The organism is Tropicimonas omnivorans (assembly GCF_031846565.1).
GTDB lineage: Bacteria > Pseudomonadota > Alphaproteobacteria > Rhodobacterales > Rhodobacteraceae > Tropicimonas_B > Tropicimonas_B omnivorans.
The window spans coordinates 507,853-563,601 of record NZ_JAVRHL010000002.1 but is presented as its reverse complement, the minus strand read 5'-3'; the positions used below and the strand labels follow the sequence as shown (position 1 = coordinate 563,601).

Below are 55,749 nucleotides of genomic sequence, written 5' to 3'. Positions count from 1 at the left end.
GATGTCCGCCACGTGCATCAGCGCTTCGATGTCGGCGATATGCGGCAGGGTCAGGATCCGGTCCCGCCAGATGGTCTGATAGTGCGAGAGGTCGCGGGCAATGAGCTCGAGGCGGATGTCGACACGGCCGAGGAGGGTCTGGATCTCAAGGACTTCGGGAACCTTGCGGACCTCCTCCAGGAACGCGTCGAAGGCATTGCGACGGGTCTTGTCGAGGGTGATCCGGAGCGAGACCCGCACGGCCCAGCCGAGGGCGCGCCAGTCGATCACGGCCTCCTGCCCCTTCAGGATCCCGCTGCCGCGCAACTTCTCCAGCCGACGCCAGCACGCCCCGTGGGAGAGGCCCACGCGGTCCGCGAGCCCCTGCGCGGAGAGGTCCGGTTCGGCCTGAAACTGCCGCAGAATGCGCCTGTCCGTGTCATCCAGCATGGATTTTCGGATAACGGATTGATGGACGAATGACAATTCACCAAAGCTGCGCAGATACGCAAATTTTGCGTCGCGTCTTCCGGCCCTGATGCGCTATTCCCTGCCCGGAACTCATGATAGGGAGACCGCCATGCGCGTCTATTACGATCGCGACTGCGACATCAATCTGATCAAGGACATGAAGGTCGCCATTCTCGGCTATGGCAGCCAGGGCCACGCCCACGCGCTGAACCTGCGCGATTCGGGCGCGAAGAACCTCGTCGTCGCCCTCCGCGAAGGCTCCCCCAGTGCCAAGAAGGCCGAAGGCGAGGGCCTGAAGGTCATGGGCATCGCTGAGGCCGCCGCCTGGTGCGATCTGATGATGTTCACCATGCCCGACGAGCTGCAGGCCGAGACCTACAAAAAATATGTCCACGACAACCTGCGCGAGGGCGCGGCGATCGCCTTCGCCCACGGCCTGAACGTCCATTTCGGGCTGATCGAGCCGAAAGCCGGCGTCGACGTCGTCATGATGGCACCGAAGGGCCCCGGCCATACGGTGCGCGGCGAGTACACGAAGGGCGGCGGCGTTCCCTGCCTCGCGGCGGTTCACCAGGATGCCTCCGGCAAGGCCATGGAGATCGCGCTGTCCTATTGCTCCGCCATCGGCGGCGGCCGCTCCGGCATCATCGAGACCAATTTCCGCGAAGAATGCGAGACGGACCTCTTCGGTGAGCAGGCCGTGCTCTGCGGCGGTCTCGTCGAGCTGATCCGCTGCGGCTTCGAGACGCTGGTCGAGGCCGGCTACGAGCCCGAGATGGCCTATTTCGAGTGCCTGCACGAGGTGAAGCTCATCGTGGACCTGATCTACGAAGGCGGCATCGCAAACATGAACTACTCGATCTCGAACACCGCCGAGTACGGCGAGTACGTCTCCGGTCCGCGCATCCTGCCCTACGACGAGACCAAGAAGCGCATGAAGGAGGTCCTCCGGGACATCCAGTCCGGCAAGTTCGTTCGCGATTTCATGCAGGAAAACGCCGTCGGCCAGCCCTCCTTCAAGGCGACCCGCCGCCTGAACGACGAGCATCAGATCGAGCAGGTCGGCGAGAAGCTGCGCGGCATGATGCCCTGGATCTCCGCCGGCCGCATGGTCGACCGCGAGCGCAACTGATCGACACACCGTGCGGCCCCCTATCAAGCGGGGCCGCACACCCTGACGACGGTGCGTGGCCGCACATACCGGCCGATCTGGACAGGCGCGCGGCCGCGTGATCCAAGGCGCCACATGGCCGCGAACACAGCCCCCGTCGAGCCGCCCACGGCGGCGAACTGGCTCTCGATCCTCTTCCTGGGTCTGATCTGGGGCGGCACTTTCATGCTGACCAAGATCGCGCTGGGTGGGATCGAGCCGATCACGCTCGCGGCCTCCCGGATCCTGCTCGCGGCGATCGCCCTCATGCCCTTCGCCCTGCCCCGGATGCGGGGGATCGGACGGGAACACCTGCCCTATCTCATCTGGGCCGGCCTTCTGAGCACGGCTGTGCCCTTCTCGATGCTGTCCTGGGGGCTCCAGCACGTCCCCTCCGCGTTCGGCGGGCTGTCGATGGCGATGCTGCCGCTCGTGCTTCTGCCGATGGCGCATTTCTTCGTTCCGGGCGAACGCCTGACGCCGCGCCGGATCATCGGCGTCGCCCTCGGATTCGCCGGCGCGGCTCTTCTGATCGCGGGCGGCGGAGATGATCCGGGCGCCTCGGGACCACTGGGGCTCGCGGGGCGGATCGTCTGTCTCGCCGCGACGATCTGCTATTCCGTCGCCTCGATCCTGACCCGGCGATGCCCCCCCATCGACGGTATCGCCATGGCGGCGCTCACGCTGGTCTTCGGCGCGATTGCCATCGTTCCGTTCGCGCTCTTCGTCGAGGGGGCTCCCGCACTCCCGCCGACGCGCCCCCTGCTGGCGGCGATCGCGCTCGGGCTCGTGCCGACGGCGCTGGCTGTCCTTCTGCGGATCCAGGTCGTGCGGAGCGCGGGCCCGGGTTTCATGACGCTGGTGAACTTCCAGGTCCCGGTCTGGTCGGTGATCTTCGGCGTCGTCCTGCTCGGCGAGACCCTGCCGCCGACGCTCTTCGCCGCGCTGGCCCTGATCGGCACGGGGCTCGTCATCGGCCAGTGGCGCACCGTCCGGACGCTGCTGCACTGGCGGGGCTGAGAGCCGGCCGCTGCCCGCCGTCCCCTGCGTCAGGCCACGACGATCCCCTCGTTCTCCACCGCCCCGACGATATCGTCCACGACGGCGGTCAGAAGCGTTTCGTCCTCGCATTCGGCCATGACGCGGATCAGCGGCTCGGTGCCGGACTTGCGGATCAGCACGCGCCCCCCGTCACCCATCTTCGCTTCGGCGCCAGCGATGGCGCGCTGGACGCCGGACGCCGCCAGCGGATCGGATCCGGCCCGGAACCGGACGTTCTTCAGGAGCTGCGGAACGGTCTCGAAGGTACGGGCGAGTGCGCTGGCGGGAAGCGCGCTCTCGGTCATCGCGGCCAGGAACTGGAGGCCCGCGATCAGGCCGTCGCCGGTCGTCGTGTAATCTGTCATGACGATATGGCCCGACTGCTCGCCGCCGAGATTCCAGCCGCCCGAGCGCATCCGCTCGACGACGTGGCGGTCCCCGACCGGGGTGCGTTCGAGGCGGAGCCCCTTCGCTTCGAGATGCCGTTCGAGGCCGAGGTTCGACATGACGGTCGCCACGAGGGTGTCGCCGGCCAGGCGGCCGGTCTCGGCCCACTGCCCGGCGAGCAGCGCCATGATCTGGTCCCCGTCCGCCACGGCCCCGGTCTCGTCGAGGATCATCACCCGGTCCGCGTCGCCGTCGAGACAGATGCCGACATCGGCGCCGCTGGAGCGCACGACCTCGGCAGCCTGCGCGACGGAGGTCGAGCCGCAGCCGAGGTTGATGTTGAGGCCGTCGGGATCCGTGCCGACCTCGATCACCTCCGCCCCCAGCTCCCAGAGGACCTGCGGCGCGGTGCGGTAGGCGGCGCCGTTGGCGCAATCGATCACGACCTTGAGGCCGGACAGCGTACGGTTGACAGGGAAGGACGCCTTGGCCCGCTCGACATAGCGGAACCGCCCGTCGTCGATCCGCCGCGCGCGGCCGATGGCGCCGGCATCGGCAAGACGCGGGCCGGCCTCCGCCAGCGCCTCGATGGCGGTCTCGTCGGCATCCGAGAGCTTGAAGCCGTCGGGACCGAAGAACTTGATGCCGTTGTCCTCGTGAGGGTTGTGCGAAGCGGAGATCATGATCCCCAGATCCGCCCGCATGGAGCGCGTGAGGTAGCCGACGGCAGGCGTCGGAATGGGGCCGAGGAGAAGCACGTTCATGCCGGTGGAGGTCAGCCCCGCCGTCAGCGCGTTCTCGAACATGTAGCCGGACAGGCGGGTGTCCTTGCCGATCACGACGCGGTGCCCGGCGGTGCCGTCCTGCCGAAAATGCTGGCCGGCCGCAGCGCCCAGCTTGAGCGCCATCTCCGCGGTCATGGGATACGCGTTTGCCCGGCCCCGGACGCCGTCGGTTCCGAAGAGTGTCCTGCCTGTCATAAGATCGCTCGCCTCAAGTCTCGTAAAGGGCCTGGGCAAGGTTCATGGCCTGCCGCGTCTCGCCCACGTCGTGTACCCTCAGAATGTGCACGCCCTGCGCGAGCGCGGCAAGCGCGACAGCGATCGAACCGGGTGCCCGTCGGCGAGGCTCCGCCTCCTTGCCGATCGCCCCGATGAACCTTTTGCGCGAGACCCCGAGCAGGACGGGCAAGCCCAGATCGTGGAAGGCGGAAAGGTTACGGATCAGTTGCAGATTGTGATCGGCGGTCTTGCCGAAACCGATGCCCGGATCGACGATCAGACGCTCCCGGGCGACGCCCATGGCCTCGGCCGCCGCGATCCGCTCCCTGAGCGCCGCCATGACCTCGTGCAGCACGTCCCCGTAGGCCGGTGCGTCCTGCATGGTCTTCGGCAGGCCTTTTGCGTGCATCAGGCACAGGGGCGCGCCGTGACGGGCGGTCAGCGGGCCGAGTGCGGGATCGAAGGTCAGGGCGGAGACATCGTTGACCATGTCCGCCCCGGCGCCGAGCGCGGCCTCGGCAACGGCGGCCTTCCGGGTGTCGACGGAAACGGGCGTGGCGATGCCGGCGCCCCGGATCGCCGCGATGGCAGGGGCGACGCGGGCGATCTCCTCCGCCTCGGGCACGTCCTCCGCGCCGGGCCGGGTGCTTTCGCCGCCGATATCGAGAAGGTCTGCCAGCAGCGACATCTGCCGGGCCGCCTCGGCCGCCGCCTCGGCGCTGCCCGTGATCCCGCCATCCGAGAAGCTGTCCGGCGTGACGTTGATGATGCCCATGATTCGCGCGGTCTCAAAGGTCATCCCGCAGAGCGCCGGCCGGGGCGCCGAGAGCCTGTCCAGCGCCGCGGCGTCCAGCTCCCGGGCGGGAACGAGCGCCGGTGTCCGGCCGGCCTCCAGCACCTCGACCTCGTCGAACCAAACGGCCTCGCTTCCGGCGAGGGGGAGCGCGCCGGGCCCGCGGGGCTGCCCTGTGCGGGCGATCGGCCTGAAGATCGTGCTCATCGGGCTTCGGTCTCCAGACGCGTCCCGCCGGGCATGTCCGCGCCTATGCCCACGCGGTGGGTGGCACCCAGCGTGTCGGCGAGGAAGGCGGCGAGGCGTTCGGGCTCCCGCGGGCCGGCATCGGGGCGCTCCGGCGAATCGAGGACGATCTTGGACGGCGCCCAGACCAGCATCCGGCCCTGCCGGATCGCGTGTTCGATCTCGGTGCGGCTGCCGACGACGAGGCAGCGCGGATCCCGGGCGGCGAGCACCCAGGCGTTCTGATCGAGCGCGAGGAGGTCGATCCGCCGCTGCGGCATCGACGCGCCGGCCACGGGGGCCGGTGTCTCGGGCAGGGTCACGGTGAGCACGACCGGGGCGCCGCCCTCTTCCAGCGTATCCAGCCACTGCGGAAGGCGCGGATCGGCAATGGCATCGTTCGACAGATGCGCCACGACCGGCCGCGGCATGTCCGGCGCCGCGAGGCCGCGCTCGCGCTCCGGCCCGGCGCTGCGCACGATTTCCACGCCGAGGGCATAGGGCCCCCGGTCCAGCTTCTCGATTCGCACGAAGACGCGCTCCGCCCGCGGCTCCTGCAGAAGAAGCCCCGCGATGCGTTCGGCCAGTGTCTCGAGGAGGTTGAGCCGCTCCTCGGCGAGCGCGGCGTCCACCGCGTCGACCAGCGTGTCGTAGGACAGGATGCGGTCCACATCGTCATGGGCGGGCGCGCCGGTGCCGCTCACCTCGCAGACGATATCGAAGCGAAGCCGCTGCTGGCTCCCCCGTTCCTCCTGGAAGGCGCCGATTTCCACGTTGAGGACGTGATCGCGCAGGGAAATGCGGTCGCGCGGACGCGCGGCACTGGCCGTGGCGCGGTCCTCGGGATGGCCGAAGGCGGCGGAGAGATCGGGATCGGTCATGCCCTCTCCTGCCACGCCCCGCGCTCCGCCGCCAGAACCGGTCGCGACGGATGGAGGTGCGAAAGCGCCCCCGTGAGACTGGAAGGAACAGGAGTGGACCAAAGGCGCGGCCTGAACGCGATAACCTCGGCGCGGCCGGCCGGAAAGGCCCTGCCGCCGGGACACAGCCCCCGCCCCTCCCCTTCGCCCTTACAGCCTGCGGATCGCGGCTCCGGCGCCGGCAGCGTTCGCCGCATCCTCACGCTCCCAGGGCGTACCGTGGGGCGTGCCGCCAAGCGCGAGATGGGCGGCGGCGAGCCGGGCCACAGGGACGCGGAAGGGCGAGCAGGACACGTAGTCGAACCCCGCGGCGCGGCAGAATGCGATCGTGTCCGGGTCCCCGCCATGCTCGCCGCAGAGGGAGACGGTGATGTCCGGACGGTTCTCGCGCGCCCGCTCCGCCCCCAGAAGGAGCAGTTCGCCGACGCCGTCGAGGTCGAGCGTGTGGAACGGATCCTCGGGAAAGACCCCTTCGGCCACGTAGGCGCCCATGAACCGGCCGGCATCATCGCGGGACAGGCCGTAGGTCATCTGGGTCAGGTCATTCGTCCCGAAGGACAGGAAGGCGGCGTGGTCGGAAATCTCGCCCGCCCTGAGTGCGGCGCGGGGGGTCTCCACCATGACGCCGAGGCGGTACTCGAAGGTCTCGCCGCTCTCGTTCTTCACCGCGGCGGCCACGGCGTCGACACGCGTCTTCACCAGTTCCACCTCGCGGCGGGCGGACACGAGCGGGATCATGATCTCGGGCACGACGGGCGAGCCGGTCTCCCGGCTGGCCTGCACCGTCGCCTCGAAGATCGCGCGGGCCTGCATCTCGTAGATCTCGGGCACCGTTATTCCGAGGCGCACACCCCGCATTCCGAGCATCGGGTTGAATTCGCTCATGTTCTGCACACGGCGAACCACGTCCGACAGCGGCAGGTCGAGGGCATCCGCGAGCGCGCGCTGGTCCTCCCTGTCGCGCGGAAGGAACTCGTGCAAGGGCAAGTCGAAGAGACGGATGCAGACCGGCCGGCCGGCCATGATGTGGAAGAGGTCCGCGAAGTCCCGGCGCTGCATCGGCAGAAGGCGTTCGAGGGACGCGGCGCGGTCTTTGCTGTCGTCGGTGAAGATCATCTCCCGCATCAGCGTCAGGCGGGCATCCTCGAAGAACATGTGCTCCGTGCGGCAAAGGCCGATTCCCTCGGCGAGGAAGGTCTCGGCGGTGCGCGCATCGTCCGGCGTGTCGGCATTGGCGCGAATCCCGATGTCGCGCACCTTGTCGGCCCAGCCGAGCAGCGTGGTGAAGGGGCCGTCCAGCATCGGTTCCAGCAGCGGCGCGGCCCCTTCGAGGGCGACGCCGGCGGAGCCGTCCACCGTCACCATGTCCCCTTCGCGGAAGACGCGGCCATCCTTCAGCGTCACCGTGCGCTCGCGGGTGTCGATGCGGCTGCCGACGGCGCCGACGATGCAGGGCAGGCCCAGCCCGCGTGCGATCACCGCAGCGTGGGAGGACATTCCGCCCCGCTCGGTGACGATGGCGGAGGCGACGTGCATCCCGCGGATATCCTCCGGCGTCGTCTCGCGGCGCAGCAGGATGCAGGCATCGCCCTGCGACGCGGCGGTCTGCGCAGCCATCGCTGAGAAGACGAGGCGCCCCGTCGCCGCGCCGGGGCTCGCGGCGATCCCCTTGAGGATCACCTCGCGGCGCGCATCTGGGTCCACCTGCCGGTGCAGGAGCTGCGACAGCGCGCGGGGCTCGATCCTGAGGATCGCTTCCTCGCGCGGGATGATCCCGTCCTCGGCAAGGTCGACCACCGCCTTGACCGCCGCGCGGGAGGAGCGTTGCATGCGGACGGCATCGAGGACGTGGAGTGTCCCGCCGGCGACGGAGAACTCGATCTCCATCTCCTCCCGCAGCCGCTTGCGGCAGATGCGCGAGAACTCCGTCAGCTCGGCAAAGATCCCGGGCGCTTCGCTCTCGAGCGACGCTCCCCTCTGATCGGCCGCGAGGTAGAGCGCGCCCTCCGGTCCCCCGGTGCCGGTCAGCGCGTCGCGGAATATGGATTGTCGCAGGTAGCGCCCGTTCATGGTGTGCTCGCCGGTCGCCGGGTCCATCCCGCGGACCACGCCCGAGCCGCTTTCCCCCGGCCCGAGGCCCAGTGCCATCGTCTGAACGACCAGCCCCAGCCCCGCATCCGCCGGCGCGCCCCGGGCCTGCCGCAGAAGGCGGACCGAGGTGCTTTCCCAGCTTCTCGCCATGGAGCGCAGGACCTCGGCGAGTTGCACGCCCGCCTCCTGCGGGAAGGGCTCGTCGGTCTCCTCCTCGAAGGTCTGGAGCGCAGCCGCGAGGGAGCTGGCGCTGGCATCGGGGACGGCGAAGGCATCCGGATCGAGCCTCAGCACGTCCACGGCGTAGGCCTGCACGAAGCGCAGGTAGAGCGCCGTCGCGGCCTCCTCGCCGATGGTCCCCGCCAGCGCGTCCCGTCGCGCGTCGCACATTCCGACATTGAGAACGGCGCCCGGACCGCCCCATTCGGCATCCATCGAAGAGGGGCGGACGGAAAGAAGCGGCTCCCGCCCGAACGCCGAGAGGAGCCGCGGCAGGTCGGGCATGTGCCCTTCGGCGATGCGATGGACGACGTCGTAGGACAGGGCGACGGTGCGGGGGACGGGCAGACCGAGGCGCACGAGACGCTGGAGGCATTTCGCTCGGCCACCATGCACCGCTGCCGACATGGAGGCTGTCGGCGTGATCAGGGTGAAATCGTTGAACCGGGCATAATGCTGCACTGCGGCGCCCTCCTTGCCGCCATTCAAATAGGATTTACCCCCGCTCATTCAAGCTCATCTTTCTGCGGTGCAGCGCCGCGGGCGGAGGGACGGTGCGTCACATCAGCCCTCGATCCGCGTGAGGTCCGCCGCCGCGAGGCAGATCTGCCGGATGCGGTGCAGCAGGTTGAGCCGGTTGCGCCGGACGATCTGGTTGTCCGTGTTGATCTGGACCGCCTCGAAGAAGGCGTCGATCGGCGCGCGGAGGGCGGCCATGGCCTCCATCGCGGTGCCGAAATCCTCGGCCTCCATCGCCGGGCCGATCTTCGCCTCCGCCGCATCGAGGGCCTTGAAGAGTGCCTTCTCTTCCGCGGCCTCGGCGAATTTCTCGTCCGGGCCGAACTCGTAGGCGACGCCGTCCTGCGCCTCCGCCTGGGTCAGGAGGTTGTTTGCGCGCTTGAAGCCCTGAACGAGGTTCTCCCCGTCATCGGTCGCCAGCACGCCCGCCAGCGCCTCCGCCCGCGCGGTGACGAGAGCGAGGTCGTCCGAGCCGGGCATGGCGAGAACCGCGTCGATCACGTCATGGCGAATGCCGCGGTCGCGCAGGTGCACCTTCAGGCGGTCGTGGAAGAACGACAGGAGATCGTCCGACACGGCCCCGCCCGGAACGGCACTCTGCAGCGGCAGGCGCAGGCCGTTTACCGTCACGAGGCGGATGACGCCGAGCGCGGCGCGGCGCAGGGCGAACGGATCCTTGGAGCCGGTGGGCTTCTCGTCGATGGCCCAGAAGCCGGTCAGCGTGTCGAGCTTGTCGGCGAGCGCCACGGTCACCGAAACGGGCGCCGTCGGCACGTCGTCCGAAGGGCCCAAGGGGCGGTAGTGCTCCTCGGCGGCGGCGGCAACTTCCGCCGGCAGCCCGGCGGCCTCGGCATAATAGCGGCCCATCAGGCCCTGAAGCTCCGGGAACTCGTACACCATCTCAGAGGACAGGTCCGCCTTGGCGATCAGGGCGGCACGGCCGGCCGCCTCCGGACCCGCTCCCACCATCGGCGCGATCTCGCGGGCGAGCGCGGCGATCCGCTCGATCCGGTCCTTCTGGCTGCCGAGCTTGTTGTGGAACGTGACGTTCGCGAGTTTATCCGTCCAGGCGCCCATGCCGGCCTTCGCGACGGCCAGGTCGTTCTCCCAGAAGAACTTCGCATCGGACAGGCGCGCCCGCAGGACGCGGCCGTTGCCCGCGAGGATCGCCGCGCCGTCGTCCGGCGCCTCGATATTCGCAACCGTCAGGAAGCGGACGATCTTTCCCGTCCTGTCCCGCACGGAGAAGAACTTCTGATGTTCCTTCATCGAGGTCTGGAGCACCTCTGGCGGCAGCTCCATGAACTCGGCGCCGATCTCGCCCATCAGGGGCACCGGCCATTCGACGAGCCCCGCGACCTCGGCCAGGAGACCGTTGTCCTCGATCACCTCGAGGCCCTGCGCGAAGGCGAGGTTCTGCGCCTCGTGGCGGATCCGCTCGCGCCGCTCCTCGGGATCGAGGATGACATGGGCGCGCTTCAGCTTCGCGGCGTAATCGTCGAAGGAACTGACCCTGAACCGCCCCGGAGAGAGGAACCGGTGCCCCTCGGTGGTGTCCCCCGCGGCATAGCCCGCGACCTCGACCGGCACCACGCGGTGGCCCTCCTCGTCCGTCAGGATGCAGAGGATCGAGTGCAGCGGCCGCACCCAGCGCAGGGCGCCCTCCCCCCAGCGCATCGACTTCGGCCAGGGAAAGGTCTCGATGACCTGGCTCAGCGCCTCGGCCACGATCTCCTCGGCCGGACGGCCGGGCTTCTCGATGGCGGCGAACCAGACCTGGCCCTTCTTGTCGTCCCGCGCCTCGAGCTGGTCCTTCGACAGCCCCGTGGAGCGCAGGAAGCCCTCCAGTGCCTTCTCGGGCGCATCGACCCGCGGGCCCTTGCGCTCTTCGCGCGTGGCCGGGCTGTGATCGGTCAGACCCTCGACGGCGAGGGTCAGGCGGCGCGGTGTCGCGAAGGCGGCGGCATGGGCATAAGTCAGCCCCGTTTCCACCATGCGGTCCGTCATCATCGACTTCAGCTCATCCGCTGCGCGGGCCTGCATCCGCGCCGGGATCTCTTCCGAGAAGAGCTCGATCAGAAGGTCGGGCATCGCTTAATTCCTCTCCGGCGCCGGCGGGCAATCGGGCGGCAGGGGCTGCCCGTCGAAGGCAGCGGCGCCGCATTCATTGATCTGGTTCCAGGCATAGCCCCGGCCGTCCTCGGTGATCGCGACGACCCGGTCGATGCCGTATTCGATATCCCGGCGGCCGAGATAGGCGATGGCGGTCTCCTGCTCGAGCGCCTCGCCGATCGCGTCGGCGTCGAAACAGGCAAAGCCGCGGGAGGCGTTGAGGGGTTCGGCACCCGCGTAGATCTCGTAGGTCTCGGTCAGCATCGCATCGCTCTGAGACGTCTCGAAGCAGGCGCGGTAGCTGATCGGTGAGGTCTCGCGGTCGATCGCCTCGACGTTCTCCGCGAGGATCGGCTCGACGGTGCCGTCCACCCGCGTGAGTTCGATCCGGGCATCCTCGACCGGCTCGAAATAGGCGTATTCGGCGGTCCACCAGACGCCCGCCCCGACGAGCGCCGCCGCTGCGATGATGATCATGCCGAGGACCTTGCCGTTCATGCCGCGCCCGCGGACGGCGCGTCATCCGCGCCGCCGGCAGGGGTCTCGAGGAAGGCCGCCGCGCAGGCCTTGGACAGCGCCCGGACCCGGCCGATATAGGCCTGCCGTTCGGTGACGGAGATCACCCCCCGCGCATCCAGGAGATTGAAGATGTGGCTGGCCTTGATCGCCTGGTCGTAGGCCGGATGCGCCATCACGATCCGCCGCCCGGAACGTGGATCGTCCGCGCCCGCGCCGAGGATGCGCTGGCACTCCGCCTCCGCATCCTCGAAATGCCGCAGGAGCGCGTCCGTATCGGCCACATCGAAGTTCCAGCGCGAATACTCGCCCTCGGTCTGGCGGAAGACATCGCCGTAGCTGAGCGGGATCGTCGCGTCCGGATCGTTGAAGGGCATCTCCATGACGTGATCGACGCCGAGCACGTACATCGCCAGACGCTCGAGCCCGTAGGTGAGCTCGCCCGACACGGGCTTGCAGTCGAAGCCGCCGACCTGCTGGAAATAGGTGAACTGGCTGACTTCCATGCCGTCGCACCAGACCTCCCAGCCGAGACCCCAGGCCCCCACCGTCGGGCTTTCCCAGTCGTCCTCGACGAACCGGATGTCATGGAGCGTCGCATCGATCCCAATCGCCTCCAGAGAGCCGAGGTAGAGCTGCTGCAGGTCGGGCGGGCTCGGTTTGATCAGGACCTGGTACTGGTAATAGTGCTGAAGGCGGTTGGGATTGTCGCCGTAGCGTCCGTCCGTCGGCCGCCGGGAGGGCTGCACGTAGGCCGCCGCCCAGGGGCGCGGGCCGAGCGACCGCAGGGTCGTGGCCGGATGGAAGGTGCCGGCACCGACCTCCATGTCGTAGGGCTGCAGCACGGCGCATCCCTTGCTCGCCCAATAGGTCTGAAGCCGGAGGATCACCTCCTGAAAGCTCCTCGGTTGCGTGGTCCCGCCCGCCATTTCCGGTCTCCGCATCAAAGGTGGCGTCTTCCTATGGGCGCCCCGTGTCGCGGTCAATCCGGACGGAGGGTCCCGCCGCCGCGGACAAAAGCGCCACAGGCACGAAAAAATGAACGCCTTTCGCCGTGCGGCCACGGGCGGCATTGCTATGGTCCGCCACCGAAACAGGCCCCGATCTGGAGAGGGCCACGGACCAATGAGGCAACGACGCGTGACACGGCTGACCGAGACGATCTTCGCGACCTGCTCTGCGCTTCTCTTAAGCGCAGCCGCGCTCCAGGCGCAGCAATCCTGGGTGCAGGTTGAGGCCCAGCCGACGCTGGCCGACGCCGAGGGCCGCGCCCGCTCCTATGCCGAAGCCTTCCCGAATGTGGCAGGCTTCCGCCTCGGGACGAGCTGGTACGCCGTCGTCGTCGGTCCGTACGCGGACGACTCGGCCGCGGCGAGCGAGCTTTCCGCGTTCCGCCGCCAGGGCCTCGTGCCATCCGACGCTTACGTCACCGATGGCGAGCGGTTCGGCCGCCGGTTCTTCCCCGTCGGCGCCGCCCCCATCGCTCCGGTCTCGGAGGAGGCGGTGGACGACGCGGTCGAAGAGGCGACCGGGACCGAGCCCGCCGCGGAGCCGGAGGCAGAGGCGCCCGAGGAGACCGTCGCCGAGGCACGCGCCAGCGAAAGACGCCTGAACGGCGAGGAACGCCGCCTCCTGCAGGAAGCGCTGAAGTGGCAGGGTCATTACGACGGCGCCATCGACGGGGCCGTCGGTCCCAACACGCGCCGCGCCATGTCGTCCTGGCAGCGCGCCGAAGGGCGTCCCGACACCGGCGTTCTGACCAGCGCGCAGCGGACCGAGCTCGTCGGCACCTTCCGCGAGGACCTCTCCCGCATCGGCATGGCCCAGATCGTGGACGACAAGGCCGGGATCGAGATCATCATGCCCGCCGGCCTCGTGGAGTTCGAGGAGGTGAACCCGCCCTTCGTCCATTACGGCAGCACCGGCGACAGCGGCGTTCGCGTCCTGCTCATCAGCCAGTCCGGGGACGAGGGCACGCTCTTCGGTCTCTACGACATCATGCAGACGCTGGAGATCGTTCCGCAGGACGGCCCCCGCGAGCGAAGCCGCACCTCCTTTACACTTGAGGGCGCGAACGAGGAGCTGGAAAGCTACACCTATGCCGCGCTGTCGGGCGGCGCCGTGAAGGGCTTCACGCTGATCTGGCCGCCCGAGGACGCGGACGCGATGGACCGCATCCGCCAGACCATGCGGGAAAGCTTCACCCCCGTGTCCGGCGTGATCCTCCCCGATACGGCGGGCGAGGCCGGCGGCATGGACCAGGCATCGGACCTGCTCTCCGGCCTCGAGGTCCGCCGCCCGGCGCGCTCCCGCACGGGCTTCTTCGTCGGCGATGACGGCGCCGTCCTGACCACCCTTGATGCGGTCGAGAACTGCGAGAGGATCAGCCTCGGCACCAGCGCAGATGCCACGATCACCGCCCGTGACACGGCACTCGGCCTCGCCCTTCTCGCCCCCGAAACGCGGCTCGCCCCGATCCGCACCGCCGCGCTCGAGGCGGAGGTGCCGCGCCTTGGATCCGAGGTCGCCGTTGCCGGTTTCTCCTACGAGGACATCCTCGATGCGCCGGTGATGACGTTCGGCACTCTGAGCGACGTCCGCGGCCTCGGTGGCGAGGAGGCGCTCCGCCGTCTCGACATGGAAACCCTTCCCGGCGATTCGGGCGGCCCTGTCCTCGACCAGCGCGGTGCGGTCGTCGGCATGCTCCTGCCGGCGAGCGACGATGCAGACCGCCGGCTTCCCACCGACGTCTCCCTCGCCGCCGGCGCCGATGCGCTCGCCGCCTTCCTCGGGGAGAACGGAATTACCGTCGAGAGCGCCGGCAACGGCCCCGCCCTGGCCGCCGAGGATCTCACCGCCCGCGCCGCGGACATGACAACGCTCGTCAGCTGCTGGAACTGATCCCGGCCGCGTTCATCTTTCCCGAAAATACCCCCGCCGGAGGCGGTCCCGCGCCATGCCTCGTGGGACCGCCCCGCCGGCATGGCGCTGAGGGTCACGAGCGCCAGAAGTTCACCGTCAGGATCGCGTAGACCACGAGAAGCTCCAGCCGCCCCACCAGCATGGCGATGGCCAGGAGCCATTTCGCCGTCGGGTTCAGGGTGGAGAAGTTGCCTGCCGGGCCGATCGTGTCGCCGAGGCCCGGACCGATATTGGCGATCGCCGTGGCCGCGCCCGAGACGGAGGTGGTGAAGTCGAGCCCCGTCATGGACAGCAGGATCGACAGCGCGCCGAGCGACACCACGAAGATCGAGAAGAACGCCATTACCGAGTTCAGCACGTCGGGCCCGACCGGCCGGCCGTCGAACCGCGTCAGGAACATGCCGTGGGGGGAGTGGATGGCCCGGATCTGCGCCCGCACCGCGGAGAGCAGGATCTGGTAGCGGAAGATCTTCACCGAGCAGGAGGTCGAGCCGGCGCAGCCTCCGACGAGGCCGAGAAAGAAGAAGATGACGACCGGGACCGCGCCCCAGAGCTGGTAGTCCACCGAGGCGAAGCCGGTCCCCGAGATGATCGAGACCACGTTGAAGATCGCCTCGCGGAAACTCTGCTCGGGGTGCAGCCCGTCGACGAAGACCTGGAACAGGAAGAGCCCCGCCACGGTGACGCCGATCACCGTGAAATAGGCGCGGATCTGGGTATCCTCGAAGAAGGGGCGCGCCGTCCCCGCCAGAAGCTGGATGTAGCGCACGAAGGGCAGGCTCGCGAGAAGCATGACGACCGTCGCCACGTATTCGGGCGCCCCCTGATAGGCGCCGAAGGAGGCATCCGTCGTGGAGAAGCCCCCCGTCGAGATCGCCGTGAGGGCATGACAGAGCGCGTCGAATGCCGTCATGCCGACGGCCGCGAAGGCGAGGAAGGCCGCGAAGGTGAGGCCGAGATAGATCCAGGTAATACGCGCCGCGATCTCCGCCGCCCGGGGCAGGATCTTGCCCAGCGTGTCGAACGCCTCCGACCGGAAGATCTGCATGCCCCCGACCCTGAGCTCGGGCAGGAACACCATGGCCACGACGACGATCCCGATCCCGCCCATCCATTGCAGCAGGGACCGCCAGAGCAGGATGCCCGCCGGCAGATCATCGAGCCCGGTGAAGACGGTGGAGCCCGTCGTCGTCAGCCCGGACATCGACTCGAAGAAGGCGTCGGTGATGCTGGCCTGCGTGTCCCCGAGGATGAAGGGAACGGCCGCGAAGATTGCGAGGATGAGCCAGACGAGCGTGGTGACGAGGAAGGTCTGCCGGATCGTCAGGCCCCGCCCGACGCCGTTGGCACAGGATATCGCGAGGAACGTCCCGGTCAGCGCGGTGATGATCGCGCTCTCGAGGAAGACCGGCCATTCTCCGTTGCCGGCGAGCAGGTCCATGCCCAGCGGAAGGAGCATGGCCGCGCCGAGAACCGTCAGCAGCAGACCGATGATGTAACCGACGGGGCGCAGGTCGAACATGGCGCGGAGCGTTGGCGCGGGGGGCGAGCGCTGTCAAGCGAACATAGCGGCTTGCCCGGGACCGGACGGGCTGTATGAGACGCCCATGACGGATCAGGTCAAACTCGCTCTCGGCAGCATCCTCGTGGGGCTGATCGTCCTTGCGCTCAAGGCGTGGGCCGCCGTGATGACGGGCTCGGTCGCGCTTCTGTCGGATGCCCTCGAAAGCACGGTCAACGTCGTCGCGGCCATCGCGGCGCTCGTCGCCGTGAAGGTGGCGCTCCGCCCCGCCGACGAGGCGCATCCCTACGGCCATACCAAGGCGGAGTTCATCTCGGCGGTGGTCGAGGGCGTGCTGATCGTCGTCGCGGCGCTCCTGATCCTGCGGGAGGCATGGCTGGGCTTCCGCTCCCCCGACATTCCGCAGATGCCGGCCTTCGGCCTCGTGATCGTGACCGTCGCCACCGCGCTCAATGCCGCATGGTCCCGGCTCCTCATCCGGCGGGGGACGCGGCTCTCCTCCCCCGCCCTCGTGGCGGACGGCAAGCACCTGTGGGCGGACGTGATCACCTCGGCCGGTGTGGTTCTCGGCATCTGTTTCGCCGGCCTCACGGGGTACTGGGTGCTGGATCCGCTCCTCGCCGCCATCGTCGCGGTCAACATCCTGTGGTCCGGCGGCAAGCTCATCGCGGCCTCCCTCAGCGGCCTCCTGGACGAGGCCGTACCGGATCAGACCATGCAGACGATCCGGGACGTGATCAGCACCGAGGCCGGCGGCGCGCTCGAGGCGCACGATCTGCGCACCCGCCATGCCGGCCGCGCCACCTTCGTCGATTTCCACCTCGTCGTCCCCGGAGAGACCACCGTCGAGGATGCCCACGAGGTCTGCGACCAGATCGAGGCGGCCCTGAAGGACGCGGTGCCCGACATCAATGTCAGCATTCACGTCGAGCCCGAACACAAGGCCGAGGCCGAAGGCGCCGACCGCGGCGTCATAGAGATCGGCGAGCCCCGGAAACGGTGAGGCCGGGAGCGGGGGAACGATGATGCCCCGGACGAGCGCCCTGCCCGACCTCTACACATGCTCAGGCACCGACCGTCCGAAGCCGTGCCGGCCCGGCGGCCCCTGCCGGAGGGGACCTGTCGTATGGTTGGGGTGAGAGTGGGCAGTGCGGGAGGAAGCTGCCATTCCCTACGCGGAAGTTGCCGACGGCAGGCGGCTTGAAGCGTACACATAGAGCCGATACGTCTTTTTTCCCCTGCATCGTGCTTGATAGTTTAGAGTGGCAGCACAAAAGTTACTTTCTGTGGTTATACGGGTGATAATTTTTTGCAGTACCTCAAAGATATTCTATTAACTGTAAACAAAATTAGCTCTAATAGCGCCATATCCAATATGAGCGTCAAAGAGGTTCTGGCATGCGCAGTCGCAGCTTTCGCGTTATACGTTGCCGCAGGCAGCGCCTACATTCTAGGTGTTCTCCTAGGCCTACCCGCGGTGGTCGTAACCTCATTGAACCACACCTCAATTACGCACCTCTTCGGACAAGCAACATTCGGAGCAGTATTAGCATTCACCTTCTTTAAGCTTTCGAAAGTCATAGTGAACGGAGTATTAATTTTTACCAACTTTCTGCTTTGTAAGTATTATTATGGAGGCAGAAGGCCGCGCGGCTTGGATGATCCAACTGTCGCCAGGCTACAAAGAAGAATGGATAGCGCCGTTATCGAGGGCCGTGCTTACGGAAAAAGTGCGATCATAGCCAGGGCCTCAATTACTATAGTATTTATGTATCTCATGTTTTTTCAGATAGACCTTACTCAAACCATTACAACGCTCGCAAGGGCTTTGGGATACGCGCTTATCTGGCTTCTTGGTTCAATGTTTGTTTTTTCGTCAATGTTAGCTTATCGAGTTTTGGACGGGAGAACCTGTAGAGAATTTCTCTCATCACCAGAGGGGAGAGGTTTTGGGGTTTTACTGGCTCTCTGGATTATATTTTTAATCGGAACAGTGCGATCATCTTCAATGATGCATGGCCCAACATTTCATTATTCTCCTGAAGAGAAAGTTTGTCGGTTAGCGCCGATGATGCCGGTTTACGGTGGGGATTTGTACTTCGATCAGCAGTCGAACAACTTCGTCATAATAAACGACGGTAAAATTCTGCTTCATGTTCCCCACCTGACTTCAGAGGCGCCTTCGTGCGTTTAATATTAGGAGGATGGCAAGCAGCTAATACACTTCGCAACGCTCTTTCATGGCCGGTATGGGCGCTGGTATGTGTCGGGTAATCCGGGCTCGAAGCCGCCATTGGCTTCAAGCTGACCGGGCGAAGTCATAGATTCAGGACCGGGCCCCCGGGGCCAAGTAAGAGGCCGGCCCGCCTCGCGCATCGCGGTTACCCGCGCGGCTGAAGGGTCCCGAGAAAGCGCGGGTCGAGGGAGGCTGCGTCGAAGGTGGGTCCTTCGGTCAGGATGCTGACGGCATCGTGGCTGTGCAGGCTTTCCTGGTGGCTGGCGGCGACGCGGAAATCGCCGATGCGGTGATCGCCCTGCAGCGCTTCGGCGAAGAGCCGTGCCGCGTCCTCCACGAAGATCGGGTTGGCGGCGTTCAGTTCGGCGAAGGCCTGCTCGTCCTCGCGCTTGACCATGACCTGCGTCTCGGTCGGAACGGCGGCGCGGCAATGCTCGATGAGGTCTTCGATCGGCAGCTCGGGCGCCTCGGGATCGAGGACGACGGAGAGGCGCGCGAGGGAGCGCTGGGAATGCGGCGTGGCGAGCGTTCCGCGAACCGTACGCGCATGTTCGGCCAGTTCCAGCGAGCAGGGGCAGGTCGAGGAATAGACATAGTCGACGTGGAGGATGCGCAGGCGCGTCCCGCCGCGCTCGGCGATCTCGGCCGCCACGTCGTAATACTGCCAGCCGGCGAGCCCCGAGCGCAGGCTTTCGCGCATCAAGGGAAAGGACGTCGCAAGGGCGATCCGCGCATCGAAACTGCCGAGCTCCCGCTTGTAGGCGTCGAGCGCCCGGTCGATCAGCTCGAAGCCCATCGCCTCGCCCGCGTGGTCGTAGAAGCTGCGCATGATGCGGGACATGTTGATGCCCTTGGCGCTTGCCTCGAGGCTCACGGTCCCGGTGACGGAGGTCTCCAGCAGCATGGGCGCGCCGCCCCGCGTCGCGAACTGCACCGGCAGGCGGAAATTCGAGATGCCGACATGCTGGATCTCGCGCCGCGCCCCGCGGATGAGCGCGGCGGGGCCGTTCTGAAGATCGGGAAGCGATGCCAGATAGGCCGCATCGGGGCGAAAGCCTGCGTCATAGTCCTGCGCGAGGCCGCTGCGCGCGCTCACCTGCCCCACAAGCCGTGCGGCATCGGGACCGAGTGCCGCGATCTCGGCACTGCTCGCGCGCGCGGCCCAGGCCCGCAGCGTCTCCACGGCCTCGAGCGCGTCCTCGTCGGTCGGTAGGGCGCCGAGATCGGCGGACTGGATGTTCATCTGCGTCCCCCCCCTTTTGGGTCTCGCCGGCCTAGAGATGTGATGTCAGGGCTCCGAAATCCAGAGAGCCCGGACGGGACGGGATGTCGCCCGCCGCTCAGACCGCATCGAGTGCGGCTCGGAGGTCCGCGATCAAGTCCGCCGTGTCCTCGATCCCGGCGGAGATGCGGATGAGACCCGGCGTGATGCCCAGCGTCTCCTTCTGCTCGTCCGAGAGGCGCTGATGCGTGGTGGTGGCGGGATGCGTGACGATGCTCTTGGCGTCGCCGAGATTGTTGGAGATCACCATGACCTTCAGCGCGTTCAGAAAGCGGAACGCCGCCTCCTGCCCGCCGGCGAGGTCGATGGCCAGAAGGGTGCATTCACCGCCCGTCAACGTTTGCGCCGTTTCGGCCTGCGGGTGATCCGGCAGGGCGGGATGGATGACGCGGGCGAGGCGCGGATCTCCCGAGATCGCCTGGGCCATGGCGCGGGCGTTCTCGGCCTGGGCGCGCACGCGCAGGTCCAGCGTCTCCAGCCCCTTGAGCATGAGCCATGCCGTGAACGGGCTCATGGAGCCGCCGGTGTGCTTCATGTAGGGTTCGATCTGGCCGCGGATCATCTCGCGGCTGCCGAGGATGACGCCGCCCAGCGCCCGCCCCTGCCCGTCGATGTGCTTGGTGGTCGAGTAGATCACGAGGTCCGCCCCCTGCTCCACCGCGCGGGAATAGACGGGCGTCGCGAAGACGTTGTCGACGATGGTGAGCGCCCCGGCCTCCCGCGCGATGGCGGAGACGGCCGGCAGGTCGACCACCTCGAGCGCCGGGTTGGAGATGGTCTCGAGGAAAACCGCGGTGGTCTCCGGCGTGACAGCCTCGCGCCAGGCGTCCAGATCGGTGCCGTCGACGAAGACCACCTCGACCCCGTAGCGCCCGAGGATCGATTCGAGGATGTAGATGCAGGAGCCGAAGAGCGCACGGGCGGAGACGACGCGATCGCCCGCCTTCAGGATCGAGGTCAGCGCGCCGTTGACGGCGGCCATGCCGGAGGCGGTGGCGAAGGCGTCCTCCGCCCCTTCGAGCTGGGCGATGCGATCCTCGAACATCCGCACGGTCGGATTGCCGTAGCGCGCGTAGATGAACTCGTCCGGCCCGCACTCCTGGAAGCGGGCCTCGGCGGCCTCGGCACTGTCGTACACGAAGCCCTGTGTCAGGAAGATCGCCTCGGAGACCTCGCCCCATTGGGAGCGGCGCGTGCCGCCGTGGACCGCGCGGGTGCGCGCCCCGGTGCCGCCAAGGGTGGTGTCATCGTCATATGCCATCGTGATGTCCTTTCGCCGTATCGACTCCCCACCGTTCGCGCCAAAAGCCGGGGGACCGGCGTTCTGACCTCTTTAGCGGCATGTTTAGCGTGGCCCGCAATCCGGTGAACAAATCGCCACGTTTGGTGGCGCTTTGGATAGACCCCGGCACAGTGAGAGGTCAAGCGGCGACACCCTGACCGAAAACATCGCCCGGAGGGATTGCCGGTGATGAAATGGCAAGGATCCCGTCCTAGGCTGGGGCTCTCCCTTGCGCGAATCCCGCCATGATACCGGAACTTCTCCACCATCCGCTCGATCCAGCCAGCCATGCCCCGCTCTTCGCCGCCGCAGAGCTCGGCGCGGCGGTGTCCCTGATCGTCGTCGATCTGGCCGATGCCGCAGACCGCGGCGCGCTCGCCGCCATCTGGCCCCACGGCACGCTGCCTGTCCTGCGCGATCCGGGGCTGCCGGGCGGTGCGCTCGGCGAGGCGTCCATCATCGTCGAGCGGCTCGACACGGGGCGCGCGCTTCTGCCCGCGGGGAGGGAGCTGGAGGTGCGCATGTGGGAGCGCCGGATCGAGCGGATGCTGACGCAGCCCACGCGCAAGATCGTGGAGGATCGGCTCCGCCGGCCTGGCACGCGGGATCTCCACGGCGTCGGAGAGGCGCGGCGGACGCTGTCGGCCGCTTATGACGCTCTGGAGGCCGAACTCGCGCCCGATCCCTGGATCTTCGGAGACCGGCTGACCCTTGCGGATATCGTCGCGGGTCCGGCGCTCTTCTTCGCCGATACCGTGGTGCCGCTGATGCCGGCGCATCCGGCGCTCGGCTCCTATCTCGGACGCCTGATGACGCGCACCGCCTATGGCAGCGTCCTGGCCGGCGCGAAGCCATGGTTCCCGGCCTACCCGATGGACCAGAAACCCTCCCTCGACACGCTCAGGCTCGGGGATTTCTGACGCCGGCCTCAGTCCAGCTCAGTCCAGGCTCTTCTTGAACCCGGTATGCGAGGCGGCATAACCGAGCCGCTGGTAGAAGCGGTGGGCGTCTTTTCGCTCGGCATTCGAGGTAAATTGGAGAAGCCGTGCACCCGCCTCTCGCGCCCGGGCCTCGGCATCCGCGACGAGCCGGGCGCCGTGGCCCTGTCCCCTCAGATGCGTGGCGACGCGCACCGCCTCGATCTGGGCCCGCCGGGAGGCGGAGAGCGACAGACCGGAGATCACCGTGAGCTGGTAACAGGCGACGACCTCGCCGTTGATAACGCCCACGAATTGCCGGTTCGTCCCCTCCTTTGACATGGCGTCGAAGGCAGCGAGATACGCCTCCATGCCGGAGCCCTCGCGGAGTTTGCCCATGTGGTCGTCCCTCAGGAGGGCAACGATGGCGGGAACCTCGTCCCGCACGGCTTCTCTGAAGGTGATGTCGTCGCTCATGGGTCGGCTCCTGGCAGGGTGTCACAGCCATAGGCCCGGCCGATGTCGATGTCATCAAAGGTTCACCGCCGCGTCATGCCGCGTTCCCCGACGAACCTTAGCAAAGCCGCAACATGTGGCGGGCATGATGAGGCATGGCACTACTTGCGGCGAACATATCGGCGGACGGAACGGTTGAGAAGCGGGTGCTCGATCGTGTCGCGGAAGCGTGCCTCGCGGCAGAATCGGACCGGCCGGTGATCGCCATGATCCACGGATATCGCTTCTCCCCCACATCGCCCGAGCACTCGCCCCACCGCCACATATTCTCCCTCTCCCCGAAGCGCTCGCCGCGGGCGCTGTCCTGGCCCGCGTCCCTCGGGGCCGACCGGCCAGGCGGACCGCTGGCGCTCGCCATCGGCTGGGAGGCGCGGGGCGCGTTCGGCGGTGCCTATGCGCAGGCGGAAGCGGCCGGCCTCGGCCTCTCCCGGATCCTCCGGCGCGTGGCGCAGACGCGGGACAGGGGGTCCGGCGGCACGCGCCTTCTTGCCCATTCGCTCGGCGCCCGCGTCGCACTCGAAAGCCTGCCGCACCTGCCGCCGGGCGCGGTCTCGGGGGCCGTCCTGCTCGCCCCGGCGGAGACCCGGGCCGCGGCGAATGCGGCGCTTGCCCGCGCCCAGGCCCCGCCCCCGATCCTCAGCGTGCGCAGCAGGGAGAACCTCTTCTTCGATCTGCTGATGGAACGCGCCCTTGCCCCCATCGGCTTCGGCGCACGGAGCCTTGGACGCGGGCCGCTCCGGCGCGAGGCTGACTGGATCGACCTTGCCATAGATGATGCGCCCACGCTGGCGGCGCTCGCCACCCTCGGCCACGAGATCGCCCCGCCCGCGCACCTCGTCTGCCACTGGTCCGTATACCTCCGGGCGCGGCTCTTCGATTTCTACCGGGACATCCTCACGGGCGCCCTGCCCCTGCCGCAGCTCGCCTCCGCCCTGCCCGATCCGGCAACACCCTCGAGCGCCCTGCGTGCGCTTTCCGTCCGGCTCCCCTTGCCATTCGGGGCTGGTCAACCATCCTGAAGGCCGACACCCGCGCCCAGGCAGGCACCATGACCCCGCCCATCGAGCTTCATTACTGGCCCACGCCAAACGGCTGGAAGATCACCATCGCCCTCGAGGAGATGGGACTGCCCTACGAGGTCGTCCTCGTGAACATCGGCAAGGGCGAGCAGTTCGAGCCCGAGTTCCTCAAGATCGCGCCGAACAACCGGATGCCCGCCATCGTCGACCCGGACGGGCCGGACGGCGCACCGGTCTCGATCTTCGAATCGGGTGCGATCCTGCAATATCTCGCGCGGAAGACCGGGCAGTTCTGCGGCCCGACCCAGCGGGACCGCATCGCCGTCGATGAGTGGCTGATGTGGCAGATGGGCGGCCTCGGCCCGATGGCGGGGCAGGCGCACCATTTCCTGAAATACGCGCCGCAGATGGATCCGCCCCAGGATCTGCCCTATGCCAAGGAGCGCTACCGGAACGAAACCGCCCGGCTCTACGGTGTTCTGGACCGCAAACTGGCCGAGACGGAGTTCGTGGCGGGAGACTTCTACTCCATCGCGGACATTGCGATCTGGCCCTGGGCAAAGGGCTGGGAGGGGCAGCAGCAGACGCTGGACGACAAGCCGAACATGGCCCGTTGGCTGGAGACGGTCGGCTCTCGCCCGGCCGTGAAGGCCGGGGCCGCGGTGCATGGCGAGTTGCGCCAGAGCGCGACGCAGGACAAGGCGACCACCGACGTGCTCTTCGGCCGGAAGTACTGAGCGGAGGCCCGCGATCCCGCCGCCGAGCGGGATCGCGGCGTCCTGAAACTCAGCGCGCCGTATCGCGTCGTTCTGGAACCCGGCGCGCGATATCGCGGCGCCCGAAATCGCGGCGCCTGGGGGGTCAGACCCCGGCGTAGATCTCGCGCAGACGCTCGACGGCAGCTTCGATCGACATCTCCTCGCTTTCGCCGGTGCGGCGGGACGTGAGTTCGACGACCCCCTTGGCGAGACCACGGGGGCCGACGGTGATGCGCCACGGCAGGCCGATGAGATCCATCGTCGCGAACTTGGCGCCCGCCCGCTCGTCCCGGTCGTCGTAGAGCGGATCGAGACCGGCATCGCCGAGCGCGGCATAGAGTTGCTCGCAGGCCGCATCCGCCTCGGCATCGCCCTGACGCAGGTTCACGATACCCGCCCGGTACGGGGTCACGCCCTCGGGCCAGATGATGCCCTTGTCGTCGTGGCTCGCCTCGATGATCGCGCCGACGAGGCGGGAGACGCCGATGCCGTGGGAGCCCATGTGGACCGGAACGCGCTCGCCGTCCTCATTGGTGACGATGGCGCCCATCGCCTCGGAATACTTGGTCCCGAAATAGAAGATCTGGCCGACCTCGATGCCGCGCGACGTGCGGCGGCGCTCCTCGGGGATGCTTGCGTAGGCCTCCTCGTCATGGGTCTCGTCGGTGCGGGCGTAGGGCGTCGTCCACTCCTCGCAGACCGCGCGCAGGGAGGCGCGGTCGTCGTAGTCGATGGTGCGATCGCCTAGCGTGAGGTCGGTGATCGCCGAGTCGTAGAACACTTCCGATTCGCCCGTATCCGCGAGGACGAGAAACTCGTGCGTGTCCTCGCCGCCGATCGGTCCCGAATCGGCCCGCATCGGGATCGCCTTCAGGCCCATCCGCTCATAGGTCCGCAGATAGGAGACCATGTGCCGATCGTAGGCATACATCGCGTCCTCGTAGGAGACGTCGAAGTTGTAACCGTCCTTCATGAAGAACTCGCGCCCGCGCATCACGCCGAACCGGGGGCGCACCTCGTCCCGGAACTTCCACTGGATGTGGTAGAGCGTCATCGGCAGATCGCGGTAGGAGGCCACGTGGGAGCGGAAGATGTCGGTGATCATCTCCTCGTTCGTGGGGCCGTAGAGCATGTCCCGGTCGTGACGGTCGCGGATGCGCAGCATCTCGGGGCCGTAGGCGTCGTAACGCCCTGATTCCCGCCACAGATCCGCCGATTGCAGGGTGGGCATCAGCATCGGGATGTGGCCCGCGCGCTGCTGCTCTTCGTGGACGATCCGTTCGATGTTGCGCAAGACGCGATAACCCAGCGGCAGCCACGAGTAGATGCCGGCCGAGGATTGCTTGATCATGCCCGCGCGCAGCATCAGCCGGTGGCTGGCGATCTGGGCTTCGGCCGGCGTTTCCTTGAGGACGGGAAGAAAGTAGCGGCTGAGACGCATGTGATCTGGCTCCGGGCGAGAGGCGGACAAAGGGGCGGACGGGTCGGGCCGGAGCGTTACGCGAAGCGCCCATGCCGGGCAAGCCGTGGCAAGGGCGGAACAACCGCGCCCCACGCTGCTTGCATTGCAGGGTCGCTTGAGCGATTGGAACGACACCATCCCAGAGGCAACAGGGGCAGCCGACATGGCGCTACCGATGAAACATCAGGCCGTGATCTGGATGGTGGCCGCCATCGTGTTCCTCGCCGTTCTTTGGATCCTGGGCGACGTCATCCTTCCGTTCGTCCTCGGCGGCGCCATTGCCTACATCTTCGATCCGCTGGCGGACCGGCTGGAGCGGCTCGGGTTGAAGCGGGGCCTCGCGGTCTTCGTGATCACGCTCGTCGGGATCGTCGTCTTCGCCGTCGCGATGCTGCTCGTCGTGCCGACCCTCGTGCGGCAGGCAATCGATCTGTTCGAGGCGGCGCCCGAAATGGTCTCGAACCTGCAGGCCGCGCTCACAGAGCGGTTCCCTGACCTGATGGACGACACCTCCGTCGTGCGGCAGTCGCTCTCCTCCATCGGCGAGACGATCCAGTCCCGCGGCGGTGAGCTGATGCAGGGGCTGATGACGTCGCTCTCCGGCGTGGTGAACGTCATCGTCCTTCTGGTCATCGTCCCAGTCGTCTCGGTCTACCTCCTGCTCGACTGGGACCGGATGGTGGCCAGCATCGACGGCCTCCTTCCCCGCGACGGCGCCCCGACAATCCGTCAGCTCGCGCGGGACATCGACCACACCATGGCCGGGTTCATCCGGGGCCAGGGGCTTGTCTGCCTGATCCTCGGCACCTTCTACGCCGTGTCACTGATGCTGGTGGGACTGAAGTTCGGACTGGTCGCAGGAGCGATCGCCGGGTTCCTGACCTTCATCCCCTTCGTCGGCGCCTTCGTCGGCGGGGCGCTCTCCATCGGGCTGGCGCTGTTCCAGTTCTGGGGAGACTGGTGGATGATCGTCCTCGTCTACGCGATCTTCCAGTTCGGCCAGTTCGTGGAGGGCAACATCCTGACGCCGAAGCTCGTCGGCACCTCGGTCGGCCTGCACCCGGTCTGGCTGCTCTTCGCGCTCTCCGCCTTCGGCGCGCTCTTCGGCTTCGTCGGCCTTCTGGTCGCGGTTCCGGTCGCGGCGGCCTTGGGCGTGATCGCGCGGTTTCTCGTCGACGAGTACAAGGAGGGCCCGCTCTACCGCGGTGTCTCCGGGGAAACCCGCGCTCCGGCCCACCACCTGGAGCGCTCCTATGCCAACGACCGCGAAGCCCCTCCCGATGACGGCCCGCCCGTAAAGACAGAATGACCACCCGACAGCTCTACTTCGATCTGCCCGTTCGAACGGGCCGCACCCGCGGCGACTATTTCGTCTCCGAAGCGAACGGCGCCGCCGTCGCGGCCATCGACGGCTGGCGCAACTGGCCCGGCCGGGCGCTGCTGATCCGCGGCCCGAAGGGCATGGGCAAGACCCACCTCGCCCATGTCTGGACCCGCGAGGCCGGCGCGCGGCTGATCTCCGGGTTGGCCCTGACCGAGGCGGACGCGATCCCGGGGGACGTTGCGGTGGACGATGCGCATCTCGTGGCCGGGGATCCCGCGCGGGAACGGGCGCTGTTCCATCTCTACAACCTGACGCTCGCCGAGGGCGGGCATCTTCTGCTGACCGGCGACGGCGATCCCGCGCTCTGGCCGGTGAGGCTGCCCGATCTCGGCAGCCGCCTGCGCGGGGCCGCCTCCGTCGAGTTGCAGCCGCCCGACGACCGCCTGCTCGAAGCGATGATCGTCAAGCTCTTCGACGACCGCCAGATCGCCCCGCCGCCCAGCCTCGTGGCCTACCTGCTGCGCCGCATGGAGCGGTCCGCCGCCGAGGCCGTACGCCTCGTCGCCGCGCTCGACGACGCGGCGCTCGCGAGCGGCCGTCCGATCGGCACCAAGCTCGCGCGCGACGTCTTGGGCGCCGAGGACGGTGCGGATATCCTGCCCGACTAGAACAACGATCCGCCCAGGGAGCATTCGATGACCAGTCCGCAGGGGACCAGCAAGTTTGGAATCGCCGATTTCCTGCGCGGCGCCGCTCCGGCGCCGGCGGAGTTGCCGCTGGTCGAGGCATCGGGGCCGGCGCGCTTCTTCAATCGGGAGATCAGCTGGCTGAAGTTCAACTGGCGCGTGCTCGAGGAGGCGATGAACCCGAGCGTGCCGCTTCTGGAGCGGGTCCGGTTCCTGTCCATCTCCGCCACCAATCTCGACGAGTTCTACACCGTCCGCGTCGCCGGCCTGATGGAACTTGCGCGCGCCGGCAACACCACCCCTTCGGCTGACGGGCTCACCCCGGCCGAGCAGCTCGCACTCATCCACGAGAATGCCCGCGGCCTGATGCGGGCGCAGCAGACGACGTGGGGCAACCTGCGCCGGGCGCTGGAGCAGATGGGGATCCAGATCCTTTCGCCCTCGCGGCTGACCAAGGCCGACCGCCGGCACCTGGAGCAGCACTTCCTCGAGCAGGTCTTTCCGGTCCTCTCCCCCCTCGCGATCGACCCCGCGCACCCCTTTCCGTTCATCCCCTCGGGCGGATTCTCCCTCGCGGTGCAGCTTCGCCGCGATGCGGACGGGCGGCCGCTCCAGGCACTCCTGCCGATCCCGCAGCAGGTCACCCGCTTCGTGCCGCTGCCGCCGAAGGATGGGGCGCAACGCTTCTTCATGCTCGAGGACCTGCTCCTGCTCCACCTCGGGCGTCTTTTCCCCGGCTATACCTTGCGCGATCACTGCACGTTCCGCGTCCTGCGCGACAGCGACCTCGAGGTGGAGGAGGAGGCCGAGGATCTCGTCCGCGAGTTCGAGACCGCCCTCAAGCGCCGCCGCCGCGGCGAGGTGATCCGGCTCAAGCTGTCCCACGGCGCACCGGACGGCCTGCGCAAGGTGATCCTGCCGGAACTGCACATCACCATGGAGGACGTGGTGGAGATCCGCGGCCTGATCGGCATGGCGGATGTTGCCGAACTCGTCGTGGAGAGCCGGCCGGACCTGCTCTGGCCGCCCTTCGCGCCCCGCGTGCCCGAGCGCGTCCAGGACCATGACGGGGACATGTTCTCGGCGATCCGGCAGAAGGACATGCTCCTTCACCACCCCTACGAGACCTTCGACATGGTGGTGCGGTTCCTGCAGCAGGCGGCGCGGGATCCAGACGTTCTCGCCATCAAGCAGACGCTCTACCGGACCTCGAAGAACTCCCCCATCGTGGAGGCGCTCTGCGAGGCGGCCGAGGACGGCAAGTCCGTCACCGCCCTCGTGGAGCTGGCCGCGCGGTTCGACGAGGCTGCCAATATCCGACAGTCCCGCCGCCTCGAAAGGGCGGGCGCGCATGTCGTCTACGGCTTCGTCAACTACAAGACACACGCCAAGATCAGCACCGTGGTGCGCCGGGAGAACGGCAAGCTCGTCACCTACACCCATTACGGCACCGGCAATTATCACCCGATCACCGCGCGCTTCTACACCGACCTCAGCTTCTTCACCTGCGACCCGGCGCTCGGACGCGATGCGACGAAGGTCTTCAACTACCTGTCCGGCTACGCCCAGCCCGAGAGCCTCGAGAACCTTGCCATTTCTCCCCATTCCCTCAAGTCCCGCCTGATCGAGATGATCGAGGCGGAGGCGGAGCACGCCCGCGCCGGCCGGCCGGCCCAGATCTGGGCGAAGATGAACTCGCTGATCGAACCCGACGTGATCGACGCCCTCTACGCCGCGAGCCGCGACGGCGTCCGGATCGACCTCGTGATCCGCGGCATCTGCGGCGTCCGCCCCGGCATACGGGGGCTATCCGAGACGATCCGGGTGAAGTCCATCGTCGGGCGGTTCCTGGAGCATTCGCGTATCGTCTGCTTCGGGGCCGGGTATGGCCTGCCCTCCCGGAAGGCGCGGGTCTTCCTGTCTTCGGCCGACTGGATGGGACGCAATCTCAACCGCCGGGTGGAGACGCTGGTGGAGACGACGAACCCGACCGTGAAGGCGCAGATCGTGAGCCAGATCCTCGCCGCCAACCTCGCCGACGAAGCGCAAAGCTGGGTCCTGGGCCCCGACGGGGTCTGGGTCAGGGGGGTGACGGAGGCCAATTCCGAAAAGCCCTTCAACTGCCACCGCTTCTTCATGGAGAACCCCAGCCTGTCCGGCCGCGGGTCCGCCGGCGCCTCGGACGTACCGGAACTTGCGCACACGAAGGATTGACCTGAGGCGCGCTGCACCGCAGGTAGAACGACGAAGCGACCGAGGAGCCGAGCGATGGACGGCACACCCGAGGCACAGACGGACAGGGGCTTCTTCGGACGCCCCCTGTTCGAGGATCCGGCCGCTCGCGCGCTCTCCCGCGTCGGCGTGATCGACGTGGGATCGAATTCGGTCCGGCTCGTCGTCTTCGACGGAGCAGCCCGCTCTCCCGCCTATTTCTACAACGAGAAGGTCATGGCCGGACTCGGGTCGGGCATGAACAACGGCGGTGGCAACAAGCTGAACCCGGAGGGCCGTGTCCGCGCCCTGTCCGCCATCCGCCGCTTCGTCTCACTGGCCGAGGGGATGGAGATACCGCCCCTCTCCGCCACCGCGACGGCCGCCGTGCGCAACGCCGATGACGGGCCGGACTTCTGCGAAGAGGTCTTCCGCGAGACGGGCCTGCGGCTTCAGGTTATCGACGGCGAGGAGGAGGCCCGCCTGTCGGCGCAGGGCGTCCTTCTCGGCTGGCCCGGAGCGGACGGTCTGGCCTGCGATATCGGCGGCTCTTCCATGGAGCTTGCACGGATCGAGGCGGGACAGGTCGGCGACCGCGCCACCTCCGCTCTCGGCCCGCTCCGGCTCGAAAGCGTGAAGTCCGGCAAGAAGGGGCGCCAGAAGGAGATCGACGCCGAGCTCGAACGGCTGAAGGAGGTCTGCGGCCCGCACAAGCGGCTCTACCTCGTCGGCGGCTCCTGGCGGGCCATCGCCAAGCTCGACATGCACCGCAGGGGCTATCCCCTCTCCGTCCTCCACGATTACCGCATGACGCCGAAATCGGTCCGCGCAACGCTGGACTGGGTGGCGGATTTCGATCTCGAGAAATTGCGTGGCGACGTCGGCCTGTCCACGGCGCGGATCTCGCTCGTGCCGATCGCCGGCGAAGTGCTGCGGCGCATGATGTCAACGATGGGGACGAAGGAGATCTACGTCTCCGCCTATGGTATCCGCGAGGGGCTGCTCTACGAGCAGATGCCGGAGCGGCTTCGCGCACGCGATCCCCTGATCGAAGCCGCGCGCCATTCGGAAGCGATGAACGCCCGCCTGCCCGGCTTTGGCCGCGTGCTCTACGATTTCGTCTCGCCCCTCTTCACGACGGGCAAGGTGGACGCGCGGCTGATCAAGACCGCCTGCCTGCTCCACGACGTCTCGTGGCGCGCCCATCCGGATTACCGCGCCGAGCTCTGCTTCGACAACGCCACCCGCTCGAACCTCGGCGGGATCGACCACGAGGGCCGCGTCTTTCTCGGCCTCGCCCTGCTGCACCGCTACAAGAATTCCCGTCCCGGCACCCGCTTCGACGACGTGCTGACGCTCCTGGACGAGACCCAGATCTGGCGCGCCGAGGTGCTGGGCAAGGCCATGCGATTCGGCGCGATGTTCTCCATGGCGCAGCCCGAGCGCATGGGAAAACTGCGCTACCACCCCCGCAAGGGCTCGCTCGAGCTGCTCCTGCCGCCCAGCTCCGCCCCCCTTTACGGAGAGGTCGCCGCCGCCCGCTTCGCCTCCCTCGGCAAGGCGCTGAAATGCGACACGCAGGTCAAGCTGACGAGAGGGTGACGCCTCGCCCCCTGCCCGCGCTCGGAACGAAGAACGCCCCCGCACTGCAATGCGGGGGCGTTCCTGCTTTGGGGACGCGTCATCGCACCCGGAGGCGCGGACGGGCCCTGACGGTCAGCTGGCCATCTTGCGGGCGACGTCGACGATGCGGCGGCCCTGGTGCTGGATGACCTTCAGGCCCTCGGGGGAGATCTCGCCGGCCTTCTGGGAATAGCCGTAGGGGTTCCCGCCGAACTCGAAGATCGAGGGGTCGGTGTAGCCGTTCGGCACGATGATGGAGCCCCAGTGCATGAACGTGGTGTGCATCGCCAGCAGGGTGCTTTCCTGGCCGCCGTGATCGGTCATGGTGGAGGTCATGGCGCTGACCGGCTTGTTGGCCAGCTTGCCGTCCTGCCAGAGGGGACCGAGCGTGTCGATGAACGCGCGCATCTGGCTGGCGGCGTTACCGTAGCGGGTCGGCGCGGAGAAGAGATAGGCGTTGGCCCATTCCATGTCTTCGGGGGACACTTCGGGGATGTCCGCCATCTTTTCCTGCTGGGCCTTCCAGCCCTCCTGACCGTCGATGATGTCCTGGGACACGGTCTCGCGGACCTTGAGGAGGCGAACCTCGGCGCCGGCTTCGCGGGCGGCGTCGGCGGCGGCCTCGGCCATCGCGTGGTTGGTGCCGTAGGTGGTGTAGAAGATGACGGCGAGCTTGACGTCGGCCATGGAATTACTCCGGTATGTTGATTCAAATCTCGGCCGCAACATGAGGCGAAGCGCTCGGGTGATCCAGCCCGGTGCGCGCACATCGCAGGTGCGATGTCGCACGGGATGCGGTCAGAGCGCTGGGATGCTCAGCAAAAAGGCGCCGCTTCCGGAGAAGCGGCGCCCTTTTTTCAGATCGATGAGCGCGGCGGCTCAGTTGGCGGTGGTGGTCTGCAGGGTCGCACCTTCTGCCGCCGGGGTATCTTCGGTATCGACCTCGGCCCCTTCGCTCGCCTCCGCATCCGTGCCGGTCTCGGCGTCTCCCGCCTCGGGAGCGTCCGCTTCGGCATCGTCCGCCTCGGCATCGTCGGGCGCGGGGGCAGCATCGAGCGTCACGCCGGTATCGGCGCCCTCTTCGGTGCCCGTGCTTGCGTCTTCCCCGGCTCCAGCGGCCGCATCGGTGCCGGCATCCGGGCCAATATCCGGCAGGGCGCCGGTGCCGTTGAGATAGGCGAAGAACTCGTTGTTCGGCGTGATCACCATGGACGAGTTCTGCCCGCCGAGCGCGGTCTCCATCGCTTCGAGGGAGCGGGAGAAGTCGAAGTAGTCCCGGTCGGAGGTATAGGCGTCGGCGGTGATGCGCGTGCGCTCCGCCTCGGCTTCACCGCGGACGATCTGGGCCTCCCGCTGCGCCTCTGACACGAGTTCGACCACGGTCCTGTCGGCCTGGGCGCGGACCCGTTGGGCCGCTTCCTCACCGCGAGCGATCTCGTCCGCCGCCTCGCGCTCCCGCTCGGCCCGCATCCGCGCGAAGGTCGCGTCGAGGTTCTGGCTCGGCAGGTTGGTCTGCTTGAGGCGCACGTCGATGACGTAGAGCCCGAGCGGTTCGGCGCGCGCGCGCGCCTGCTCGGTGATCCGGTTCATCAGGTCGGAGCGGTCCGCCGACAGGATCGTGTTGGACGTGACCCCGTCGGAGCCGAGCACGGCGCGGATCTGCGGGTTGAGGATGCCCTCGAGACGATCCTCGGCGGCCCGTTCGCCGCCGATGCCGACGGCCTGGCGGAACTGGACCACGTCAGAGATCCGGTAGCGCGCGAACGCATCCACCACCAGGCGCCGGTCATCAGAAGGGGTGACCTCGATGGTCTCGGTATCGAGCGCGAGGATCCTGTCGTCGTAGCGCACGACCTCCTGGATCAGCGGGATCTTGAAGGCGAGCCCGGGCTCCTCCTTCACGTCCTTGATCTGCCCGAACTGGAGCACCAAGGCCTTTTCCCGCTCGTCGACGATGAAGAGCGAGGAGGACGCGACGACGACGAGGATCACCACCGCCACGATCAGCGAAATTGCGGCTTTGCCCATATCAGTTGCCTCCCGTGGACGTGGCTTGTGCGGCGGACGAGCCGCTGCGCTGCAACTCGTTCAGCGGGAGGTAGGGAACGATGCCCTGTCCGCCGGAGCCCGTATCCTCATCGAGGATGATCTTGTTCACGCCGCCGAGGATGCGCTCCATGGTCTCGAGGTAGAGACGCTTGCGCGTGACCTCGGGGGCCTTGCGGTATTCCGTGACGACCGAGGTGAAGCGGCTCGCCTCACCGAGGGCGGCGTTCACGACCTCCGCACGGTAGGCTTCGGCCTGTTCGAGCGTCTGGGCCGCTTCACCGCGCGCGCCGGCGAGAACCCGGTTGGCGTAGGCATCGGCCTGCCGCTGGAGACGGTCCCGCTCCTGCTCGGCGGCCTGCACCTCGCGGAAGGCGTCGATCACCTCGGCGGGCGGATCGGCCTTGTCGAGGTTGAGACGGACGATGTTCACGCCGGCGTCGTAGGCGTCGAGCGTTTCCTGGATCAGGGTCTGAACCGTATCGGCGATAAGCGCGCGGTCCCGGTTGAGGATCGGTGCGAGTTCCGACTGGGCGATGACTTCGCGCATCGCGGCTTCGGACACGGCGCGGATCGTTGCCTCGGGCTCCGCGAGGTTGAACAGGAAGCGGGCGGGATCGGAGATGTTCCAGACCACTTCGAAGTCGATGTCGACGATGTTCTCGTCGGTGGTCAGCATCAGGCCGTCCTGCTCGCCAGGAGCGCTGTCGCCGGGCACGCCGAGCTGCTCGGTGCGCTCGCGCGTCACCGGGATCACCTCATGGGTGATGAGCGGCCAGGGAGCGAAGTTCAGGCCCGGGTTGCCGGTGGAATAGTACTCGCCGAGGAAGAGCTCGACGGACTGTTCCTCGGGGCGCACCGAGTAGAGCGAGGCGAAGGCCCAGATCACGACCGCGACGAGGCCCGCGAGCACGAAGGTGCCGCGGGACAGGTGGAAGCCACCGCCGCCGCCGCCACCGCCGCGGTTCGGATCGCCGCCATTGTTGCCCTTGCCGCCCATGAGGACGCGGAGCTGCTCCTGCCCCTTGCGGACGATCTGGTCGATCTCGGACATGCCCTGCCCGGAGCCGTTGCCGGCCGGACGTCGGGGACCGTCGCCTCCGGGACCCTCGGGACCGGATCCGCCGGGCCCCCGGCCTCCGCCGGAATTGCCGCCGCTGCCGCCCCAGGGGCCGCCGTTATTGCCTGCCATATCCTCGGGTTCCTCCTCAGATGTTCACTTTGTTAAAGGTGGGCGGACCTGCGCCGATGCGCAAGCGCCCTGACGCGAATGTCAGCCCGACCGCGTGGGCGTCTTCATCGTCACCATTTCTTCGCCGACGGTCGGGTGGACGGCCACGGTCCGGTCGAAATCCTCCTTCGTCGCGCCCATCTTGATGGCGATCGCGGCGAACTGGATCATCTCGCCCGCATGGTCGGACACGATGTGGCACCCCAGCACCTTGCGGCTTTCCTGGCAAACGATGAGCTTCATCATCACGCGATCCTCGCGGTCGATGAAGGCCTGCTGCATCGGCCGGAAGGAGGTGCAGTAGACGTCGATCGGCCGCTCGGCCTGCGCCTCTTCCTCGGTCATTCCGACGCTGCCGTATTCGGGCTGCGTGAAGATCGCGGTCGGGACGAGGTCGTGATCGGGCTTCGTGGGGTTGCCCTTGAAGACGGTCTCGACGAAGGCGGCCCCCTCCCGGATCGCCACGGGGGTCAGCTCCATGCGGCCGGTCACGTCGCCGATGGCGTAGATCGATGGAACGGCGGTCTGGCTGTAATCGTCCACCACGATCTCGCCGTGACGGCCGAGTTCCAGCCCCGCCTCCTCGCAGCCGAGATCGGAGGTGTTGGGCTTGCGGCCCGTCGCGAAGAGGACGGTGTCGAACACCTCGTCCTTGCCGGTCGTGCTCTTCACCCGGATGCGTGCGCCATCCTCGTGGCGCGTCATCTCGTGGATGTTCGTGCCCGAATGAAGCTGTATGCCGTGAGACGCCATGTCCTCGGCGATATGGCCCCGCGCTTCCTCGTCGAAGCCGTTCAGGATCTGGCCGCCGCGCTGCCACATATGCACCTCGGAGCCGAGCCCGTTGAAGATGCAGGCCATCTCGCACGCGATGTAGCCACCGCCGATGATCAGCAGCCGCTCGGGCAGCGCATCGAGGTGGAACACGTCGTTGGAGGAGATGCCGAGCTCCTCGGCATTCTCGATCGGCGGAAAGACCGGCCAGCCGCCGACGGCGACGAGGATGTGCTTGGCCGTCTTGGTCACTCCGTTCGCGAACTGGACGGTATGAGGATCCTTGAGGCGCGCACGGCTGTCGAAGATCTCGACGCCGGCCTTCTCGAGATTGCGGCGGTAGATGCCCTCCAGCCGGTCGAGCTCGGCATGCATCTTGGGCCGGAACTTCGTCCAGTCGAACGTCGTGGGGCCCGTGTCCCAGCCGTAATCACAGGCCTCGCGGACCTTCTCGTTGTACTCCGATGCGAAGACCATCAGCTTTTTCGGCACGCAGCCGCGGATGACGCAGGTGCCGCCCATGCGGCTTTCCTCGGCCAGCGCGACCTTCGCGCCGGCTTCGGCGGAGGCCAGCCGGGCCGCGCGCACGCCGCCCGAGCCGCCGCCGATGACGAAGAGATCGTAGTCGAAGTCCATGATGTCGTTCCGCTTGCCTGTCTTGCGTCTTCCCCACCCGCGTAGGGCGGGGCCTGTCAGTCGCCGTCGGCGAAGATGTTCCCGCTCTCGTTCTGGGGCAGCGCCGCGCTGTGCGCCGCGATCCCGGACGGGTCGCGCAGGGTGACCGCCCCGTCCCCATGCCCGATCACGACCATGTCGCAGACGTCGATGAACAGCCCGTTCTCAACCACGCCCGGAATCTGGTTCAGCACCAGCGAAAGCTGCCTCGCATTGCCGATCCTGAGGAGGTTCAGATCCACGATGTAGTTCCCCTCGTCCGTGACGTAGGGCACGTCGTCGTTCATCCGCAGCGTGGCCTCGCGGCCGAGAACGTCCATGTTCACCAGCGTTTCGACGACCAGCGCCTTGGTCGTCTGCCACCCGAAGGGAACGATCTCCACGGGGAGCGGAAAGGATCCGAGCGCGGAGACCTCCTTGGCCGCGTCCGCGATCACGATCATCCTGTCGGAGGCCGTGGCGACGATCTTCTCCTGCAAAAGCGCCCCGCCACCGCCCTTCACGAGATTGAGCGCGCCGTCGAACTCGTCCGCCCCGTCGATGGTCAGGTCGAGCCATTTCGCCTCATCGAGCGAGGCGACCGTGAGGCCGACCTGCCGGGCGAGGTCGGCGGTGCGCGACGAGGTCGGCACGCCGACGATCTGCAGGCCTTCCTCGGCCACGCGCTCCCCGAGTCGCCGGACCATCCATGCCGCGGTCGAACCGGTGCCCAGCCCCACGCGCATCCCGCTCTCGACGTACGCAGAGGCGCGCCAGGCCGCGGCGTGCTTCGCGCGCTCGATGGGGGATAGGGTCTCGGGCATCGTCGTCGGACTCCGGCTGATCCTTGAGGTTTCGCCGCTTATAGGGTGAATCCGGTCCAGCGGCGAGGCCCGAATACGGCCTCACCCACCGCCTTTGCGCGGCGTTGCGTCGCTTGCGGGTCATGTCGTGGGCGAAAGGGTGCTAGGCTGCGATCCATGTTCCTGAGCGTCTTCGATATCTTCAAGGTCGGAATAGGCCCCTCCTCGTCCCACACGATGGGACCGATGGTCGCCGCCGCGCGGTTCCTGTCGCGGCTGCGTGCCTCCCCCTTCCAGCCCCACGGCCTGCGCGCCTCCCTCCACGGATCGCTGGCCTTCACCGGCGTCGGCCATGCGACGGACCGGGCCACGATCCTCGGCCTCGCCGGGTTCGAGCCGGAAAGCTACGACATGGACGCGGCGGATGCGTCCCTGGAGCGGATTCGCCTGGAGAAGACCCTGAAGCCCGATGGCTTCGGCCCCCTCGCATTCGACCCCGCCTCGGACCTCGTCTTCGATTACGACACCCCCCTCACCGGCCACGCCAACGGCATGCGCCTCACGGCGACGGACGCGCAGGGCGACGTGATCCTGTCGGAGGTCTACTACTCCGTCGGCGGCGGTTTCGTCGTCACCGAGGAGGAGCTGAAGACCGGCCCGGGAGAGGAGACCGGACCCGCCCTGCCCCTGCCCTTCTCCACCGCTGCCGGGCTTCTGGAGGTCTGCGCGCGGGAGGGGCTCACCATCGCCGAGGTGCAGCTGAGGAACGAGCGTGCCCGCCGGTCCGTCGCGGAGATCGACGCCGGGATCAAGCGGCTCTGGGACGTGATGGAGGCCTGCATCGCGCGCGGCCTCGAGACCGAGGGAACCCTGCCCGGCGGCCTCAACGTCAAGCGCCGTGCGCCGGCCATCGTCCGCGCCCTGAAGGAGGAGTACGGCCGCAACCTCTCCGCACCGCATACGATCCATGACTGGACCCTGGCCTACGCCATGGCGGTGAACGAGGAGAACGCCGCGGGCGGTCAGGTCGTCACCGCCCCCACGAACGGCGCGGCAGGTGTGATCCCCGCGGTCATTCGCTACTGGCTCGACCATGTGCCGGGCGCCAGCCGTGACCGACTGCCGGACTTTCTGCTGACCGCGGCCGCGATCGGCGGCCTCGTGAAGCGCAATGCCTCGATTTCGGGGGCGGAGGCCGGCTGCCAGGCCGAGGTCGGCAGTGCGGCGGCGATGGCCGCGGCTGGCCTGAGCGCGGTTCTGGGCGCGACCCCGGCGCAGGTGGAGAACGCGGCCGAGATCGCCCTGGAGCACCATCTCGGCATGACCTGCGACCCCGTCCGCGGCCTCGTTCAGGTCCCTTGCATCGAGCGCAACGGCCTCGGCGCGGTCAAGGCGATCAGCGCCGCGAGCCTCTCGCTCCGCGGATCGGGGGAGCACCTCGTTCCGCTCGACGCCTGTATCGAGACGATGCGCCAGACCGGCGCCGACATGAGCGAGAAGTACAAGGAGACCGCGCTTGGCGGCCTCGCGGTGAACGTGCCGAACTGCTGAAAAGCGCGCGGGGGCACCCCCACGCGGTCCGGCTTGCATCGCAAGGGGAGCGCGCCACGGGTGCGGCGCGCTCCTTGAGTGATCTCAGCCCTTGAGGGCCGGAATGATCTGCTTCTTGCGGCTCATCACGCCCGGCAGGACCACGGTATCCCCCGACACGGCCTTGTCGAAGCTGCGCTCCGCCACGCCCTTCACACGCTCGTTCTGGATCAGCATCGTCGCCTCCTCGCGCAGGATGTCGACGACGAAGAGCAGGACCTCGTCCACGCCATCTTCGGCGGCGACGGCGGCGGTCGCATCCTTCAGCGCCTCCTTGCGGGCGAGGATCGACTGGGCGCTCGTGGTCTCGAGGACGGAGACGCGGTACTTGGTGCCGTCGACCTCGCATTCCTTGCTGTCCATCCTCAGAAGCTCGGCTTCGGAGAAGCGGGAAACGTCGGACTTCGCGGCGAAGAGCTCCTCGGCGTAATCGGCGATCACGATGTCCAGTTCACCGGCGAGCTGCTCAGCCAGCGCACGGTCGACATCCGTGGTGGTGGGGGAGCGGAATTCCAGCGTGTCGGACAGGATGCAGGACAGCATCGCCGCCTTGATGCCCTCGGGCATGGTCGACGCATCGGCGCCCATCAGGTCATGCAGGATCGTCGCGGTGCAGGCGACGGGACGGACAGTGATGTTGATCGGCACTGTGGTCTCGAGACCGCCGGTCAGCCTGTGGTGGTCGATGATCTCGCGGATGTCGGCCGCGCCGATCCCGGCGGGCAGCTCGGCGGGGTTGTTGGTGTCCACGATCACGACGGCATCGCCCGGAGCGACGTCGTCGATGATCTCGGGGCGATCGAGGGACCAGCGCTGCAGGACGAAGGCGGCCTCGGTGTTGGGCTCGCCGAGAATGCGCGCGACGGCGGGCGTGCCGCGATGTTCGGAGAGATACCACGCCCAGATGATGGCGGAGCAGGTGGCGTCGGTGTCGGGGGCCTTGTGGCCGAATACCTGAAGGGTCATCGCGAAAATCCTCTGTCGACGTTCGAGGCGTGTCTAGCGGGACGCAGGCGCAATGTCATGGGGGTGCGGCACGCGGCTCAAATGCCACAATCCCGCCTCAATCGGGTTCGAAGCCGACAGGGCGACGGACGCGGCACTAACCTTGGGGCAGAGTAGCCCCGGGGCCGCGTCGCGTTGGGGAGGTGCAGCCCTGCTTGAAAAGTATATCTGTAACCTGGGGATCTCCATGTTCTTTGAAATCGAACGCGCTCAGCGCGCGTCCGTCCGTTCGTCCGCCCTGCGGCTCTCCTGCGCCTCCGTGCTTGCCCTCTCCCTCGGCGCCGGCTCCGCCGTTGCCCAGAGCTATGACGCCGGCGGCGGCACCGCCACCGCGACCGACTCCGTGGCCATCGGCGCTGGAGCGGTCGTCGAGGCCGGGGCCACGAACGGCGTTGCCCTCGGCGAAAGCACCACCGTGACCGAGGATTCTGTGGACGGCGTCGCGATCGGCTCCGAAGCGACCGCGGACGGCCCCTCGACCACGGCCATCGGCGGCGAGAGCGACGCCACCGGCCCGGGGACAACCGCCATCGGCTGGCAGTCCCAAGCCACGTCCGACTTCGCCACCGCCGTCGGCCACCAGGCCAGCGCGAGTAACGTTCAGGCCGTCGCGATCGGCGAGGACAGCGACGCGTCGGGTGTCGGCTCGATCGCCATCGGCGGCAACAACAACGCCGACGGCGGAGATGACACGGACGACACCGGCCAGGACGCCGGCGCAACCGTTTCCGGGGTGGATTCAATCGCCATTGGCGCCGGTGCCTCCTCCCTCGGCGACAGCTCCACCGTCCTCGGCGGCGAGGGTGTAGCGAGCGGCGCCGGCACCACGTCGATCGGTTGGCGATCCGCAGCGACCGCCGAGCGCGCGCAGGCCTTCGGCCACCTCGCGACGGCACAGGGCGTCCGCTCCCTCGCGGTTGGCGAGAACGCCGATGCCCAGTCGGACAATGCCACCGCCATCGGCAATGAGTCCGTTGCCAACGGCACGGACGCCCTCGCCGTAGGCGACGCGGCGAACGCGGAAGGCGCCTCGACCACGGCCATCGGCGGCGAGAGCAACGCCACCGGCGCGGGGACGACCGCCCTCGGCTGGCAATCCGAAGCCACGGAAGAATTCGCCACCGCCGTCGGCCACCAGGCCAGCGCGACCAACCTCCAGGCCGTCGCGATCGGCGAGGACAGCAGCGCGTCGGGTGTCGGCTCCATCGCCATCGGCGGCAACAACAACGCCGACGGCGAGGATGACACGGACGACACCGGCCAGGACGCCGGCGCAGCCGTCTCGGGGGTCGATTCCATCGCCATCGGCGCCGGTGCCTCCTCCATCGGCAACAGCTCCACGGTCCTCGGCGGCGAGGCGGCGGCGAACGGCGCCGGCACCACGTCGATCGGTTGGCGTTCCGAAGCGACCGCCGAGCGCGCGCAGGCCTTCGGGCACCTCGCCTCGGCGACCGGCGTCCGCTCCCTCGCGGTCGGCGAGGACGCAAGCGCGTCGGGTGAGAACGCCGTCGCCCTCGGAAACCAGTCCTCCGCTGGCGGGACGAATGCCCTCTCCTTCGGCAACGGAGCGAATGCGGCGCAGTCGAACGCCATCGCCATCGGACAGGGCGTGACGACGACCCGGGCGAACCAGGTCTCGGTCGGCAACGCGGCCAACACCTACACGCTGGCCGGCGTCACGTCCGATGCCAGCACGGCTGCGCAGGGGACGCCCGTCGGTGTGGTGACGTCCGATGCCGCCGGCAACCTTGCGGTGGACACCACGATGATGCCGGCGATCAGCGCCCTCGGAGCCGGCGTCGCCGACCTTCAGGACCAGTTCGAGGACATGTCCGACGACATCGACCGCAACGAGGAAGGCATCGCCATGGCGATGGCCATGAGCGCGCCCTACGTCGCGCCCGGCTCGGAATTCGCGATGTCCGGCGGCCTTGGCTTCTTCGAAGGCTCCTCCGCGGCGGCATTCGGCTTCGGATACCGCGTCAACGGCAACATGCAGGTCGACCTCGGCGTCGCGCACGGCTTCGACCACGGGTCGACCGGCGGCCGCGTCGGCTTCTCCTACTCGTTCTGAGCATGATCACCCACAAACTCGCACCGCCGCTTCTCGCGGCGGTGCTCCTCGTCTCGGGGGGCCTCGCCGCTCCCCTGCCTGCACAGGTCCTGACGGCACCGGGTGGCGTCACGATCGAGCAAAGCTATGCAACCGCCCTGGTCCGGGACACGCTCGCCGCCATCTCCCAGGCGAACAGGACCGGCAACTATACCGTTTTGAGGGACATCGCGGCGCCGTCCTTCGCCGCGAGCAACGATCCGGCGGCGCTCGGCGCGTTCTTCTCGAACCTCCGAAGCGCGGGGCCGGACCTCCTCCCGGCGCTGGCGCTCGATCCGGAGATCCTCCGGTTCGAGACGACGCCGGATTCCCGGCAGTTGCGGCTCGTGGGATATATCCCGGCCTATCCGGAGCACATCAGCTTCGATCTGACCTTCGAGCAGGTGCAGGCCGCGTGGCGCGTGAACGGCATGAGCGTCGGCGGTTTCGCTCCCATCGACAGGACGGAGCAACCGCGCCCGGCTCCCGGCGGCGCACCGACCCCGAGTCCCGCGCCTGTTCCCGGACAGGAGGCGACCCCGCCGAATGTTTCCGGCGGGGATGAGGTGCCCGCACCGCGGGCCGAGTGAGGGCCGACCGGCGGCGGGATCAGTGTTCCGGCGCCGGCGTCTGCTGGTGCTGGACCTGGACCCAGCCATCGTCCCGCGCGATCCAGACCGACGTGCAGTAGACCCGGTGAATCGCGCCGTTGCCGGCATCGCCCTCGGCAAGATATCCGGTCACGGCGACATTCTTCGCCGGGCGCACGATGCTCTTCTCGCTCATCTCGACACCGCGCCAGTCCGGCGCCTCGTCCAGCGCCTTGCGGGCCGCGTCGCCCTTCGTCACGCCCAGTGGCGGGCCGAAGACCATGATCGTGTCCGCCGGAACGGTCTTGTCGTGGAACGGGGCGTGACCCGTCCAGAACCGGCGTTCGTGATCCCAGATGTCGTCATCGGTCGCGTCGGTCATGGAAAATCCTTTCCCTTGCGTTTGCTTAAGCAGTCCCTGGGGAAACGCAGCCGGAGGGCCGGTGTGTTCCTTCGCATCGAGGTTACTTGATCGAAGGAGGGGCAAACCGAAGGTCGGATCGATCCCGCGGCATCACCGATGCCTCCCGCGTCGGATTTCGCAGGCCTCCCGACCGTCCTTCGGCGCATGGGTCGCGGGGCCGATTTCGCCCCCGGTCCTGACCGCGATCGGCCCACGACGCCATATTGACACGTCTCGCAGGTATCCCTAGATCTGCGCCGTTGGCACTCGCACCCGGTGAGTGACAACAGATGAAATCAAAATGCGCTAGGAGCGTTCCAAATGGCATTCAAACCTCTGCACGACCGTGTCCTGGTTCGCCGCGTCGAATCCGACGAGAAGACCAAGGGCGGTCTCATCATTCCCGACAGCGCCAAGGAAAAGCCCGCCGAGGGCCAGATCGTGGCGGCCGGCGAAGGTGCCCGCAAGGATAGCGGAGAGCTGGCTCCCATGGCCGTCAAGGAAGGCGACAAGGTCCTGTTCGGCAAGTGGTCCGGCACCGAGGTGACCGTCGATGGCGAAGAGCTGCTGATCATGAAGGAAAGCGACATCCTCGGAATCATTTCCTGAGCGACGTCCCTCCTTCCCAATTCCATACCAACAGTCAGGAGTAGCATCACATGGCTGCAAAAGACGTCAAATTTGACACCGATGCCCGTAACCGCATGCTCAGGGGCGTGAACATCCTCGCCGACGCGGTGAAGGTCACGCTCGGCCCCAAAGGCCGCAACGTCGTCATCGAGAAGAGCTTCGGCGCGCCCCGCATCACCAAGGACGGTGTGTCGGTCGCCAAGGAGATCGAGCTCGAGGACAAGTTCGAGAACATGGGCGCCCAGATGGTGAAGGAAGTCGCTTCCCGCACCAACGACGAAGCGGGCGACGGCACCACCACCGCCACCGTTCTCGCCCAGGCGATCATCAAGGACGGCCTCAAGTCCGTCGCCGCCGGCATGAACCCGATGGACCTCAAGCGCGGCATCGACCTCGCCGTGTCCAAGGTCGTGCAGCACATCCGTGACGCCGCCCGCGACGTGACGGACAGCGACGAAGTCGCCCAGGTCGGCACCATCTCCGCCAACGGCGAAGCCGAGATCGGCCGTCAGATCGCCGATGCGATGCAGAAGGTCGGCAACGAGGGTGTCATCACCGTCGAGGAGAACAAGGGCCTCGAGACCGAGACCGAAGTGGTTGAGGGCATGCAGTTCGACCGCGGCTACCTCTCCCCCTACTTCGTCACCAACCCCGACAAGATGATCGCCGAACTCGACGATTGCATGATCCTTCTGCACGAGAAGAAGCTCTCCTCGCTGCAGCCGCTCGTGCCGCTCCTCGAGCAGGTCATCCAGTCCCAGAAGCCGCTCCTCATCATCGCCGAGGACGTCGAAGGCGAAGCGCTGGCGACCCTCGTGGTCAACAAGCTGCGCGGTGGCCTGAAGATTGCTGCCGTGAAGGCCCCGGGCTTCGGCGACCGCCGCAAGGCCATGCTGCAGGACATCGCGATCCTCACGGGCGGCCAGGTGATCTCCGAGGATCTCGGCATGAAGCTCGAGAACGTCACGATGGACATGCTCGGCACCGCCAAGACGGTGAACATCACCAAGGACGAGACCACCATCGTCGATGGTCACGGCGAAAAGGCCGAGATCGAGGCCCGCGTTTCCCAGATCCGCACGCAGATCGAAGAGACCACCTCGGACTACGACCGTGAGAAGCTGCAGGAACGTGTTGCCAAGCTGGCCGGCGGCGTCGCCGTCATCCGCGTCGGCGGCATGTCCGAAATCGAGGTGAAGGAGCGCAAGGACCGCGTCGACGACGCGCTCAACGCCACCCGCGCCGCGGTTCAGGAAGGTGTCGTCGTAGGCGGCGGTGTCGCCCTCGTCCAGGGCGGCAAGGCCCTCGATGGTCTCACCGGCGCCAATGCCGATCAGGACGCCGGCATCGCCATCGTCCGCAAGGCCCTCGAAGCTCCGCTGCGCCAGATTGCCGAGAACTCCGGCGTCGACGGCTCCGTGGTTGCCGGCAAGATCCGCGAATCCCAGGATCTGTCCTTCGGCTTCAACGCGCAGACCGAAGAGTATGGCGACATGTTCAAGTTCGGCGTGATCGACCCCGCGAAGGTCGTCCGCACCGCGCTTGAGGATGCAGCCTCCGTGGCCGCACTTCTGATCACCACGGAAGCCATGGTCGCCGACAAGCCCGAGCCGAAAGGCCAAGGCGGCGGCGGCGGCATGCCCGACATGGGCGGCATGGGCGGCATGGGCGGCATGATGTAAGTCAGCCGATCCATCCGGATCTTTTGGGGCGCTCCTTCGGGAGCGCCCCTTTTCGTTGGCAGGGAGGGAGGCGGGCTCAGCGACCGTAGCGGTACCGCTTGGCGATGGCGTCCCCTTCGAGGCGGTGGGTGATGAAGCCCATCTTCTCGTAATAGGCCTGCCCCTCGACGTTCCGCGCGCCTATGACCGCCTCGATATCCTGCAGGCCAACCTCCAGACCGACCGCCTGGGTCACCTCGAAGAGCCGCGATCCGACACCGCCGCGCCCTGCGCCCGGCGCGACATGGGTGCCGATGATCCCCCACCCTGCGGGCGTTCCGTAGGGATTCTCCTCGGCGGCGAGCGTCAGCGACTGGAACCCCAAGATGGTCCCCGCGTCGTCCTCCGCCAGGGTGCACGCGATGCGGGCCGGATCGTCGATGTACCGCTCGAGCACGAAGGTCTCGTCCGCCGGGGACCTGCGCTTGCCGGCCGCGACGAGGGCCTGAAGCAGGGTGGAGATGCGCGGCGCATCGTGGGGCGTAACGGGTCTGGTGATCATGGGGGGAGCTCCGCATTCGGCTTGGGGGCTCTTTCCTGCACCTGCCCGGCCGAAAGGACAATTGCGCCGTGGCGGACCCCGACCGCCTCATTTGGCTGGGCGGCGCCTGTTCCATGCGGTAGGGGGCGGACGAAGGGCGCACCCGCGCGCCGGCACCAGACGGGGAGACAGCCAGCATGGTCCGCATCATCGAAAGCCTGTCCGAGATCGCGACGCAGTACGACGCGGCCTTCGTCGACCTCTGGGGCTGTGTGCATGATGGTGTCCGCGCGCACCAAAGCGCCATCGATGCGCTGGTGGCCTTCCGCAAGAGCAGCGGCAAGGTCGTCCTTCTGACCAATTCCCCCCGCCCCCGCGCAGAGGTGGAGAAGCAGCTGGACGAACTCGGCGTCCCGCACGAGGCCTGGGATACCATCGCGACCTCGGGAGACAGCGCGCGCCTCGCGATGTTCGAAGGTGCCGTCGGGACACGCGTCTTCCATATCGGCACGCCCGAGGAAGCGCCGTTCTTCGAGCCGATCCACCTTCTGGAAAACCCCGCCGAGATCCGCACCGTGCCGCTGGACGAGGCCGAGGGCATCGTCTGCACAGGCCCCTTCGACAGCACGGCCGATCCCTCCGTCCTGCGCGGCGAGCTCCTTTATGCCAAGACCAAGGGGATGAAGCTTCTCTGTGCCAATCCCGATATCGTCGTGGATCGCGGCCACGAGCGGGAATGGTGCGCCGGCGCCGTGGCGAAGCTCTACGAGGAGATGGGCGGCACCTCGCTCTACTTCGGCAAGCCGCACCCGCCGATCTACGACCTTGCCCGGCGCCGGCTCGTCGAGGTCGCACCCGTCTCGGACGACCGCATCCTGTGCATCGGAGACGGCCCGGCTACGGATATCCGCGGCGCGCTCGGCGAGGGGATGGACAGCCTCTTCATCACCGGGGGCCTTTCGTTGAAGGAAACCGGGACCGGCGAGGGGCCGGACGGCCAGCCGGATCCCGACCGTCTCGAGGCACATCTCTCCGAGGAGCAGGTTCCGGCCACCTACGCCATGGGCCAACTCCGCTGACGCTGCGCACGGGCGGCTTGCCCTTCCGACAAGCTGGGATTACCTCGCGGACCATGAGGCGCATCCGAACGATCGACGATGTCCTGCCGTCCGACCGGGGCGCCTGCGCGGCGATCGGGAATTTCGACGGCGTGCATCTGGGCCATCAGGCCATTCTGGACCGCGCGCGGGAGGCCGCGCCGGACGCGTCCCGTGCCGTGCTGACCTTCGAGCCGCATCCTCGCGAGGTCTTCGCGCCGGAGGCCCCGCCCTTCCGGCTGATGCGACCCGATACACGCGCGCACAGGCTGGAGAAGCTGGGGCTGGACCTTCTGTTCGAGATCGAGTTCGACCGGGTCCGCGGCCTCTCCCCGGAGGCGTTCTGCGCCGAGATCTGTGCCGAGACCCTCGGCCTCACCCATGCCGTCGTCGGCGAGGACTTCCGCTTCGGCAAGGGCCGTGCCGGGGATGCCGAGACCTTTGCCCGGCTGGGGGAGACGAACGGCTTCGGCGTGACGATCCTGCCTGCCTTCGGCCTTGGGGAGGGCTCCTCCCGCGTCTCCTCGAGCGGCGTGCGCGCGGCGCTCGAAGAGGGCCGCCCCCGGGATGCCGCGGCGATGCTCGGCCATTGGCACCGCGTCGACGGACCGGTCGAGCACGGCGACAAGCGGGGCCGCACGCTCGGCTATCCCACCGCCAATCTCGGGATGGAGGGGCTCCTTCTGCCGAAGCTCGGTGTCTATGCCGTGCTCGTCGACATACTGGACGGCCCCCATGCCGGCTCCTGGCAGGGCGTCGCGTCCCTCGGGGTCCGGCCCATGTTCGACGGCGGCGCGGCGAAGCTGGAGACGTTCCTCTTCGACTTCGACGGCGACCTTTACGGCACCGAGATTTCCGTCGCCCTCGTCGAGTTTCTCCGCCCGGAGGAGACGTTCGACGGCGTCGAGACGCTGATCGCCCAGATGGACCGCGACAAGGCCGGGGCCCGCGCCGTGCTGGAGGCCCTGTGAGCCGGCCCCGCCGCGACAGGCGCCCTGCCCCGAAGCCCGCCCGCAAGCCGGGTGAGAAGCAGGGCCTGCGTCCGCAATTCTGGGAAAACGTTCCGCTGCCGGAGATGACGGGCGCGGAGTGGGAAGCGCTCTGCGACGGGTGCGGCAAGTGCTGTCTGAACAAGCTCGAGGACGAGGAGACCGGCGAGGTCGCCTATACCCGCATCGCCTGCCGCCTCCTCGACGATGCCACCTGCCGCTGCACCCATTACGAGACCCGCCACTCCTTCGTCCCCGACTGCGTGACGCTCTCCCCGGACAACATCGCGACGAACGCCTACTGGATGCCCGTGACCTGCGCCTATCGCCTCCTGTGGGAGGGCAGGCCGCTGGAAGACTGGCACCCGCTGATCTCCGGCGATCCGGGCACGGTCCACAAGGCCGGCGTTTCCTGCCGGAACATCACCGTCTCAGAGTTCGACGTGCCGGAGGAGGATTGGGAGGACTACTTGATCGAAGGAGAGGTCTGATGTTCTTCGCATCCGACAACACAGGCCCGGTCCATCCCAGCGTGCTGGAGGCCCTGAGCGCGGCGAACGAGGGCTACCTGCCGTCCTACGGCGCGGAAGACGCGATGGGTCGCGTGACAGCTAGCTTGAGGGAGATCCTCGGCGCTCCGCAGGCGGAGGTGAGGCTCGTGGCGACGGGGACGGCGGCGAACGCTCTTCTTCTCGCGACCCTGTCTCGCCCGTGGGACACGATCTTCTGCCATGAGCTTGCCCATATCGAACAGGACGAGTGCGGCGCGCCGGAGTTCTATTCGGACGCCAAGTTGACCCTCGTCAACGGGCCGGATGCCAAGATGGGGCCGGAGGCGCTCGAGGCGGCGATCACCGCCTCCGCCACCGGCGGCCGCTCCGTCCACCAAGTGCAGGCCGGACCGGTCTCCCTGACCAACGTGACCGAGCGCGGGACGCTCTACACGGTGGACGAGGTGACGACGCTTGCAGGTGTCGCCAGGGCGCACGGGCTGCCGGTCCACATGGATGGCTCGCGCTTCGCCAATGCCGTCGCGGCCTTGGGCTGCGCGCCGTCCGACCTCGTGCGGGACCTCGACGCGCTGTCGCTTGGAGGCACGAAAAACGGCTGCATGGGTGTCGAGGCGGCGGTGATCTTCGATCCAGAGAAGGCGTGGGAATTCGACCTCCGCCGCAAGCGCGGCGCCCACCTCTTCTCGAAGCACCGCTACCTCACGGCACAGATGGAGGCGTATCTGGCGGACGGCCTGTGGCTCGATCTCGCCGGCCGCGCCAATGCCGCCTGCGCCCGGCTCGCCGAGGGGCTGGCAAGCGTGCCCGATATCGCTCTGATGCACCCCCCCGAGGCCAACATGATCTTCTTCGAGGCGCCCCGCGCGCTCCATGCCGCGCTCCATGCCAAGGGCGCACGCTACGCGACGATGGCGCCGCTGGACGGGGACGGCGCGGCGCGCATCGGCGCACGTCTCGTCTGCGACTGGTCCGCACGGGAAGAGATGGTGGACGCGTTCGTCGAGGCGGCCCGCGCGGGCTGACGGATCAGTCCGTCAGGAACTCCCTAAGCGTGGCGGCAACGACGTCCGGCTTCGTGATCGGGGCGAGGTGCCCTGCCCCGTCCCAGATCACCTGCCGCGCGTGCGGCAGCCGCGCAGCCAGCGCCTCGTTCACCGCGCGCTGCACCGGGTGACTTTCCGAGCCCGCGGCGAGCAGGACCGGCATCGTCAGATCTTCGAGGCCCCCCGGAGCCGTCAGACCTGCGGGATCGCCAAAATTGCCTGTCTCGGCGGCGATGACGAGGTGCATGCGGTCCGCCGTGTAGGCTCTCGTGCGGGCGTCGAGCGCCTCCCACGGGCGACCGGTGCCCCAGATGTCGGTGAAGTATCTCGCAGCGGCCTCCGGCCCCTCCTCCAGCTTCGCGGCCAGTCCCGCCATGTCCGCCCGGAGCCGCTCGAACGCCTCCGTGCCTTCCGCCGCGCGGAACCACACGGGCTCGATCAGGACGAGACGGCGGACCAGATCGGGGCGCGAAGCGGCAAGGCGCAGCGCGACCACGCCGCCGAAGGAATGCCCGATGAGGACGCCCGGCCCGTCCATGGCCTCAAGCGCGCGCTCAAGCGCGGCGGCGCCGTACTCCAAGGCCCCGTCCCAGTCCGGCGCGGCCCCGTGGCCGGGATGATCGGGCGCGGTCAGCGTGAGGAGGTCCCCGAGCCGCTCGCCGACGCCGCGCCACGCCATGCCGCTGGCGAGCGCGCAATGCAGCGCGAGGGCCGTCTCCGGCCCCTGTCCGAAGTGGTGTACGCCCTCCACGCCTCAGAGCTCGCCCGAAAGATGGGCGTCCAGATCCTCGAGCCGGTCCTGGCCCCAGAACCGTTCCCCGCCCTGCGTGATGTAGAACGGCACCCCGAAGACGCCGGCGCCGACCGCTTCCTCGAGGTTCCGCGGATAGGTTTCCGCGCCGAGAAGGAGGCCGCTATCGGCAAGGGCGGGATCGAATCCAGCCTCTGAGAGCGCCGCCTTGATCACCTCGTCCTCGGAGACGTCCTTTTCCTCGGCCCAGCAGGCGCGGGCGAGTGCATGAACGAGAGCGCCCAGATCGCCGCCGCCGGCCTCCTGTGCCGCGATGATCGCGTAGGCCGACGGCGCGGGGTTGGCCGGGAAGAAGGCCGGTCTCTCGTTCAGCTCCAGCCCCCGCTTCCTCGACTGGCGGCGCAGTTCCTGCAGCCGGAGCGCCTGCCGGTTGGGATGCCGCTCGGCGGGCGGCGTGCCGCCGGTGCGGGCGAAGAGGGCCATCGGATCCACCGGCTTGTAGGTGACGCCCAGACCGTGCCGCGCGGCGATCTCCTCGAGCCGTTGGCCCGCGAGATAGACGAAGGGCGAGATCGTCGTGAAGTAGTAGTCCAGTCCGGCCATGGTCGCGGTCTCCCGCCGCTCGTGGAAAATTTCGGCGACCCTAGCGACCCTGCCGCCACGAACAAGGCCTCATGCGCGCGCGCCAGGGACCGGGAGCGCTACCGGCGGTTCCCATCGGCAGCGCAGGGCCGTATGGCGAAGGCGCGCTCGATGCTCCCAAGCGAATCGCCACAAAAGGTCCCCCCATGAAGAACATGACCCAGCCGAAACTCATCGCGGGCAATGCGAATCTCACCCTGGCGCGCGGGATCGTAAGGCGGGTTTCGATGCACCGGGGAATGACGGTGGGCCTCGTGGATGCCAGGGTCGAGCGGTTCAACGACCAGGAAATCTTCGTCGAAGTATTCGAGAACGTCAGGGGGGAGGACATGTTCATCGTCCAGCCGACGTCCCGCCCCGCGAACGACAACCTGATGGAGCTTCTGATCATGGCCGACGCGCTCAAGCGCTCCTCGGCCGCGCGCATCACCGCCGTGATCCCGTATTTCGGCTATGCCAGGCAGGATCGCCGCACCAAGGCCCGTACGCCGATCAGCGCCAAGCTCGTGGCCAACATGATCGCGACGGCCGGCATCGACCGGGTCCTGACGATGGATCTCCACGCGGCGCAGATCCAGGGCTTCTTCGATCTTCCGGTGGACAACCTGTACTCCTCCCCCGTCTTCGCGCTCGACGTGCTGAACCAGTTCAAGCACCAGAAGGACAAGATCACCATCGTCTCTCCCGATGTCGGCGGCGTGGCCCGCGCACGGGACCTCGCCCAGCGGATCGGCTGCGCGCTCGCCATCGTGGACAAGCGCCGCGAGAAGGCGGGCGAGGTGGCGGAGATGACGGTGATCGGCGATGTCGAGGACCAGATCTGCATCATCGTGGACGACATCTGCGATACCGCGGGAACGCTCTGCAAGGCGGCCGAGACGCTGGTCGAGGCCGGCGCTGGCGAAGTCCACTCCTACATCACCCACGGCGTGCTCTCCGGCCCAGCCATCGAGCGGATCGAGAAATCGGTGATGAAATCCCTCGTGATCACGGATTCCATCGAGCCATCGGACGCCGTCCTGAATGCGCGCAACATCCGCATCGTTCCCACCGCGCCGATGTTCGCCCAGGCCATCCTGAACATCTGGAACGGCACCTCCGTGTCCTCCCTGTTCGAGCACGCCACGCTTTCGGCGATTTACGAAGGCATGTACTGACCGGGAACCGGCCTGATCGGGGCCGGTCTTTCGGGCCATGAGGCACGGCGTCACCTTACTCCCCGCTTCCCCGTGCCTTAACACCGCCCCATCCGGAGGGGATGGAACCGGCCCATGCTGATCCATGTCGGCGAAGAGCGAAACCAGACCATCGACCTGGCCTTGGCCGGTGTCATGTCCCTCATCGCCGGTGCGCTGAACGCCGTCGGGTTCCTCGTCGCAGGGTCCTTCACCGCGAACATGACCGGCAACATCTCGATGTTCGCCGAGTATCTCGGGCGGCAGGACATTCTCCTCGCGCTGTCCTTTGCGGGGCTGGTGGCGGCGTTCATCTGCGGCGCCGGCCTTGCCGCCTTCGCGGTCCGGACGGGCGAGCGGCATCGCGTCCGTTCGGTCTATGCGCTCGCCATCGCGGCGGAGGCGGCCATCCTACTGCCCCTCGGCATCCTCCTCCTCGCGCGCCCCGGGGACGCCGGAGAGATGCACCTGATGGTGGTCCTCAGCTTCGTGATGGGCCTGCAGAACGCCGTGACCACGATGATCTCGGGCGCGCAGGTCCGCACGACCCATGTCTCCGGCATGGCGACCGACGTGGGGATCGAGCTTGCGGCACTGGCCGAGCGCGGCGCGGCGCGGGAGAAGGCGCTGCCCAAGCTGAAGCTCCACCTCCTGACGCTCACCGCGTTCGCAGTCGGGGGTGTGGCGGGAACGCTGGCCTTCGCGCTGATCGGCCACTGGCTCTTCATCCTCGCAGGCGCGGCGCTTCTGCTGGTCTCCGTTCCCGAGATCTGCCGCGCGGGGCGCTCCGCCTAACCGTCGGACCCGTCCCCCTGCCCGTCGTCGTAGAGACCTTCCCAGTCGTCGTTATGCGCCGCCTCTCCGATGGCCATCCAGCTTGCCCGGACGCGGGCGACGCGGGTGTCGCTCCACGTGCGGAACACGAGCGTGAACCCGGCCACGTCGACCGCCTCCGCGCTCACGTCGGCCCGCTGGTTGGCGCCGCGGCCGAAATCGAACATGGCGAGCGAGACATGCACCGACGGAATGGCGCGAAAGGCCTCGGAGAACTGCACCCGTGTCTCGACGGCTCGCGGCCCCGTCCCGGTCCACATCGGCCCTTCCGTCTCGAAATCGCTGAAGAGAACGAGACTGCCCTGATCGACACCGATCAGGTGATTTCGCATGAACCTCATTACCGGCTACCTTCCCCCCCGAACCGACCATACCGGGACCCGGACGCCATAGCGCTCGATCGCCACCGGTCGCACACGCCAGGCCCCGGAACCCGGCAGAGTTTTGCCGATGAATCACAGGCCGCCGGCCAATACCAGCCTACTGCGCAAGTCGCTGAGATCCCAAACGGAGTTCGCGGCGTTTGGCCCTTCGTAAGATGGCGGCCCGCACCTGTCCGCGCCGCCCGAAAGGGAGAGACCCCATGTGGAAGACATTGATCGCAACGACGGCCATCCTGCCTCTCACGTTTGTTCCGCTCGCGGCTCAGGACGCCGCAACGACGCCTGACGAGGAAGTCACCGAAGGCCAGACGGAAGACGGCGGCCAGATCATCGTGACGGACGGCGAAACCGACGCCGAAGCGACGACCGAAGGCGACATGGATGCCGAAGCAGACATGGAAGCCGAGGGTGACATGGATGCCGAGGCCGACATGGAAGCCGAGGGCGACATGGACCCCGAGGCCGACATGGAAGCTGAAGGCGACATGGATGCCGGGGCCGACATGGATGCTGAGGCCGACATGGACGCCGAAGCTGACATGGACGCTGAGGCCGACATGGATGCTGCACCGGACGCCGAGATGGAAGCCGATGCCGAGGTCGCTGCCCCGGAGACCAATTCCGAGGTCGTCGAGACCGAGCAGCAGGCCCCCGAGCTCCGCGGTGACTGGATCATGGGTGCGACCGTGACGTCCCTCGATGGCGAAACCATCGGTGACATCAACGACGTCATGCTCGATGCGGAAGCCGGCGAGATCACGTCCGCCATCGTTTCGGTCGGCGGCTTCCTCGGGATCGGCGCGAAGCAGATCGCCGTCAACTGGGAAGAGCTGAACATCAACAACGACGGCCGGGAGATCACCCTCGACCTGACCCGCGAGGAGGCCGATGCCGCGCCGGAATACGTCTTCCGTGAGCGTCAGCAGGCACCGATGCCGGCGACAGACACGATGGGCGGCTCCACCGGCGCCATGGACGGCGGCGTTGCCCCGGTCGACGGCACCGCCGAGCCGATGGCGCCCGCGGGCGAAACGGCACCGGCTGCCAACTGATCGAATAGCTTCAGTCGGCTAAGACGAGGGAGGCCCCGCGGTTCAGTCCGCGGGGCCTTTCCATGTGCTCGGGGTCGAACCGAGAACTTGGTTTCCATCCCGTGCACAAAAACGAGAAAGGCCCCGCCGGGTGAACCCGCGGGGCCTTTCAGAACTCAGTGAGCCGGTAGCTCAGAGAGACGGTTGCTTCGGGCTGAGACCGATATGCTCGCCGGCGGCGACCATGTCGGACAGGAGCTTGGCTGCATCATCCACAGGACCCGGCTCGTTCTGCCAGGTTTCCTTGGCACGGCCGTATTCCTGATGCGCCTCCTCGACCATCTGGTCGATCATCTCCTGGCTCACCTCATCGGCATGATGCGCGCGCTCGGCGAGGATGGACGTGCCCTCCTTGCCGATCTCCGCGAAACCGCCCGTCACGAGATACTTCTCTTCCTTGCCACCGGTGACGATGACGAGGACGCCCGGACGGAGCGTGGTGATCAGCGGCGAGTGATCGGGCATCGCCGTCAGATCGCCGTCCGCCCCGGGAATGCGCACCTCGCTCGCCTGCACGGAGGCAACCATGCGCTCCGGCGAGACGAGATCGACCTGCATCGTGTCAGCCATCTGGCCTCCTTACGCCGCGTCCGCGGCCATCTTCTCGGCCTTCGCGACCGCCTCGTCGATATCGCCGACCATGTAGAAGGCGCTCTCGGGCAGGTGGTCGTACTCGCCGGCAACGACGGCCTTGAAGGAGGCGATCGTCTTGTCGAGCGGAACCTGCACACCGGGGAAGCCGGTGAAGACCTGGGCCACGTCGAACGGCTGCGACAGGAAGCGCTGGATCTTCCGGGCACGGGCCACGGTCAGCTTGTCCTCCTCGGACAGCTCGTCCATCCCGAGGATGGCGATGATGTCCTGGAGCGCCTTGTAGCGCTGGAGGATCCCCTGAACGTCACGGGCAACCTGGTAGTGCTCCTCGCCGACGACCTGCGGATCGAGGATCCGCGAGGTGGAGTCGAGCGGGTCCACGGCCGGGTAGATGCCGAGCTCGGAAATCGCGCGGCTGAGAACCGTGGTCGCGTCGAGGTGGGCGAAGGACGTGGCCGGCGCGGGGTCGGTCAGGTCATCCGCCGGCACGTAGATCGCCTGCACCGAGGTGATCGAGCCGGCATTCGTGGAGGTAATCCGCTCCTGCATCGCGCCCATGTCGGTCGCGAGCGTCGGCTGGTAGCCCACGGCGGAGGGAATGCGGCCCAGAAGCGCCGACACCTCGGAACCCGCCTGCGTGAAGCGGAAGATGTTGTCCACGAAGAACAGGACGTCCGTCCCCGACTGGTCGCGGAACTGCTCGGCCATGGTCAGGCCGGACAGGGCGACGCGCATCCGCGCTCCCGGCGGCTCGTTCATCTGGCCATAGACCAGCGCCACTTTGGACTTGGACAGGTCATTCTCGTCGATGACGCCGGACTCGATGAATTCGTAGTAGAGGTCATTGCCCTCACGGGTCCGCTCGCCGACGCCGGCGAACACGGAGTAGCCCGAGTGCACCTTCGCAATGTTGTTGATCAGTTCCTGGATGAGAACCGTCTTGCCGACGCCCGCACCGCCGAAGAGGCCGATCTTGCCGCCCTTCGAATACGGGGCGAGCAGGTCGATGACCTTGATCCCGGTCACGAGGATGTCGGACGAGGTCGCCTGCGCCGCGAACGGCGGGGCTTCGGCGTGGATCGGGCGGGTCTCGGCTGCGTTCACCGGGCCCTTCTCGTCCACGGGTTCACCGACGACGTTCATGATCCGGCCGAGGGTCGCATCGCCCACCGGAACGGAAATCGGCGCGCCGAGGTCGGTCACGGGCTGGCCGCGAACGAGGCCTTCGGTGCTGTCCATCGCGATGGCGCGAACGGTGCTCTCGCCAAGGTGCTGGGCGACCTCGAGGACGAGGCGCTTGCCGTTGTTGTCCAGCTCCAGCGCGTTCAGGATCTCGGGCAGGTGGCCGTCGAAGCGGACGTCCACGACGGCGCCGATGACCTGGGTCACTTTGCCAGTTGGGTTTGCCATATTACGGTCTCTCCGTCTCGTCAG

Annotated in this window: 51 protein-coding genes and 1 riboswitch (2 of these 52 cut by a window edge); of the genes, 24 read left to right on the top strand and 27 right to left on the bottom strand. The window is 67.7% G+C overall.

Features of this window, described 5'->3' with window-relative positions; translation table 11 throughout:
• Positions 1–429, bottom strand: the 5' portion of a protein-coding gene (locus tag RM543_RS07995; RefSeq protein ID WP_311690364.1) for an Lrp/AsnC family transcriptional regulator. It extends 27 nt beyond the left edge of the window; the window shows 429 of its 456 coding nt (coding positions 1–429); it begins with the start codon at positions 427–429; the stop codon falls past the left edge of the window.
• A gap of 130 nt (positions 430–559) precedes the next feature.
• Between RM543_RS07995 and ilvC the strand changes: the two genes are divergently transcribed.
• Both ilvC and RM543_RS07985 read left to right on the top strand, forming a co-directional pair.
• On the top strand, positions 560–1,582 hold the full coding sequence (gene ilvC, locus RM543_RS07990; protein WP_311690363.1) for a ketol-acid reductoisomerase: 1,023 nt from the start codon (positions 560–562) through the stop codon (positions 1,580–1,582).
• A gap of 114 nt (positions 1,583–1,696) precedes the next feature.
• On the top strand, positions 1,697–2,620 hold the full coding sequence (locus tag RM543_RS07985; RefSeq protein ID WP_311690362.1) for a DMT family transporter: 924 nt from the start codon (positions 1,697–1,699) through the stop codon (positions 2,618–2,620).
• A 29-nt stretch (positions 2,621–2,649) separates the two neighbouring features.
• Here the strand turns inward: RM543_RS07985 and glmM are convergent, their stop codons facing one another.
• The 7 genes from glmM to RM543_RS07950 form a co-directional block, all read right to left on the bottom strand.
• Positions 2,650–4,008, bottom strand: a complete 1,359-nt coding sequence (glmM, locus tag RM543_RS07980; RefSeq protein ID WP_311690361.1) for a phosphoglucosamine mutase — start codon at positions 4,006–4,008, stop codon at positions 2,650–2,652.
• Positions 4,009–4,021: 13 nt separating this feature from the next.
• Positions 4,022–5,029 (bottom strand): dihydropteroate synthase, encoded by a 1,008-nt coding sequence (folP, locus tag RM543_RS07975; RefSeq protein ID WP_311690360.1) that lies wholly within the window; start codon positions 5,027–5,029, stop codon positions 4,022–4,024.
• Entirely contained in the window at positions 5,026–5,928 is a 903-nt protein-coding gene (locus tag RM543_RS07970; RefSeq protein ID WP_311690359.1) for a dihydroneopterin aldolase, read from the bottom strand. The genes folP and RM543_RS07970 overlap by 4 nt, the downstream gene beginning before the upstream one ends.
• A gap of 189 nt (positions 5,929–6,117) precedes the next feature.
• A complete protein-coding gene (locus RM543_RS07965) occupies positions 6,118–8,787 on the bottom strand; it encodes a putative PEP-binding protein (protein ID WP_311690358.1) in 2,670 nt (889 codons plus the stop codon).
• A 54-nt stretch (positions 8,788–8,841) separates the two neighbouring features.
• Positions 8,842–10,887: a glycine--tRNA ligase subunit beta gene (gene glyS / locus RM543_RS07960; RefSeq protein ID WP_311690357.1), complete on the bottom strand. Its 2,046-nt coding sequence runs from the start codon at positions 10,885–10,887 to the stop codon at positions 8,842–8,844.
• 3 nt (positions 10,888–10,890) lie between these two features.
• On the bottom strand, positions 10,891–11,406 hold the full coding sequence (locus RM543_RS07955) for a DUF6446 family protein (RefSeq protein WP_311690356.1): 516 nt from the start codon (positions 11,404–11,406) through the stop codon (positions 10,891–10,893).
• A complete protein-coding gene (locus RM543_RS07950; protein WP_311690355.1) occupies positions 11,403–12,353 on the bottom strand; it encodes a glycine--tRNA ligase subunit alpha in 951 nt (316 codons plus the stop codon). Before RM543_RS07950 ends, RM543_RS07955 begins: the two co-directional genes overlap by 4 nt.
• Positions 12,354–12,564: 211 nt before the next feature.
• On the opposite strand from RM543_RS07950, the gene RM543_RS07945 reads away from it, so the two are divergent.
• On the top strand, positions 12,565–14,325 hold the full coding sequence (locus RM543_RS07945; RefSeq protein ID WP_311690354.1) for a trypsin-like peptidase domain-containing protein: 1,761 nt from the start codon (positions 12,565–12,567) through the stop codon (positions 14,323–14,325).
• 94 nt (positions 14,326–14,419) lie between these two features.
• Here RM543_RS07945 and RM543_RS07940 read toward each other — a convergent pair whose 3' ends face one another.
• A complete protein-coding gene (locus tag RM543_RS07940; RefSeq protein WP_311690353.1) occupies positions 14,420–15,868 on the bottom strand; it encodes a TrkH family potassium uptake protein in 1,449 nt (482 codons plus the stop codon).
• Positions 15,869–15,953: 85 nt separating this feature from the next.
• Here RM543_RS07940 and RM543_RS07935 point away from each other — a divergent pair, with 85 nt between their 5' ends.
• Both RM543_RS07935 and RM543_RS07930 read left to right on the top strand, forming a co-directional pair.
• Entirely contained in the window at positions 15,954–16,871 is a 918-nt protein-coding gene (locus RM543_RS07935) for a cation diffusion facilitator family transporter (protein WP_311690352.1), read from the top strand.
• Between the two features lie 372 nt (positions 16,872–17,243).
• Positions 17,244–18,062, top strand: coding sequence for a hypothetical protein (locus tag RM543_RS07930; RefSeq protein WP_311690351.1), 819 nt, complete (start codon positions 17,244–17,246; stop codon positions 18,060–18,062).
• A 187-nt stretch (positions 18,063–18,249) separates the two neighbouring features.
• Here RM543_RS07930 and folE2 read toward each other — a convergent pair whose 3' ends face one another.
• Positions 18,250–19,347, bottom strand: coding sequence for a GTP cyclohydrolase FolE2 (gene folE2, locus RM543_RS07925; RefSeq protein WP_311690350.1), 1,098 nt, complete (start codon positions 19,345–19,347; stop codon positions 18,250–18,252).
• A 97-nt stretch (positions 19,348–19,444) separates the two neighbouring features.
• A complete protein-coding gene (gene metZ / locus RM543_RS07920) occupies positions 19,445–20,647 on the bottom strand; it encodes an O-succinylhomoserine sulfhydrylase (protein WP_311690349.1) in 1,203 nt (400 codons plus the stop codon).
• 51 nt (positions 20,648–20,698) lie between these two features.
• Positions 20,699–20,777: riboswitch (SAM riboswitch) on the bottom strand.
• Between the two features lie 136 nt (positions 20,778–20,913).
• Between metZ and RM543_RS07915 the strand changes: the two genes are divergently transcribed.
• Entirely contained in the window at positions 20,914–21,588 is a 675-nt protein-coding gene (locus tag RM543_RS07915) for a glutathione S-transferase family protein (RefSeq protein ID WP_311690348.1), read from the top strand.
• 18 nt (positions 21,589–21,606) lie between these two features.
• On the opposite strand, the gene RM543_RS07910 is transcribed toward RM543_RS07915, so the two are convergent.
• A complete protein-coding gene (locus RM543_RS07910) occupies positions 21,607–22,062 on the bottom strand; it encodes a GNAT family N-acetyltransferase (RefSeq protein ID WP_311690347.1) in 456 nt (151 codons plus the stop codon).
• A 134-nt stretch (positions 22,063–22,196) separates the two neighbouring features.
• Here RM543_RS07910 and RM543_RS07905 point away from each other — a divergent pair, with 134 nt between their 5' ends.
• Both RM543_RS07905 and RM543_RS07900 read left to right on the top strand, forming a co-directional pair.
• Positions 22,197–23,120 carry a hypothetical protein gene (locus tag RM543_RS07905; RefSeq protein WP_311690346.1) on the top strand — a complete coding sequence of 308 codons (924 nt, stop codon included), beginning with the start codon at positions 22,197–22,199 and terminating at the stop codon, positions 23,118–23,120.
• Between the two features lie 29 nt (positions 23,121–23,149).
• Positions 23,150–23,857 carry a glutathione S-transferase N-terminal domain-containing protein gene (locus RM543_RS07900; protein WP_311690345.1) on the top strand — a complete coding sequence of 236 codons (708 nt, stop codon included), beginning with the start codon at positions 23,150–23,152 and terminating at the stop codon, positions 23,855–23,857.
• A 124-nt stretch (positions 23,858–23,981) separates the two neighbouring features.
• On the opposite strand, the gene proS is transcribed toward RM543_RS07900, so the two are convergent.
• Positions 23,982–25,319: a proline--tRNA ligase gene (gene proS / locus RM543_RS07895; RefSeq protein WP_311690344.1), complete on the bottom strand. Its 1,338-nt coding sequence runs from the start codon at positions 25,317–25,319 to the stop codon at positions 23,982–23,984.
• Between the two features lie 184 nt (positions 25,320–25,503).
• On the opposite strand from proS, the gene RM543_RS07890 reads away from it, so the two are divergent.
• Genes RM543_RS07890 through RM543_RS07875 form a run of 4 tightly spaced genes read left to right on the top strand, consistent with a single transcriptional unit; the run spans position 25,504 to position 31,163 of the window.
• Entirely contained in the window at positions 25,504–26,649 is a 1,146-nt protein-coding gene (locus RM543_RS07890; protein WP_311690343.1) for an AI-2E family transporter, read from the top strand.
• Positions 26,646–27,332 carry a P-loop NTPase family protein gene (locus RM543_RS07885; protein ID WP_311690342.1) on the top strand — a complete coding sequence of 229 codons (687 nt, stop codon included), beginning with the start codon at positions 26,646–26,648 and terminating at the stop codon, positions 27,330–27,332. The genes RM543_RS07890 and RM543_RS07885 overlap by 4 nt, the downstream gene beginning before the upstream one ends.
• A gap of 27 nt (positions 27,333–27,359) precedes the next feature.
• A complete protein-coding gene (locus RM543_RS07880) occupies positions 27,360–29,564 on the top strand; it encodes an RNA degradosome polyphosphate kinase (protein WP_311690341.1) in 2,205 nt (734 codons plus the stop codon).
• Between the two features lie 54 nt (positions 29,565–29,618).
• Positions 29,619–31,163, top strand: coding sequence for a Ppx/GppA phosphatase family protein (locus tag RM543_RS07875; RefSeq protein ID WP_311690340.1), 1,545 nt, complete (start codon positions 29,619–29,621; stop codon positions 31,161–31,163).
• A gap of 114 nt (positions 31,164–31,277) precedes the next feature.
• On the opposite strand, the gene wrbA is transcribed toward RM543_RS07875, so the two are convergent.
• The 5 genes from wrbA to rpiA form a co-directional block, all read right to left on the bottom strand.
• Positions 31,278–31,871 carry an NAD(P)H:quinone oxidoreductase gene (wrbA, locus tag RM543_RS07870; protein WP_311690339.1) on the bottom strand — a complete coding sequence of 198 codons (594 nt, stop codon included), beginning with the start codon at positions 31,869–31,871 and terminating at the stop codon, positions 31,278–31,280.
• A gap of 192 nt (positions 31,872–32,063) precedes the next feature.
• On the bottom strand, positions 32,064–33,212 hold the full coding sequence (gene hflC, locus RM543_RS07865) for a protease modulator HflC (protein ID WP_311690338.1): 1,149 nt from the start codon (positions 33,210–33,212) through the stop codon (positions 32,064–32,066).
• Between the two features lies 1 nt (position 33,213).
• A complete protein-coding gene (gene hflK, locus RM543_RS07860; RefSeq protein WP_311690337.1) occupies positions 33,214–34,422 on the bottom strand; it encodes an FtsH protease activity modulator HflK in 1,209 nt (402 codons plus the stop codon).
• A gap of 81 nt (positions 34,423–34,503) precedes the next feature.
• On the bottom strand, positions 34,504–35,871 hold the full coding sequence (gorA, locus tag RM543_RS07855) for a glutathione-disulfide reductase (RefSeq protein WP_311690336.1): 1,368 nt from the start codon (positions 35,869–35,871) through the stop codon (positions 34,504–34,506).
• 56 nt (positions 35,872–35,927) lie between these two features.
• Complete coding sequence (gene rpiA / locus RM543_RS07850) at positions 35,928–36,713, bottom strand: ribose-5-phosphate isomerase RpiA (RefSeq protein WP_311690335.1); 786 nt, start codon at positions 36,711–36,713, stop codon at positions 35,928–35,930.
• A 156-nt stretch (positions 36,714–36,869) separates the two neighbouring features.
• Between rpiA and RM543_RS07845 the strand changes: the two genes are divergently transcribed.
• Complete coding sequence (locus tag RM543_RS07845) at positions 36,870–38,243, top strand: L-serine ammonia-lyase (protein WP_311690334.1); 1,374 nt, start codon at positions 36,870–36,872, stop codon at positions 38,241–38,243.
• Between the two features lie 84 nt (positions 38,244–38,327).
• Here the strand turns inward: RM543_RS07845 and RM543_RS07840 are convergent, their stop codons facing one another.
• The gene (locus tag RM543_RS07840; RefSeq protein ID WP_311690333.1) at positions 38,328–39,248 is read right to left on the bottom strand and encodes a manganese-dependent inorganic pyrophosphatase; all 921 of its coding nucleotides are present in this window, start codon (positions 39,246–39,248) and stop codon (positions 38,328–38,330) included.
• Between the two features lie 226 nt (positions 39,249–39,474).
• Here RM543_RS07840 and RM543_RS07835 point away from each other — a divergent pair, with 226 nt between their 5' ends.
• Both RM543_RS07835 and RM543_RS07830 read left to right on the top strand, forming a co-directional pair.
• Entirely contained in the window at positions 39,475–41,361 is a 1,887-nt protein-coding gene (locus RM543_RS07835) for a YadA family autotransporter adhesin (RefSeq protein ID WP_311690332.1), read from the top strand.
• A 2-nt stretch (positions 41,362–41,363) separates the two neighbouring features.
• The gene (locus tag RM543_RS07830) at positions 41,364–41,969 is read left to right on the top strand and encodes a hypothetical protein (protein ID WP_311690331.1); all 606 of its coding nucleotides are present in this window, start codon (positions 41,364–41,366) and stop codon (positions 41,967–41,969) included.
• Between the two features lie 19 nt (positions 41,970–41,988).
• Here the strand turns inward: RM543_RS07830 and RM543_RS07825 are convergent, their stop codons facing one another.
• Entirely contained in the window at positions 41,989–42,351 is a 363-nt protein-coding gene (locus tag RM543_RS07825) for a hypothetical protein (RefSeq protein ID WP_311690330.1), read from the bottom strand.
• A gap of 342 nt (positions 42,352–42,693) precedes the next feature.
• On the opposite strand from RM543_RS07825, the gene groES reads away from it, so the two are divergent.
• Together groES and groL are read left to right on the top strand one after the other, a co-directional pair.
• Entirely contained in the window at positions 42,694–42,981 is a 288-nt protein-coding gene (gene groES, locus RM543_RS07820) for a co-chaperone GroES (protein ID WP_116082976.1), read from the top strand.
• A 50-nt stretch (positions 42,982–43,031) separates the two neighbouring features.
• Complete coding sequence (groL, locus tag RM543_RS07815) at positions 43,032–44,684, top strand: chaperonin GroEL (protein WP_311690329.1); 1,653 nt, start codon at positions 43,032–43,034, stop codon at positions 44,682–44,684.
• 76 nt (positions 44,685–44,760) lie between these two features.
• Here groL and RM543_RS07810 read toward each other — a convergent pair whose 3' ends face one another.
• Positions 44,761–45,225, bottom strand: coding sequence for a GNAT family N-acetyltransferase (locus RM543_RS07810; RefSeq protein ID WP_311690328.1), 465 nt, complete (start codon positions 45,223–45,225; stop codon positions 44,761–44,763).
• A gap of 176 nt (positions 45,226–45,401) precedes the next feature.
• Here RM543_RS07810 and RM543_RS07805 point away from each other — a divergent pair, with 176 nt between their 5' ends.
• The 4 genes from RM543_RS07805 to RM543_RS07790 are packed head-to-tail and all read left to right on the top strand — an operon-like array spanning position 45,402 to position 48,824.
• The gene (locus tag RM543_RS07805) at positions 45,402–46,283 is read left to right on the top strand and encodes a TIGR01459 family HAD-type hydrolase (RefSeq protein ID WP_311690327.1); all 882 of its coding nucleotides are present in this window, start codon (positions 45,402–45,404) and stop codon (positions 46,281–46,283) included.
• Positions 46,284–46,336: 53 nt separating this feature from the next.
• Positions 46,337–47,272 (top strand): bifunctional riboflavin kinase/FAD synthetase, encoded by a 936-nt coding sequence (locus RM543_RS07800; protein WP_311690326.1) that lies wholly within the window; start codon positions 46,337–46,339, stop codon positions 47,270–47,272.
• Positions 47,269–47,781: a YcgN family cysteine cluster protein gene (locus tag RM543_RS07795; RefSeq protein WP_432280444.1), complete on the top strand. Its 513-nt coding sequence runs from the start codon at positions 47,269–47,271 to the stop codon at positions 47,779–47,781. Before RM543_RS07800 ends, RM543_RS07795 begins: the two co-directional genes overlap by 4 nt.
• The gene (locus tag RM543_RS07790) at positions 47,781–48,824 is read left to right on the top strand and encodes a threonine aldolase family protein (RefSeq protein ID WP_311690325.1); all 1,044 of its coding nucleotides are present in this window, start codon (positions 47,781–47,783) and stop codon (positions 48,822–48,824) included. The genes RM543_RS07795 and RM543_RS07790 overlap by 1 nt, the downstream gene beginning before the upstream one ends.
• A 4-nt stretch (positions 48,825–48,828) precedes the next feature.
• Here RM543_RS07790 and RM543_RS07785 read toward each other — a convergent pair whose 3' ends face one another.
• Complete coding sequence (locus RM543_RS07785; RefSeq protein ID WP_311690324.1) at positions 48,829–49,596, bottom strand: alpha/beta fold hydrolase; 768 nt, start codon at positions 49,594–49,596, stop codon at positions 48,829–48,831.
• Positions 49,597–49,599: 3 nt separating this feature from the next.
• Complete coding sequence (locus tag RM543_RS07780; protein ID WP_311690323.1) at positions 49,600–50,199, bottom strand: 2-hydroxychromene-2-carboxylate isomerase; 600 nt, start codon at positions 50,197–50,199, stop codon at positions 49,600–49,602.
• Between the two features lie 185 nt (positions 50,200–50,384).
• On the opposite strand from RM543_RS07780, the gene RM543_RS07775 reads away from it, so the two are divergent.
• On the top strand, positions 50,385–51,395 hold the full coding sequence (locus RM543_RS07775; protein ID WP_311690322.1) for a ribose-phosphate pyrophosphokinase: 1,011 nt from the start codon (positions 50,385–50,387) through the stop codon (positions 51,393–51,395).
• Positions 51,396–51,509: 114 nt separating this feature from the next.
• Positions 51,510–52,208, top strand: a complete 699-nt coding sequence (locus tag RM543_RS07770) for a YoaK family protein (RefSeq protein WP_311690321.1) — start codon at positions 51,510–51,512, stop codon at positions 52,206–52,208.
• Here the strand turns inward: RM543_RS07770 and RM543_RS07765 are convergent.
• A complete protein-coding gene (locus RM543_RS07765) occupies positions 52,205–52,588 on the bottom strand; it encodes an H-type lectin domain-containing protein (RefSeq protein ID WP_311690320.1) in 384 nt (127 codons plus the stop codon). The genes RM543_RS07770 and RM543_RS07765 overlap by 4 nt on opposite strands.
• 242 nt (positions 52,589–52,830) lie before the next feature.
• Here RM543_RS07765 and RM543_RS07760 point away from each other — a divergent pair, with 242 nt between their 5' ends.
• On the top strand, positions 52,831–53,682 hold the full coding sequence (locus RM543_RS07760) for a PRC-barrel domain-containing protein (protein ID WP_311690319.1): 852 nt from the start codon (positions 52,831–52,833) through the stop codon (positions 53,680–53,682).
• Positions 53,683–53,853: 171 nt separating this feature from the next.
• Here RM543_RS07760 and RM543_RS07755 read toward each other — a convergent pair whose 3' ends face one another.
• The 3 genes in view from RM543_RS07755 to RM543_RS07745 are tightly spaced (at most 20 nt apart) and all read right to left on the bottom strand, a layout consistent with a single transcriptional unit that may run on beyond the window.
• Complete coding sequence (locus RM543_RS07755; RefSeq protein WP_116082994.1) at positions 53,854–54,291, bottom strand: F0F1 ATP synthase subunit epsilon; 438 nt, start codon at positions 54,289–54,291, stop codon at positions 53,854–53,856.
• A 9-nt stretch (positions 54,292–54,300) separates the two neighbouring features.
• The gene (atpD, locus tag RM543_RS07750) at positions 54,301–55,725 is read right to left on the bottom strand and encodes a F0F1 ATP synthase subunit beta (RefSeq protein ID WP_311690318.1); all 1,425 of its coding nucleotides are present in this window, start codon (positions 55,723–55,725) and stop codon (positions 54,301–54,303) included.
• Positions 55,726–55,745: 20 nt separating this feature from the next.
• Positions 55,746–55,749: the 3' end of a F0F1 ATP synthase subunit gamma gene (locus RM543_RS07745; RefSeq protein WP_311690317.1), read on the bottom strand. 878 nt of this gene lie beyond the right edge of the window; only the last 4 of its 882 coding nucleotides appear in the window; its start codon lies off the right edge, out of view; it ends in the stop codon at positions 55,746–55,748.

Coding starts and splice junctions, on each gene's coding strand:
- ilvC (WP_311690363.1), top strand. CDS start 560: ATGCGCGTCTATTACGATCGCGACTGCGACATCAATCTGATCAAGGAC.
- RM543_RS07985 (WP_311690362.1), top strand. CDS start 1,697: ATGGCCGCGAACACAGCCCCCGTCGAGCCGCCCACGGCGGCGAACTGG.
- glmM (WP_311690361.1), bottom strand. CDS start 4,008: ATGACAGGCAGGACACTCTTCGGAACCGACGGCGTCCGGGGCCGGGCA.
- folP (WP_311690360.1), bottom strand. CDS start 5,029: ATGAGCACGATCTTCAGGCCGATCGCCCGCACAGGGCAGCCCCGCGGG.
- RM543_RS07970 (WP_311690359.1), bottom strand. CDS start 5,928: ATGACCGATCCCGATCTCTCCGCCGCCTTCGGCCATCCCGAGGACCGC.
- RM543_RS07965 (WP_311690358.1), bottom strand. CDS start 8,787: ATGAGCGGGGGTAAATCCTATTTGAATGGCGGCAAGGAGGGCGCCGCA.
- glyS (WP_311690357.1), bottom strand. CDS start 10,887: ATGCCCGACCTTCTGATCGAGCTCTTCTCGGAAGAGATCCCGGCGCGG.
- RM543_RS07955 (WP_311690356.1), bottom strand. CDS start 11,406: ATGAACGGCAAGGTCCTCGGCATGATCATCATCGCAGCGGCGGCGCTC.
- RM543_RS07950 (WP_311690355.1), bottom strand. CDS start 12,353: ATGGCGGGCGGGACCACGCAACCGAGGAGCTTTCAGGAGGTGATCCTC.
- RM543_RS07940 (WP_311690353.1), bottom strand. CDS start 15,868: ATGTTCGACCTGCGCCCCGTCGGTTACATCATCGGTCTGCTGCTGACG.
- RM543_RS07935 (WP_311690352.1), top strand. CDS start 15,954: ATGACGGATCAGGTCAAACTCGCTCTCGGCAGCATCCTCGTGGGGCTG.
- RM543_RS07930 (WP_311690351.1), top strand. CDS start 17,244: ATGAGCGTCAAAGAGGTTCTGGCATGCGCAGTCGCAGCTTTCGCGTTA.
- folE2 (WP_311690350.1), bottom strand. CDS start 19,347: ATGAACATCCAGTCCGCCGATCTCGGCGCCCTACCGACCGACGAGGAC.
- metZ (WP_311690349.1), bottom strand. CDS start 20,647: ATGGCATATGACGATGACACCACCCTTGGCGGCACCGGGGCGCGCACC.
- RM543_RS07915 (WP_311690348.1), top strand. CDS start 20,914: ATGATACCGGAACTTCTCCACCATCCGCTCGATCCAGCCAGCCATGCC.
- RM543_RS07910 (WP_311690347.1), bottom strand. CDS start 22,062: ATGAGCGACGACATCACCTTCAGAGAAGCCGTGCGGGACGAGGTTCCC.
- RM543_RS07905 (WP_311690346.1), top strand. CDS start 22,197: ATGGCACTACTTGCGGCGAACATATCGGCGGACGGAACGGTTGAGAAG.
- RM543_RS07900 (WP_311690345.1), top strand. CDS start 23,150: ATGACCCCGCCCATCGAGCTTCATTACTGGCCCACGCCAAACGGCTGG.
- proS (WP_311690344.1), bottom strand. CDS start 25,319: ATGCGTCTCAGCCGCTACTTTCTTCCCGTCCTCAAGGAAACGCCGGCC.
- RM543_RS07890 (WP_311690343.1), top strand. CDS start 25,504: ATGGCGCTACCGATGAAACATCAGGCCGTGATCTGGATGGTGGCCGCC.
- RM543_RS07885 (WP_311690342.1), top strand. CDS start 26,646: ATGACCACCCGACAGCTCTACTTCGATCTGCCCGTTCGAACGGGCCGC.
- RM543_RS07880 (WP_311690341.1), top strand. CDS start 27,360: ATGACCAGTCCGCAGGGGACCAGCAAGTTTGGAATCGCCGATTTCCTG.
- RM543_RS07875 (WP_311690340.1), top strand. CDS start 29,619: ATGGACGGCACACCCGAGGCACAGACGGACAGGGGCTTCTTCGGACGC.
- wrbA (WP_311690339.1), bottom strand. CDS start 31,871: ATGGCCGACGTCAAGCTCGCCGTCATCTTCTACACCACCTACGGCACC.
- hflC (WP_311690338.1), bottom strand. CDS start 33,212: ATGGGCAAAGCCGCAATTTCGCTGATCGTGGCGGTGGTGATCCTCGTC.
- hflK (WP_311690337.1), bottom strand. CDS start 34,422: ATGGCAGGCAATAACGGCGGCCCCTGGGGCGGCAGCGGCGGCAATTCC.
- gorA (WP_311690336.1), bottom strand. CDS start 35,871: ATGGACTTCGACTACGATCTCTTCGTCATCGGCGGCGGCTCGGGCGGC.
- rpiA (WP_311690335.1), bottom strand. CDS start 36,713: ATGCCCGAGACCCTATCCCCCATCGAGCGCGCGAAGCACGCCGCGGCC.
- RM543_RS07845 (WP_311690334.1), top strand. CDS start 36,870: ATGTTCCTGAGCGTCTTCGATATCTTCAAGGTCGGAATAGGCCCCTCC.
- RM543_RS07840 (WP_311690333.1), bottom strand. CDS start 39,248: ATGACCCTTCAGGTATTCGGCCACAAGGCCCCCGACACCGACGCCACC.
- RM543_RS07835 (WP_311690332.1), top strand. CDS start 39,475: ATGTTCTTTGAAATCGAACGCGCTCAGCGCGCGTCCGTCCGTTCGTCC.
- RM543_RS07830 (WP_311690331.1), top strand. CDS start 41,364: ATGATCACCCACAAACTCGCACCGCCGCTTCTCGCGGCGGTGCTCCTC.
- RM543_RS07825 (WP_311690330.1), bottom strand. CDS start 42,351: ATGACCGACGCGACCGATGACGACATCTGGGATCACGAACGCCGGTTC.
- groES (WP_116082976.1), top strand. CDS start 42,694: ATGGCATTCAAACCTCTGCACGACCGTGTCCTGGTTCGCCGCGTCGAA.
- groL (WP_311690329.1), top strand. CDS start 43,032: ATGGCTGCAAAAGACGTCAAATTTGACACCGATGCCCGTAACCGCATG.
- RM543_RS07810 (WP_311690328.1), bottom strand. CDS start 45,225: ATGATCACCAGACCCGTTACGCCCCACGATGCGCCGCGCATCTCCACC.
- RM543_RS07805 (WP_311690327.1), top strand. CDS start 45,402: ATGGTCCGCATCATCGAAAGCCTGTCCGAGATCGCGACGCAGTACGAC.
- RM543_RS07800 (WP_311690326.1), top strand. CDS start 46,337: ATGAGGCGCATCCGAACGATCGACGATGTCCTGCCGTCCGACCGGGGC.
- RM543_RS07790 (WP_311690325.1), top strand. CDS start 47,781: ATGTTCTTCGCATCCGACAACACAGGCCCGGTCCATCCCAGCGTGCTG.
- RM543_RS07780 (WP_311690323.1), bottom strand. CDS start 50,199: ATGGCCGGACTGGACTACTACTTCACGACGATCTCGCCCTTCGTCTAT.
- RM543_RS07775 (WP_311690322.1), top strand. CDS start 50,385: ATGAAGAACATGACCCAGCCGAAACTCATCGCGGGCAATGCGAATCTC.
- RM543_RS07770 (WP_311690321.1), top strand. CDS start 51,510: ATGCTGATCCATGTCGGCGAAGAGCGAAACCAGACCATCGACCTGGCC.
- RM543_RS07765 (WP_311690320.1), bottom strand. CDS start 52,588: ATGAGGTTCATGCGAAATCACCTGATCGGTGTCGATCAGGGCAGTCTC.
- RM543_RS07760 (WP_311690319.1), top strand. CDS start 52,831: ATGTGGAAGACATTGATCGCAACGACGGCCATCCTGCCTCTCACGTTT.
- RM543_RS07755 (WP_116082994.1), bottom strand. CDS start 54,291: ATGGCTGACACGATGCAGGTCGATCTCGTCTCGCCGGAGCGCATGGTT.
- atpD (WP_311690318.1), bottom strand. CDS start 55,725: ATGGCAAACCCAACTGGCAAAGTGACCCAGGTCATCGGCGCCGTCGTG.